Source organism: Sphingomonas profundi, from assembly GCF_009739515.1.
In the GTDB taxonomy this organism is placed as follows: Bacteria; Pseudomonadota; Alphaproteobacteria; order Sphingomonadales; family Sphingomonadaceae; genus Alterirhizorhabdus; species Alterirhizorhabdus profundi.
On record NZ_CP046535.1, the window covers coordinates 1,244,184 to 1,299,817 of the forward strand.

A 55,634-nucleotide genomic window follows, 5' to 3' on the forward strand; every position below is an offset into this window, starting at 1 on the left:
TGGCGAACACCAGCGGCGCGATGATCATCTTGATGAGGCGCAGGAAGAGATCGGTGACGATCGAGAAATAGCTCGCGGCATCCTCGATCGCGGCCGCGTCCGGCAGCGCCGTGTTCAGGATCAGCCCGGTGACGATGCCGGCGATCATCGCGGCGAGGATGTAGAGGGTGAGGCGCCTGGCCAAATCGATCTCCGCGGGTTGGATGCGGCGCGATTGGTCCGCGCAAAGCCGGGTGCGGTCAAGCGGCGCGTCCGGATGCTTGCGGAACTGGAACGATATTCGCGACTTCTGCTTCTGGTGAAGCGCATACGGGGGCGTCGGGTTCATGCTGTTCGGCAGGCGATCGTCAAGGCTGAAGCGGATCCTCGTCGTCGAGGACGAGCCGCTCGTCGCCTTCGACAACGAGCATCTGCTCTCGGATGCCGGCTATACCGTGGTGGCGACGGTGGATCGCGTCGCGGATGCGGTGGCGGTCATCCTGGCGGACGGGCTCGATCTGGTGCTGGCCGACGTGCGCCTGTCTGGCGACGGGGACGGGCTGGACGTGGCGCGTGCGGCCAAGACCAAGGGCATACCGCTGCTGTTCGTGACCGGATCGTGCCCGGAGGACGCGCAGGCGCTGGCGATCGGCCGGCTGGCCAAGCCCTATTCGGCGCGCGACCTGCTCGGCGCGATCGAGGCGGTGGACGCGACCCTCGCCGGCCGCAAGGTGAAGCGCATGCCGCCGGGCCTCACGCTGTTCGGCTAGCCTGCCCGCGCAGGCTTCCCTGCCACGCCGGCGGCGCTATGGTCGCGCGATGAACGATCCCGCGCCGGACGCACCGGCAAGCCGCCTCTCCCGCGTGCCGGCCGGCCTGCGCCCCTATCTGGAGCCGGCGCCGGTCGCGGCGCTGTTCCTCGGCATCTCCTCCGGCTTTCCGTTCGCGATGATCGGCGCGACCTTGGCGAGCCGGCTGGCGGAGGACGGCATCGAGAAGAAGAGCGTCACCGCCTTCGCCCTGGTGATTCTCGCCTACAATCTCAAATTCCTGTGGGCCTGGGCGATCGAGGGCATCCGCCTGCCGCTGATCGGGCGGCTGGGCCAGCGCGTATCCTGGATGCTGCTGGCCGGCGTGCTGGTGATGGCGGCGGTGATCAACCTCGGCCTCGTCGATCCGGCGGCCGATCTCGGCGCGACGGTGGCGGCGGCGATCATGCTGGGCGTGGCGGGCGCCACCTACGACATCGTCATCGACGCCTATCGCATCGAGCTGCTGGAGCCGCGCCAGCTGGGCGTCGGCGCCGGCATGTCCCAATATGGCTGGCGCATCGGCGCCAGCGCCGCCGGCGCGCTGGCGCTGGCGCTGGCGCAGCGCGGCGGGTGGGAGCTGGCCTACGTCGCCTGCTCCGCCTTCGCGCTGCCGGCGATGGTGACGGCGCTAGCGATGGGCGAGCCCACACGGCACCGCACGATCGCCACGCGGCGCAGCCTGGGGGAGGTGGGGCAGGCGATCGTCGGCCCGTTCGTGGAGTTCTTCCGCCGGCAGGGGGCGGTGCTGGTGCTGCTGTTCGTGCTGGTGCACAAGATCGGCGATACGCTGGCGAACCTCACCTTCCGCCTGCTGTTCAACGATCTGGGCTACAGCAAGGACGAGATCGCGCTCTACGACGTGGGCGTCGGCTTCTGGGCGCTGCTGGCGGGCGTGTTCGTGGGCGGCGTCCTCTACGCCCGGCTGGGGCTGAAGCGATCGGTGCTGGCGAGCCTGATCCTGATGGCGGTATCGAACCTGAGCTTCGCCGGCCTGGCCGCCGCCGGCCACTCAAATGCGGCGATGGCCGGCGCGATCGGATTCGAGAATTTCGCCAGCGGCATCGGCGGGGTCACGGTGGTCGCTTATTTCTCCGCACTGACGAACCTGCGCTTCACCGCCGCGCAATATGCGCTGATCTCAGCCGCGGCCAGCATCGCCGGGCGGCTGGTGACGGGCACCACCGCCGGCGCGATGATCGAGGCGTTCGGCTATGTCGACTTCTACCTGCTGACGACGGTGCTGGCCCTGCCGGGCATCCTGCTGTTCTGGCTGATGATGCGCGCCGGGCTGATCGATCGCTCGATCGGCGACGCCGGCGTCGTCGGGCAGGGGGACGCGCGGGCGGAGCCGGCCTGAGGCGGCGGCGCCGGCCAGTCAGTCCGCCCGCAGCGCCCGGCCGCAATCCTCGAACGCCTGCGCCACCGCCTGCGCGCTGCTGAGCGCGCCCAGGCATTCGCGCACGCCGAGCATCGCGCGCAGCCGATCGTGCGCGTCGCGAGGCTGGCGATCCGCATTCACGATGGCGGAGAGCAGCACCGCCTCCGCGCCGGTGAGGCGCGGGCAGCAGCATGGCGCGACGAGGATCTTCGCGGTGGAAACGCGCGACACTTCCGCCATCAGCGCGCGCAGCAGCACCAGCGGACGGCGGAAGCTGCGCCCGAACGCGACGAAGAAGGCGTGGGTGGCATGCGCGTCCGCCAGCCCGTCGGCGGCGATGCGGCGGATCGCGAACAGCAGCAGGCGCTGGTTGGGGCAGTCAGGTGCTGCGTGCGTGAGGATCTCGTCCATCTCTCCGTTTGACTGACGCATGGTTCTCTCCCTTGATGCGGGAGCAAGACAGCAGAGCCGCTATTGCAAGTCAATCGCAATTACGTTAGTCGGGCGGCGTCTCGTTCCTGTCGAGCACCGCGCCCGCCAGATAGAGCGAGCCGGCGATCAGCACGATCGGCAGTTCGCCCGGCCGCGCGCCGAGCGCGATCGCGCGGAGCGCCGCCTCGGCATCGTCCGCCACCGTCGCCGTCAGGCCGCGTGCGCGGGCGGCGGCGGCGATCGCCGCGGGATCGTGGTGGGCGTGATCGTCCACAGGTACGGCGTGGATCCTGCCGCCGCTGCCCTCGAACGGCGCCAGCACGCCATCCATGTCCTTGTTGGCGAGCAGGCCGAGGATCAGGTGGAACGGCCGGTCCATCGTCACCGCGCCGCGGAAGTGATCGGCCACCGCCCGCGCCGCCGCCGGATTGTGCCCGCCATCCAGCCACAGCTGCGATCCCGCCGGCAGCAGCGCCACCAGCGGCCCGTTCTCCAGCCGCTGCAGCCGCGCCGGCCACTGCACCCACCCCATCGCCGCGCGCAGCGCCGCCACGGGAATGGCCAGCGCCTGCTGGTGGCGCAGCATCGCCACCGCCAGCGCCGCGTTCATCGCCTGGTGGGCGCCGGGCAGGCGCGGCAGCGGCAGCTCCAGCTTGCCCTCCACGTCGCGATAGTGGAGCCGGCGCTGGTAGACGGCGGCATCCCACACGCTGCCCTTGGGCAGCCAGCGCGCCCGCGCCTTCGACGCCGCCTGCCCGACATGATCCGCCACGGCGCGCGGATAGTGGAAGGTGAGGAGCGGGGCGCCGCGCTTGGCGATGCCGGCCTTCTCGGCGGCGATCTGCTCGATCCGGTCGCCCAGGAAAGCCTGGTGATCGAGCCCCAGCTGGGCGATGCCGCAGACGAGCGGCGCCTCGATCACATTGGTCGCGTCCAGCCGCCCGCCCAGACCCACCTCGACGATGCACGCATCGGCGGGCGTGCGCGCGAAGGCGAGGAAGGCGGCGGCCGTCGTCACCTCGAAGAAGCTCGGCGCGATGCCGTCGGCGACGTCGAGCACCTCGCCCAGCAGCGCCGCCAACGCCGCATCGTCGATCAGCCGGCCGGCCAGGCGGATACGCTCGTTGAAGCGGACGAGGTGGGGGCTGGTATAGACGTGGGCGGTGAAGCCCGCCGCCTCGATGCCGGCGCGCAGGAAGGCGCAGACCGAACCCTTGCCGTTGGTGCCGGCGACGTGGAAGACCGGCGGCAGGCGCCGCTCCGGATGGTCGAGCCGTTCGAGCAGCGCGGCGATCCGCCCGAGCCCCAGCGTATCGGCGCCGGGCGACAAGGCGGCGAGCCGATCGAGCTGCGCCTGCACGGCGGGATCGGACGAGCGCGCATGATCCGCCATCGGATCAGGCCGATGCCCGCTCCGGGCACAGATAGTCGATCAGGGTCGCCAGCGTCTCGCGCAGCCGGTGGCGGTGGACGACCATGTCGAGCATGCCGTGATCCAGCAGATATTCGGCGCGCTGGAAGCCTTCGGGCAATTTCTCGCGGATCGTCTGCTCGATCACGCGCTGGCCGGCGAAGCCGATCAGCGCGCCGGGCTCGGCCAGCTGCACGTCGCCAAGCATGGCGTAGGAGGCGGTGACGCCGCCGGTCGTCGGATCGGTCATCACCACGATGTAGGGCAGGCCGGCCTCGCGCAGGCGGGCGATGGCCACCGTCGTCTTCGGCATCTGCATCAGGGAGAGGATGCCCTCCTGCATGCGCGCGCCGCCGGCGGCGGTGAAGATGATGTACGGGCAGCGCGCCGCGACCGCCGCCTCCGCGCCCGCGACGAAGGCCGCGCCGACGCCGAGCCCCATCGATCCGCCCATGAACGCGAAGTCCTGCACGCCGACGACGGCCTGCTTGCCCTCGATCGCGCCGCGCGCATTGACCAGCGCGTCCTGCTCGCCGGTGGCGGTGCGGGCGGCCTTGATGCGATCGACGTAGCGTTTCTGGTCGCGGAACTTCAGCGGATCCTCGCGCACCGGCGGCATCGGCAGCAGGGTGTAGAGCCCGCCGTCGAACAGCGCGTCGAACCGCTCGTCCGGCCCGATGCGGCCATGATGGTCGCACTTCGGGCAGACGGACTGATTCTCCTCATATTCCTTGACGAACAGCATCTGCCCGCAGCCGGCGCACTTGTGCCAGAGATTGTCCGGCGTCTCGCGCCGGGCGATGAACGGGATGGTGTTGCGGACCTTGTCTAGCCAGCTCATGCCGCCTGCTCCGCGCGGGCGCCGCGCACGGCGGCCGAGAGGGCGGAGACGATCGCGCGCACGGTCGGCGCCGGATCGCGCGCCGCCGCCGCCTCGGCCGCGATCGCCTCGACTATGGCGGAGCCGACCACGACGCCGTCCGCCACCCGCGCGATGCGGGCCGCCTGATCGGGCGTGCGCACGCCGAAGCCGACGGCGACGGGCAGCTCGGTGCCCGCCTTCAGCCGCCCGACCGCCTCGGCGATGCTGGCCTGCGCCGCCTGCTGCAGGCCGGTGATGCCGGCCACCGACACGTAATAGAGGAAGCCGGAGCAGCCGGCGAGCACCGCCGGCAGCCGCGCCGCATCAGTGGTGGGCGTGGCGAGGCGGACGAGATCGACGCCGGCGGCGCGCAGCGCCGGCCCCAGCGCGTCATCCTCCTCGGGCGGGATGTCGACGCAGATGACGCCATCGACGCCGGCCTCGGCGCATGCCTCGGCGAACCAGGCCGGGCCGCGGCGGACCATCGGATTGGCATAGCCCATCAGCACCAGCGGCACGGCGGGGTGGCGATCGCGGAAATCTCTGGCGATCTCCAGCAGCTTGGGCGTAGTCGTTCCCGCATCGAGCGAGCGGATGTCGGCGAGCTGGATGGCCGGCCCGTCCGCCATCGGATCGGTGAACGGCATGCCGAGCTCGATCACGTCCGCGCCGCCCGCTACCAGCGCATCGAGGATCGCGGGCGTGGCCGCCGGCGAGGGATCGCCGCCGGTGACGAAGGTGACGAGAGCGGCGCGCCCTTCGGCGGCGCAGCGCGCAAAGGTGTCCGCGAGGCGGGTCATGCCGGGAGCCCCTCCCTTTCAGGGGAGGTTTCAGGGCGGGTAAGCCCCGCAGGGCGCGGCAAGCCTGTGAGGAAGACCTCCACACCCCGGCCCTCTCCCGTGGGGAGAGGGAGAAGACGGCGCTTCATATCGCCACCCCCAGCGCCTCGGCGACGGTGAAGATGTCCTTGTCGCCGCGGCCGCAGAGATTGGCGACGATGATCTCGTCCTCCTTCATCTCCCGCGCCTTGCGCGCCACCGCCGCCAGCGCGTGCGAAGGTTCCAGCGCCGGGATGATGCCTTCGGTGCGACAGAGCAGCTGGAACGCGTCAAGCGCCTCGCGGTCGGTCGCGCTCTCGTAGCGGACGCGGCCGATCTCGTGCAGCCAGCTATGCTCCGGCCCGATGCCGGGATAGTCGAGCCCGGCCGAGATCGAGTGTGCCTCGGCGATCTGGCCGTCCTCGTCCTGGATCAGATAGGTGCGGTTGCCGTGCAGCACGCCGGGCTCGCCGCCCGCCAGGCTCGCCGCATGCTGGCCGGTGTGGATGCCGTGGCCGGCCGCCTCCACGCCCAGCATGGCGACATCGGCATCGTCGAGGAACGGGTGGAACAAGCCGATCGCGTTCGATCCGCCGCCGATCGCCGCCACAAGCAGATCGGGCAGGCGGCCCTCGGCCTCCAGGATCTGCTCGCGCGCCTCGCGGCCGATCACGGACTGGAAGTCGCGCACCAGCTCCGGATAGGGATGCGGGCCGGCGGCGGTGCCGATGATGTAGAAGGTGTCGTGGACGTTGGCGACCCAGTCCCGCAGCGCCTCGTTCATCGAATCCTTGAGGGTCTTCGATCCACTCTCCACGCTGCGCACTTCCGCGCCCAGCAGCTTCATGCGGAACACGTTGGGCGATTGCCGCTCAACATCGCGCGCCCCCATGTAGATCACGCACGGCAGGCCGAAGCGCGCGGCCACGGTGGCGGTGGCGACGCCGTGCTGGCCGGCGCCCGTTTCGGCGATAATCCGCGTCTTGCCCATGCGCACCGCCAGCAGGATCTGGCCGATGCAGTTGTTGATCTTGTGCGCGCCGGTGTGGTTCAGCTCGTCGCGCTTTAGGTAGATCTTCGCGCCGTGGCCTGCCGGCGCGCTCTCGCGGATCGTCGCGGTCAGCCGCTCGGCGAAGTAGAGCGGGCTCGGCCGGCCGACATAATGCTTCATCAGCCAGTCGAGCTCGGCGGCGAAGGCGGGATCGGCCTGGGCGCGGCGATACTCCTTCTCCAGCTCCAGAATCAGCGGCATCAGCGTCTCGGCGACGTAGCGGCCGCCGAACTGGCCGAAATGCCCTTGCGCGTCGGGCTGTGCCCGGAATGTGTTGGCGATGCTCATAGTCGCGCGACCGATTGGAGGAAGCCGGCGATCTTGTCCACATCCTTGACGCCGGGGGCACTCTCCACACCCGACGATACGTCCACCAGCCGCGCGCCGCTGATGGCGACCGCCTCCGCCACGTTGCGCGCGTCCAGCCCGCCGGAGAGCGCCCAGGGCAGCGGGTGGTCGAAGCCTTCGAGCAGGCGCCAGTCGAACCGCAGTCCGAGGCCGCCGGGCAGATCGGCGGCGGCGGGCGTTTTCGCATCGTAGAGGATGCGATCGGCGGCGCCGGCATAGGATCGCGCAGCGGCGAGATCGGCGCGCAGCTTCACCGGCACGGCCTTCCACACCTCCACGCCGTGGCGCGCGCGGATGGCGGCGGCGCGCTCCGCCGTCTCGCCGCCGTGCAGCTGGACGACGGCGAGCCGCGCCTCGGCGATCGCGCGGGCGAGGAACGCCTCGTCGGGATCGACGAACACGCCGACGCGCGCGACATGATCCGGCACCAGCGCGGCGAGCGCCGCCGCCTGCTCGGGCGCCAGATTGCGCGGGCTTCTGGCGAAGAACACGAAACCGACATGGCTGGCGCCGTGGCGGATCGCGGCGGCAAGCGTGTCCTCGGTCGAGAGGCCGCAGATCTTGGCACGTGGGGGCATGATGGCCTTCCGTTCAGCTTTCTGCGCGTGTGTCGAGCGGCATCGGGTGAAGCCGGGACGCGGCCGTAAATCCATATCGTCCGCGGTGTCTCGACTTCGCTCGACACAAGGTGGGGGGCGCAGGATCTACAGCGTCGCCTCGATCGCGCGGGCCGCCGCGTCGGGATCGTCGGCGGCGGTGATCGGGCGGCCGACGACCAGGATCGAGGCGCCGGCATCCAGCGCGGCGCGCGGGCTCATCACGCGCTTCTGGTCGCCGGCGTCGCCGCCGGCGGGGCGCACGCCCGGCACCACGAAGAAGCCGCGCGGCCAAGCGCGGCGCGCGGCGGCCACCTCGTTGCCGGAACAGACGATGCCGTCCACCCCGGCCTCCTGCGCCAGCCCCGCCAGCCGCTCCACCTGAGCGTGCGGATCGGCCGCGAGACCGATCGAGGCGAGATCGCCGCCGTCCAGGCTCGTCAGCACGGTGACGGCGACGATCTTCGTGCCGGGCGAGGCGGCGGCCCTGGCATCCTCCATCATCGCGCGGCCGCCGGCGGCGTGCACGGTGAGGATCGCCGGCTCCAGCGGGCTCAGCGCCTGCACCGCCTTGGCGACCGTGTTCGGGATGTCGTGGAGCTTGAGATCGAGGAAGATCGGCAGGCCGAAGCCGGCCATCGCCCGCACGCCGTGGTGGCCGTTGGCGCAGAAGAATTCCAGCCCCAGCTTGATGCCGCCGACATGGTTGCGCACCCGCGCGGCGATGCCTTTTGCCCGCTCCAGATCGGTCGTGTCGAGCGCGACGAAGATCGGCCGCGTCATGCGACGGCCGGCGGAATGGGCATGGTGACGGGCTGCGTCGCGGGCGCCGGATCGGCTGGAGGCTGGTCGGCGGGCGTCGCCGTGCCGTTCAGCGCCAGCGCCCGCTCGGCCGTCTCCAGCCGGCGCCGCAACCGCCAGCGGGTGGCCCGGTAGAGGATCAGCGGCGGCAGCAGGCCCACGGCGAAGGCCACCAGCAGCATAACCGGCAGCTTCACGTCGGCATCGATGCCGCCCCACAGGTGGATCGTCACCGGCGTCCAGTTGCGCACGGAGAAGATCACCGCGATCACCGCGACCACCACCCAGAACAAGGTCCGCAAGAACTGCATCGAGATCCTTTCCCGGCCAATCTAGGATAGAGCGTGCGCGAAGGCCAGAGCGGGACGGAACGGGTCCCGGGCGGGATCAGCCGATCTCGGCGGCGAGCGTATCGAACAGGGCCGTTATGGCGGTCAGCCGCCCGCGCTCCTCGGCCAGGATGGCGCGGAACGCCTCCGTCTTCAGCCGCGCCACGGTGCCGGCGGGCAGGGTGACGCCTTCCGGCAGCGCCGAGACGACGATCTCGATCAGCCGGTCCGCGCCGTGCAGGCGGCCCCACAGATAATCGTTCTCGCGATAGGCGCGGCTGAAGAAGGCGCCGAAGCTGCCGAACTGGATGCCCTTCAGCGTCGCGGCGGCGCCGCCTTCGCGAATGGCGGTGGCGTCGTCAGGCGAGATGCGATCCACCTTCACCGCCTCGAACTCCTGCTCGCCCTCGGCATCCAGCAGCGCCAGCGTCGCGACATCGTAGAAGGCGAAGCCGAGATAGGTGAGCAGAGCGGTGCGGCGGGCAGCCTTGGGGAGGGCGGCGAGCGCCCCCGCCATCATCGCGTCCGCCTGATCGTCCACCGCCTTCAGGTCGCGCGCGGCGGCCAGCGCATCCAGCGCGGCGGCGGGATCGGCGACGGCGCGGGCGCCGGCCGCGGCCATGTCGCTCGCGAAGAAATCGTGGCGCTGGCGATCGAGATAGAGGGCCAGGCCGGCATAGACGGCGTCCCGCACGCCTTCGATCGCCTTGGCCGGGCACTCGCCCGCCTCCTCCAGCGCGGCCAGCACGCGCACGACGCTGCGCAGCCGGCGCACGCGGAAGGCGAGATCGTGCTGGCGGAAGAACAGCACGACCGGCTCGATCGCGCCGCCGGACGAGAGCGCGCCGGGTGCGGTGAAGCCCGCGCCGCGCAAATGGCCCCAGATCGCCGCGCGCACCGCCTCCACCGACGGCCGCTCGCCGCCGGCCAGCGCGGCGAGCAGCTCGGCCGCCTCGTCCACCACGTTCGAGAGCTTGAGGTGGCCGTAGGAGGCGTAGGCGTAACCCGCTGCCTTGGCCGCCGCGTCGCCCGCCTTCGCCCGCCAGCCGGCCAGCCGGGCGGGGGTGGGGCGATCGAGGAAGAAGGTGTAGCCGAACAGCGATTCGATCGCCGCCTCCACCTCCGGCCGGATCGCCTCGATGATCTTGCGGACGCGGCGGATGCGGCCGGAGCGGGCGTCGATCGTCTCCAGATTGTCGCGGATCGGCTGCTCGCGCGGGATGTCGGAGAGGGCGCCGAACACGGTGGCGAAGAAGCCGGGCAGATGCGGCGTCTCGCCGGCGGGCGGCATCGGCGGCGTGCCCGGCTTGGGATCGATGTAGACGAAGCGCCGGTCCACCTCGCGGCGGGCGGGGCGATCGCGCAGCGCCTCGATCGCCGGGCGGAAGGGGGCGTTCACCAGCACCGATCCGTCGATCAGCACGGCCTGGCCAGCCGCGCCGATGGCGGCGTGGCGCGGCAGGGCACGGGCGAGGAAGGCGTCGCGCCCCGGCCATGGCCGCTCCCGCTTCGCCAGCACGCGATCGAGCTCGCCGACCGAGAAGGGCGGGAAGGCGCCCGGGAAGCTGGCCGTGGCGCGGGCGGCGAAGGCGAGAGCGGGCGGCTCGGCCAGCCGGCGCGGCTCCGTGCCGTGGTCGCCGAACGCCAGGGTCAGCCGATGCTCGGTCTCCGCCGCCTCGACCGGCGAGTGGAGGCGCAGGCGCTGCGGGTGGCCGTGGAAATCGGTGACGGTGACGAACAGGTCGAGCGGCTGGCCGTGCGGCAGCAGCGGCGGGCCGGGGTCGCCGGCCGCCATCAGATCGAAGGCGTCCAGGATCAGGCCGGTGAAGCCCTCGCCGCTGAACGGCGGGGTGAACCACCGCGTGCGGACGAAGGTGGTGAGCTTGGCGCGGATCTCGTCGCGCGCCTCGGGCTCCACGGTGCGCTCCACCGCGCCGCCGGGCCGGCCGGAGGCCCACCAGGCGATCGGCGTCGCCCACAGCCGCGATGCGCGCGAGAGCGGGCGGGCGTCGGTATCGATCAGCACGTCCACGTCCGCGGCATCCAGCCACAGCATCGTCAGCGGTTCGAGCGATTGGCCGCTGGCGATCGCGTGCGCCAGGAACACACCGTTGATGCCGCCCGCGCTGGCGCCGGCGACGATATCGACGAGCACGCGCAGGCGGATGCCGGTCTCGCGCTCGATCAGGCCGAGCAGGCGGTGATAGGTGCCGAGGCTGCCCGGCCCCTCCTCCGCGCCATCGTGGAAGGCCCGGCTGGCGCGCGCGAGCTTCCAGATTTCCAGAGTGATTCCATGCATGTAGACGGCGAGGCTGATACCGCCATAGCAGATCAGCGCCAGCCGCAATTCCTTCTCCCGCATCGGCCCAGCGTGGCACGGGTGGAGCGGTGAGGGAAGCCGGGATCGTGCGCGGTCGGGCTCAGCCGCCGAGCACCCGCTGCCCCGCGATCCGCAGCCGGCCGGCGCAGAGAGCGGCGAGGGCGAGCGGGTAGATGCGGTGCTCCTCCGCCAGGATGCGGGCGGCCAGCGTCTCCGCCGTGTCCTCTTCCAGCACGGGCACGGCGGCCTGCGCCACGATGGGGCCGCCATCGAGTTCGCCGGTGACGAAATGCACGGTGCAGCCGGCCACGCGGCAGCCGGCGGCGATCGCGCGGGCATGCGTGTCCAGCCCGGTGAAGCTCGGCAGCAGCGAGGGGTGGATGTTCAGCATCCGGCCCGCCCACGCCGCGACGAACGGATCGGACAGCAGCCGCATATAGCCGGCCAGCGCGACGTAGCGGATGTCATGCGCGGCGAGGATCGCGTCCACCTTCGCGTCGAAGGCGGCGCGGCCGCCATGCCCGCGATGATCGAGCGCGGCGGTGGCGACACCGGCGGCGGCCGCGACGGCGAGGCCGGGCGCATCGACGACGTTCGAGAAGACGAGCGCGACCTCGTACCCGAGTGCCGGCGCGGCATCGATCAGCGCCGCCATGTTCGAGCCCCGCCCGGAGATGAGGATCGCGACGCGCGGCCTGCCGGCGATGCTCACCGCCCGGCGTTCCGGCGACATGCGTCAGCCGCTCCGGTCGGCGTGCGTACGACCAGGCCGGTCTCAGCCATGGTGCGTGGCGGACCAAGCGGCGCGCGCGCTCCACGTATCGGCCGGGCCGGCCACGGTGCAGCCCTTCTCGCCCGCCTCGACCCGGCCGATGCGCAGCACCGTCTCGCCGGCGTCCTCCAGACGGGCGGTGACGGCGTCGGCGTCCCCCTCGGCGACGATCACCGCCATGCCGATGCCGCAATTGAAGGTGCGCGCCATCTCCTCCGGCTCGATATTGCCCTGCGCCTGGAGGAAGGCCATCAGCCGTGGCTGCTCCCACGCAGCGGCATCGATACGCGCGTGGAGACCGTCCGTCAGCACGCGCGGGATATTCTCCAGCAGGCCGCCGCCGGTAATGTGCGCCATGGCCCTGACCAGCCCGGCGCGGACCAGCGGCAGCAGCGATCGCACGTAGATGCGCGTGGGCGCGAGCAGGGCGTCGATCAGCAGCACCTCCGGATCGAACAGCGCCGGGCGGTTCAGCTTCCACCCCTTGTCCCCCGCCAGGCGGCGAACCAGCGAGTAGCCGTTCGAGTGAACGCCCGAGGAGGCGAGGCCGAGGATGACGTCGCCGGGCGCCACCCGCCCGCCGGCCAGCACCTGATCCCGCTCCACCGCGCCCACGCAGAAGCCGGCGAGGTCATAGTCGCCCGCCGCATACATGCCCGGCATCTCCGCCGTCTCACCGCCGATCAGGGCGCAGCCGGCGATGCGGCAGCCCTCCGCGATACCGGCGATCACCGCCTCGGCGACGCCGGTGTCCAGCGCGCCGGTGGCGAAATAATCGAGGAAGAACAGCGGCTCGGCGCCCTGCACGATCAGATCGTTGACGCACATCGCGACCAGATCGATGCCGACGCCGTCGTGCCGGCCGGCCTCAATCGCCAGCTTCAGCTTGGTGCCGACGCCGTCGTTCGCCGCCACCAGCAGCGGATCGACGAAGCCCGCCGCCTTCAGATCGAAGAAGCCGCCGAACCCGCCGAGATCGGCATTGGCGCCCGGCCGCGCGGTGGCGCGGGCCAGCGGCGCGATCAGCTTCACCAGCGCGTTGCCGGCAGCGATCGAGACGCCGGCCTTGGCGTAGGTATAGGGTTCCTGGTTGTGCGTGCTGTTGACCATGGCCGGAGCGACTAGCCACATCCCGCTTGGTTTTCCACGCCCAACTCGTCAAAAGACGCGCCGTGACCTCCGCCCTTCGCCTTCGGCCCGTGCCGGCCGTGCTGCTGCTCCTCTCGGTCTGCGTCGCCGGCGGCATGGTCTACGCCCAGCTGGAGGGCGGCGATCGCGGGATCGCGCCGGTCGACAGCTCGTCCAGCTACGAGATCGGCGGCGTGACGGTGGACGTCTCGGCCAAGAATGCGGATGCGGCGCGCACCGGCGGCTGGCGCGTTGCGCAGCGCAAGGGCTGGAGGATGCTCTGGTCGCGCGTCAACGGCCGCCCCGTGAGCGAGGCGCCGGGCCTGCCGGACGGGACGCTCGATTCGATCGTGGCCGGCATCATCGTGGAGAATGAGCAGATCGGCCCGCGCCGCTACATCGCGCGGCTGGGCGTGCTGTTCGATCGCGCGCGCACCGGCCAGTTCCTGGGCGGGCAGGGCCAGATCGCCCGCTCCTCGCCGATGCTGGTGATCCCAATCCTCTATTCGGCCGGCACCGCGACCAGCTTCGAGCAGCGCAACGAGTGGCAGCGCGCCTGGGCGCGCTTCCGCTCCGGCGGCAGCCCGATCGACTATGTCCGCCCGGTCGGCACCGGCAGCGATCCGCTGCTGCTGACGGCGGCGCAGAGCCGGCGGCCGGGGCGCGGCTGGTGGCGGCTGCTGCTCGATCAATATGGCGCGGCCGACATCGTCGTGCCGGAAGTGTATCTCGACCGGCAGTTCCCCGGCGGGCCGGTGATCGGTCACTTCGTCGCCCGCCACGGGCCGGATGCCGAGGTGATCGAATCGTTCAGCCTGCGCGTGGCGGATGCCGACGCGATGCCGGCGATGCTGGACGAGGGCGTGCGGCGGATCGACATGGCCTATGCGCGGGCGCTGCAGGACGGTCGGCTGCAGCCGGACGCGTCGCTGGTGGTGGAGCAGCCGGAGGAGGCGCCGGTCGAGGACGCGATCGTCGAGGACGATGCGGTCGACCTCTCGATCCCGATCGCCGGGGCCGCCTACACGATCCAGGTGGAGACGCCGGACGCCGCCGCGGTCAATCAGGTCGAGGCCGCGCTGCGGGCCGTGCCGGGCGTGCGCAGCGCCACCACGACGAGCCTGGCGCTCGGCGGCATATCGGTGCTGCGCGTGGTGTTCGAGGGCGATATCGGCATCCTGCGCACCGGCATCGCGGCGCGCGGCTGGCGGGTGGAGGATGCCGGCGGCGGCCTGCGCCTGCGCCGGCAGGAACCGGCGGCGGCGCCCGACGCAAGCGGCGGCCCGGCGCGACCGTGACGCAGGCGGGCGCGGCCCACGGCACCGGCCAGATGGCGCTGCCGCTGGTCTGGCCCGAGGCGGAGCGCGACGGCGACTTCATCCTCTCGCCCGCTAGCGCAGCGGCGGTGCGGCACCTGGCGCACTGGGCGCTGTGGCCGGTGGCCGCCACGGTGCTGACCGGGCCGCGCAAGTCTGGCCGCAGCCTGCTGGGCCGCATCTTCGCCGCGAAGAACCGGGCGATGCTGATCGACGATGCGGAACGCCACGCCGAGGAGGCGATCTTCCACGCGTGGAACCGGGCGCAGGCGGAGCGGCGGCCGCTGCTGATCATCGCCGATGCGCCGCCGCCGGCGTGGCCCATCGCGCTGCCGGATCTCGCCTCCCGTCTCGCCGCCACGCCGCGCATCGCGCTGGGCGACCCGGACGACGCGCTGGCGGCGGCGCTGATCGAGAAGCTGCTGGGCGCGCGCGGACTGGCGACAGGGCGGGAGGTGATCGCCTACCTGCTGCCGCGCACCGGGCGCAGCCACGTGGCGATCCACCGCCTCGTCGATGCGCTGGACGAGGTGGCGCTCGCCCGACGCCAGCGGATCACCGTGCCGCTGGCCCGCCGCGCGCTGGCGCTGCTGGGTGTCATCGACGATTCATCGACGAAGGATTAGGGTGGGCGCCATGGAAGACCACGCCACCGCCGCCGCCGACTCCATCGCCGAAGCCCCGCCGGAGGACGAGGCCGCCATCGCCGGCCATCCCGCCGAGCCGATCGCGCTGCGCCACCGCTACTTCAACCGCGAACTCTCCTGGCTGGCGTTCAACCAGCGCGTGCTGGAGGAGGCGTGCAACAAGGCGCATCCGCTGCTGGAACGGCTGCGCTTCCTCTCGATCTCCGGCAACAATCTCGACGAGTTCTTCATGGTGCGCGTCGCCGGCCTGAAGGGCCAGCTGATGCAGGGCGTGGACACGCGCTCCGCCGACGGCCTGACGGTGGCGCAGCAGCTGACGGCCGTGGCCGAGCAGACCGACGCGCTGATGGAGGCGCAGCAGAACGTGTGGCGCGATCTGCGCGCCGAACTGGCCGCGGCCGGCATCGCCATGCTGGACCTGGCCGACATCTCCGAGAGCGACATGGCCTGGCTCGGCGCGCATTTCCGCGAGCAGGTGTTTCCGGTGCTGACGCCGCAGGCGCTGGATCCGGCGCATCCCTTCCCGTTCATCCCGAACAAGGGCTTCAGCCTCGTCTTCGATCTCCAGCGCCTGTCCGACGGGGAGCCGATCCGCGAGCTGCTGATGATCCCCTCCACGCTCTCGCCGTTCGTCCGCCTGCCCGGCGAGGAGGCGCGCTACGTGGCGATCGAGACGGTGATCCGCCGCTTCACCAACATCCTGTTTCCCGGCTACGCGGTGCAGGGCGACGGTGCCTTCCGCCTGATCCGCGACAGCGACATCGAGCTGGAGGAGGAGGCCGAGGATCTCGTCCGCTACTTCCGCTCCGCCATCAAGCGCCGCCGCAAGGGCCGGGTGATCCGGCTGGAGCTGGAATCGGGCATGCCGGAGGGGCTGGAGAAGCTGATCAAGGGCGAGATCGGCGGCACCGACACGATCATCACCGATACCGCGAGCGTGCTCGGCATCGCCGACCTGGGCATGCTGGTGGACGAGGACCGGCCGGACCTGAAGTTCCCGCCGTTCGCGCCGCGCTTTCCGGAACGCATTCGCGAGCATGGTGGCGACTGTTTCGCCGCCATCCGCTCCAAGGACATCATCATCCATCACCCGTACGAGACGTTCGACGTGGTGCTCGCCTTCCTGAAGCAGGCGGCGGCCGATCCGGACGTGGTGGCGATCAAGCAGACGCTGTATCGCGCGGGCAAGCAGTCCGCCGTCGTGCGCGCCCTCGTCGATGCGGCGGAGGCGGGCAAATCGGTGACGGCGGTGGTGGAGCTGAAGGCCCGCTTCGACGAGGAGCAGAACCTGCTGTGGGCCAGCCAGCTGGAGCGCGCCGGCGTGCAGGTGGTGTACGGCTTCATCGACTGGAAGACCCACGCCAAGGTCTCGATGGTGGTGCGGCGGGAGAACGGGCTCTATCGCACCTACTGCCATTTCGGCACCGGCAACTATCACCCGGTCACGGCGAAGATCTACACCGACCTCAGCTTCTTCACCGCCGATCCGCGGGCGGGCCGCGATGCCGCGCAGCTGTTCAACTACATCACCGGCTATGTCGAGCCCGGCGATCTGGAGCTGCTGACCTTCTCGCCCCACGGCATGCGCGACAAGCTGGCGCAGCTGATCGACTGCGAGATCGATCATGCCCGCGCCGGCCGGCCGGCGGCGATCTGGGCGAAGATGAACTCGCTCGTCGATCCCGCCATCATCGAGAAGCTCTATCGCGCCAGCGCGGCGGGGGTGGAGATCGACCTCGTCGTGCGCGGCATCTGCTGCCTGCGGCCGGGCGTGGCGGGCCTCTCCGAGAACATCCGCGTCAAATCCGTGATCGGGCGCTTCCTGGAGCATAGCCGCATCGTCTGCTTCGGCAACGGCGCGGCGCTGCCCAACCCGGACGCCAAGGTGTACATCTCCTCGGCGGACTGGATGCCGCGCAATTTCGACCGGCGCGTGGAATATATGATGCCGATCGAGAACCCCACGGTGCACGCCCAGATCCTCGATCAGGTGATGGTCGCCAACCTGATCGACGACGAGCAGAGCTGGCGGCTGTTGCCGGACGGCCGGTCAGAGCGCATCCATCCCGGCAAGCGGCCGTTCAACCTGCACCGCTACTTCATGACCAACCCGTCGCTCTCCGGGCGGGGCGCGGCGCTGCAGCGCAGCGGATCGGTGCCCAAGCTCAGCCTGAAGCGCGGCGCCTGAGCGCTGCGTCGGTTTCCGCACTCGCGCAGGCGGCGATCAGGCTCTAAGCGGATCGCCTGATGGCAGCCAATCCGCTCTCCGCCGTGCGCGAAGCCGGCCGCGTCGCGATCATCGACATCGGATCCAATTCGATCCGGCTGGTGATCTACGACGGGCCGGCGCGCATCCCCTCCATCCTGTTCAACGAGAAGGTGCTGGCCGGCCTCGGCACCGGCGTGGCGCGCGACGGCGCGCTCGATCCCGACGCGATGGAGCGGGCGCTGGCCTCGCTCTCCCGCTTCGCCCGGCTGGCCGATCAGATGCATGTCGCGACCCTGCGCACGGTGGCGACGGCGGCCGTGCGGGAGGCGTCGAACGGCGCCGCCTTCCTCGCCCGCATCCGCGCGACGGGCCTCTCGGTGGAGCTGCTCTCCGGCGAGGAGGAGGCGGCGATGGCGGGCTATGGCGTGCTCGCAGCCTTTCCCGGCGCGGAAGGGATCGTCGGCGATCTGGGCGGCGGCAGCCTGGAACTGGTGCGCGTGGCCGGCGGCGAGGTGCACGAGCGCGTCTCCTTCCCGTTCGGCGTCATGCGGATTGCGCGGATCCGCGCGGCGGGGCCGCGCGCGCTGGATCGCACGGTCGGCAAGGCGATGGCGAAGGCGGGGTGGGAAGGGCGCGGCGCCGGCCTGCCCTTCTACCTGGTCGGCGGATCGTGGCGGGCGCTGGCGCGGCTGGACATGCATCTGCACGATGCGCCGCTGCCGATGATCCATCACCACCGCATGGATGCGGGCGCGCCGGCACATCTGGTGCGCGTGCTGGCGCAGATCGACAAGCGGCGCCTGCGCGCGATCCCCGGCCTATCCGGCGCGCGCGTGGCGATGCTGCCGGAGGCGGCGGCGCTGCTGAGCCTGGTCGCGCGGCGGCTGGGATCGAGCGAGCTGATCGTCTCCGGCTACGGCCTGCGCGAAGGTTTGCTGCACCACAGCCTGCCGCCCGCGATCCGCGCGCAGGATCCGCTGATCTGCGCCACGCGGGAGGAGGGCGCGCGGCAGGGCCGCTTCGCCGAGCATGGCGACCTGCTGCACCGCTGGATCGCGCCGCTGTTCGCCGACGAGCCGCCGGAGGAGGCGCGGCTGCGCCATGCCACGTGCCTGCTGGCCGATGTCGGCTGGCCGGCGCATCCCGAGTTCCGCGCCGATCGCGGGCTGGAGACGGCGCTGCAGGGCAATTGGGTCGGCGTCGATCCGCGCGGGCGCGGGGTGATGGCGCGGGCGCTCTACACCAGCTTCGGCGGCGATCGGCCAATGCCGCTGCTCGATCGGCTCTGCACGCCGGCGGAGCGGGCGATGGCCGATCGCTGGGGGCTGGCGATCAGGCTCGGCCAGCGGTTGAGCGGCGGCGTGGCCGGGCCGCTGACGACGAGCCGGGTGTCGCTGGATCCGCAGGCGCTGATCCTGCACCTGGCCGCCGAGGACCGCGCGCTCTACGGCGAGGCGGTGGAGCGGCGGCACAGGCTGCTGGCGGCGGCGTTCGACCGCAAGGCGCTGTTGGTGGCGTGAAGCGGCGTGGGTGTGGCGTTAGCCGCAGCGGATCGCGGTGATCGTTTCGCCGGCGTCCACCGCGATGCTCAGCCTGTCCGCGCGGAACTCCATCGTCACCATCTCGCCCGGCCGCAGCGTGCGCGCCACGGCGGCACCGCTGCTTCGCCGGGCGCGCTCGATCAGAGCGGGCGTGGCGCGCTTGCCCAGCAGCGCCTGCGCCTTCGTCGCGTCGCACGATCCGGATGCCGCCGGCGGCACGGCGGCCTCCGGCCCGTCGACCGGCTTCGCGGCGCAGCCGGCGAGGCCCGCGAGCAGGGCGAAGGCGGCAGCGGCGCGCATCATTCCGCCGCCAGTTCCGACATCAGCAGCTTGCCGTTGCGCACGCTGAAGCCGGTGCGGCCTTCCACCAGCGCGATCGCATCCTTGCCGAACACGTCGTAGCGCCAGCCGGCCAGCAGCGGCAGCCCGTCACGCACGCCGGCGGCGATGGCTTCCAGCTCCTCGGAGCGGGCGATCAGGCGCGGCGCGACGTCCGCCTCGCGCGCGCGGATCTTCAGCAGCAGCTTCAAGAGGTCGGCGATCAGCGCGCCCTCCTTGCCCAGCCCCGGCCGGCGATCCTCGCGCGGCGGCATCTCGGCATCGGGCAGGGGGCCGGCATCGTCCAGCACCGTCATCAGCCGCCGGCCGATATCGTTGCCGGCCCAGCCGGGCGAGAGGCCGCGCACGCGGGCGAGATCGGCCTGCGCCTTCGGCGGATGCGAGGCGATGTCGGCCAGCGTCTCGTCCTTCACGATGCGGCCGCGCGGCAGGTTCTTGCCCTGCGCCTCATGCTCGCGCCACGCGGCGAGCGCCTTGAGCCGGCCGAGCACGTCCGCTTTGCGGCTGGGCACGCGGATGCGCGTCCAGGCGAGATCGGGCACGTTGAGGTAGCTGGCGGCATCGCCCAGCCGGTCCATCTCCGTATCCAGCCATTCGCCGCGGCCGGTGCGGCGCAATTTCTCCAGCATCTTGGGGAAGATGGTGGCGAGGTGGGTGACGTCGCCGATCGCATAGTCGATCTGGCGCTGGTCGAGCGGGCGGCGCGCCCAATCGGTGAAGCGGGCGCCCTTGTCCAGCTTGACGCCGATCATGCTCTCCACGAGGTTCGAATAGCCGACCTGCTCGCCCATGCCGAGCGCCATCGCCGCCACCTGCGTATCGAACAGCGGGTGCGGCGTCTTGCCGGTGAGGTTGTGGACGATCTCCAGATCCTGGCCGCCGGCGTGGAAGATCTTGAGCACGTCCTCATTCTCGACGAGCAGATCGAGCAGCGGCTTCAGATCGAGGCCCTTCGCCTTGGGATCGATCGCCGCTGCCTCGTTGCCGTCGGCGATCTGGATCAGGCAGAGATCGGGATAATAGGTGTTCTCGCGCATGAACTCGGTATCCACCGTGACGAACGGGGACCGGGCGAGGCGATCGCAGAGCTGCCTGAGCGTATCGGTGTCTGTGACAAGCGGGTGAATCTTCATGCCGGGTTACATAGCGACGACCGGCCGCCTTGACAAAGCGTGGGCGGGGGGGCGAAGCGCGGCGCCTGCTTTCAACTGAATAGTGATTTTGAAGATGCACGCCTATCGTTCCCACACCTGCGCGCAGCTGAGCCCGGCCAATGTCGGCGAGGACGTGCGCCTGTCCGGCTGGGTGCATCGCAAGCGCGATCATGGCGGCGTGCTGTTCGTCGATCTGCGCGACCATTACGGCCTGACCCAGATCGTCGCCGATGCGGATTCGCCGGCGCTGCCCGTGCTGGAGGGGCTGCGCGTGGAGTCGGTGGTGACGATCGACGGTGTGGTGAAGCTGCGCGCCGCCGGCACCGCCAACGCGAACCTGGCCACGGGCGAGATCGAGGTGTTCGCGCGCGCCGTGACGGTGCAGTCCGCCGCGCAGGAGCTGCCGCTGCCGGTGGCGGGCGAGGCCGAATATCCCGAGGACATCCGCCTGCGCTACCGCTTCCTCGATCTGCGGCGGGAGCGGATCCACCGCAACATCCTGCTGCGATCGAATGTGATCGCCAGCGTGCGCCGGCGCATGATCGACCAGGGCTTCACCGAGTTCCAGACCCCGATCCTGACCGCATCCAGCCCGGAGGGCGCGCGCGACTATCTGGTGCCCAGCCGGGTGCATCCGGGCAAGTTCTACGCGCTGCCGCAGGCGCCGCAGATGTTCAAGCAGCTGCTGATGGTGGCGGGCTTCGACCGCTACTTCCAGATCGCCCCCTGCTTTCGCGACGAGGATGCGCGGGCCGACCGCTCGCCCGGCGAATTCTACCAGCTCGATTTCGAGATGAGCTTCGTGACGCAGGAGGACGTGTTCGCCGCGATCGAGCCGGTGCTGCACGGCCTGTTCGAGGAGTTCGCCGACTTCGAGGGCAAGGGCCGCACCGTTTCCGCGCTGCCGTTCCGCCGCATCCCGTATCGCGAGGCGATGCTGCGCTACGGTAACGACAAGCCGGACCTGCGCAACCCGATCCTGATCTCGGACGTGTCGGAGCATTTCAGGGGCTCCGGCTTCGGCCGCTTTGCCTCGATCGTCGAGAGCGGCGACGTCGTCCGCGCGATCCCCGCGCCGGGCACGGCCCACAGGAGCCGCAAGTTCTTCGACGACATGAACGGCTGGGCGCAAGGCGAGGGCTTTGCCGGCCTCGGCTACGCCACGCGCAAGGGCGGCGAGTTCGGCGGCCCGATCGCCAAGAACCACGGCGAGGCGGGCATGGCCGCGATCGCCGAGGCGCTGGGGCTGGGCCCGGACGACGGCGTGTTCTTCGCCGCCGGCAAGCCGGCGCAGGCCGCGCGTCTGGCCGGCCTCGCCCGCACGCGGGTGGCCGAGCAGCTGGGGCTGATCGATGCCGGCCGGTTCGAGTTCTGCTGGATCGTCGACTTCCCGATGTTCGAATATGACGAGGAGGCGAAGAAGGTCGACTTCAGCCACAACCCCTTCTCGATGCCGCAGGGCGAGCTGGAGGCGCTGGAGACGAAGGATCCGCTCGATATCCTCGCCTACCAGTATGACATCGTCTGCAACGGGGTGGAGCTGTCCTCCGGTGCGATCCGGAACCACAAGCTGGACGTGATGATGAAGGCGTTCGCCATCGCCGGCTACACGGCGGACGAGGTGGAGGCGAACTTCCCCGGCATGGTCGGCGCTTTCAAGTTCGGCGCGCCGCCGCACGGCGGATCGGCGCCGGGGATCGACCGCATCGTCATGCTGCTGGCCGACGAGCCGAACATCCGCGAGGTCGTCGCCTTCCCGATGACGCAGAAGGCCGAGGACCTGATGATGAACGCGCCGGCGCCGGTGAGCCTGAAGCAGCTGCGCGAACTCAACATCCGTGTGGTGGATCAGGCGAAGGGGTGAGCACATGCCGATCGATCTGTCGGACTATGAGGCCGGCGCCAAGTTCGACGGCGACTATGACGCGGCGCTGGTCGCCGTGCAGCAGCGGCTGGCGCACGCGCAGGTGGCCCACATCGTCCATGGCCGGCGCGCGATCATCCTGTTCGAGGGGTGGGACGCGGCCGGCAAAGGCGGCATCATCCAGCGGCTGACCGCGGAGTGGGACCCCCGCAACTTCCAGGTGTGGCCGATCGCCGCGCCCGAGGCGGACGAGCGGAAGCGCCACTTCCTCTGGCGCTTCTGGCGGCGGCTGCCCGGCGACGGCGAGATCGCCGTGTTCGATCGCAGCTGGTACGGCCGCGTGCTGGTGGAGCGGGTGGAAGGCTATGCCGCCGAGAAGCAGTGGCGCCGCGCCTATGACGAGATCAACGAGTTCGAGGCGCAGCAGAAGGAGGATGGCACGACCATCCTGAAGCTGTTCGTCCACACCACGCAGGAAACGCAGGACGAGCGCCTGATCAAGCGCATCGAGCATCCGTGGAAGCGCTGGAAGACGGGCGCGGACGATTTCCGCAACCGCGCCCGCCGCGCCGACTATCTGGCCGCGCTGACCGACATGTTCGCGCTGACCGACACGCGCTGGGCGCCGTGGAAGGCGATCGACGGCAACAACAAGAAGGCCGCGCGCATCGCCGCGCTCACCTGGATCGCCGGCAAGCTGGAAAAGGCCGTGCCGATGGCGCCGCCGCCGGCCTCGGCGGAGCTTGTCGAACTGGCGAAGGCGACCTTCGGCGACGACGTGAAGATCGACTGACCGGTGCGGGTGCTGCTGACCGGATCGTCCGGCTGGCTGGGCCGGTTCCTGGCGCCGGCGCTGCGCGCGGCCGGGCATGCCGTCACCGGACTGGACGTGGCGGCGGGAGCGGAGACGGACGTGATCGGATCGGTGGCCGATCGCCCGCTGATCGACCGGCTGTTCGCCGCGCACGGGATCGAGGCGGTGGTGCATGGCGGCGCGCTGCACAAGCCGGACATCGCGCGCCACCCGGCGACCGCGTTCGTCGCGACGAACGTGACGGGCACGCTGAACCTGCTGGAGGCGGCGGTGGCGGCGGGCAACGATCGCTTCGTCCTCACCTCCACCACCTCGCTGATGATATCCCAGGCGATCCGCGACGAGGCCGGCGAGGCGGCGGTGTGGCTCGACGAGGCGAGCGGGCCACTGCGCCCGCGCAACATCTACGGTGTCACGAAGCTGGCGGCGGAGGATCTGTGCCGCCTGTACCACGACCTGCATGGCCTGGCCTGCGTGATCCTGCGCACCAGCCGTTTCTTCCCCGAGGATGACGACACCCACGCCACCCCTTCCGGCCCGAACCTGAAGGCGAACGAACTGCTGCACCGCCGGCTGACGGTGGAGGATGCGGCGGCCGCGCACGTTGCGGCGCTGGAGCGGGCGCCGGCGATCGGCCTCGGCACCTTCGTGGTCTCCGCACCGACTCCGTTCGCGCGAGCGGACGCGGCGGCGCTGAAGGCGGATGCGGCGGCGGTGATCGCGCGCTACTTCCCGGATGCGGCGGCGCTTTATGCCGAGCGGGGCTGGACGCTGCCGGCGAGCATCGGCCGGGTTTATGATGCGCGGGCGGCGGAACGCGCGCTGGGCTTCCGCTGCGCGACGGACTTCGCGGCCGTGCTGGCGGCGCTGCGCGAGGATGGGCCGCTGCCGTTCGTGCATGATCCGGCTTATTCGTCGCCTCAGATAAAATAGGTTCGGGTTGAACGTGCCTGCCGCTTACTGCTTCCCTTGCCGGAAGACGAACATTCCGGTCTTGCGTCGGCATCCCCAACAGCGGACGCTACGGAATGCCGGCAGGGATGAGGACGAATGAAAAGCTTGTACAGGGCGATTACGTGGACGACGTTCATCCCTTTCATGTTCGCACACCCGGCTTTTGCAAATGCGGCGCCGTTGAGTTTCGACTGCGATGTGCCTCCAGACCATTACTCTTCCGTTTCTGAAGACGTGACCGGACTGATGACAATCAGTGGTACAGTAAAACTCGTGCAGATGCGCTCTGGCAACAATGTTCCGGTCGCAGGAGCCCGACTTGTCAGTGCGGACGGCAAAAATAGCACCGGCTTTCAGCTCATAGCCGGGTCGGCTCATGGCAAGCAGTTTAGCATTGTACTGAACACTAAGCGCGGTGACGACTTAAGGTCGAGCACAGTTGGACAGATAGGAGCAGGAGGAGCGGTAACTTTCAGTCTAAGCCTGTCTGAATCTGGGCAAGTCACGCTGCTCATTGACGGCGCCAGCTTTAACGCGGACTTCATCCCTATGCCGTCTGGTAAGGAAATGGCGTTCTGCTCTACCGGTCAGTTTAAGTTCTCTGACCTAACCTTTGTGACGGCTAGCGCTCCCGCGAGTCCATCCATTCCATAAGCAACGCCAACGTCTAGTATTCTGTCGCCGGCGGCAGCTACCGCTGGATGCCCGCGAACAGCGGAACTTCAGCTATTCACCCTGATACATCCCCATCTCATGACAGCAGATCATCACGCAGCCGGGTAGCGGATCGTCTCCACCTCCCATTCCTTCTCGCCCGCCGGCAAGGTCACGCGCCGCACGTCGCCCACCGCCGCGCCTTTCAGCGCGAAAGCGAGGGGGGAGCGCCAGCTGATGCGGCCCGCGCCCGCATCCGCCTCATCCTCGCCGACCAGGGTGACGGTGCGGCTGTTGTCGTCCTCGTCGACGATCGTCACGGTCGCGCCGAAGCGGACGCGAGCGTGATCCGTCTGCGCGGCGGGATCGACCGGCACGGCCAGCTTCATCCGTTTCGACAGGTGTCGCAGCTCGCGGTCGATCTCGCGCAGCTTCTTGCGGCCGTAGATATAGTCGCCATTCTCGGATCGGTCGCCATTGCCGGCCGCCCAGCTGATGACCTCGACCAGCTTCGGCCGCTCGTCGCCGAGCAGATGGTCGTAGCGCGCGCGCAGGGCGGCGAGCCCGGCGGGGGTTATGTAGTTGGGCTGCTCCGCCACGATCAGCCCGGGTTCGACTTGCCGAGATAGGCGGAGAGGCGGTTGCGTTCCGGCATGCGCGCGCGGGCCGGGTTCAGCGCGTCGTAGACCACCGCATTCTCCAGCACGCGCTGCACGTAGCCTCGCGTCTCGCTGAACGGGATCGCCTCGATCCAGTCGACCACGTCGACGCCGGGCATGCGCGGGTCGCCGTTCTGCGCCAGCCATTTGCGCACGTTGCCCGGCCCGGCATTGTAGGCGGCGACGGCGAGCACATGGTTGCCGCCGAACGAATCGAGCAGGTTGCCGAAGAAGAAGCTGCCCAGCGTGACATTGTACTGCGGATCGCCGGTGAGCCGGCCGAGATCGTAGGGCAGGCCCAGCTTGCCGGCGGTATCGCGGGCGGTGCCCGGCATCAGCTGCATCAGCCCGCGCGCACCGACCCGGCTCATCGCCTGCCGGTCGAACTGGCTCTCCTGCCGGCTGATCGCGTGCACCATCACCCAGCGCCCCTGCGCGATCGTGGGCACGGCGATCTCGGGAAAGCCGGTCGCCACGAAATCGCTGACGCCGCTGTTGCGCGCGGCGCGGGCGACCATGACGCCGAGATCGGGCCGGCCGATATCGCGCGACAGTTCGGCCAGCAGCACGTGATCGGCATCCGTCTTCACCGATGAGGCGAGGGTGCGCAGGAACAAAGTCTGATCGGCATGATCGCCCAGATCGCCGAGCAGGCGCGTCGCGCGGACGATGCTGCTGGCGGCGAAGGCGGCGCGCGCGGCCGGATCGACCGGCGCCGGCACGGCCTGCGGCGTGGCGACGGACTGGCCCAGCCGTTCGGAGGCGAGCTGGCCGTAGAACTGGTCCGGGCTGGCGGCGGCGCTGGCGAAATACTGGTTGGCGCGCGCCGCGTCGCCGGCGGCCAGCGCCGCGCGTCCGGCCCAGTAGAGGCCGCGCGTGCGCGTCTGCGGCGACTGGGCGGCGCGGGCGTAGCGATCGAACAGCAGGATGGCATCGCGCGGGCGGTTCAGCTTCCGCAGCGCCGCCATGCCGCCCATGAAGGTGAGGCTGGTATAATCGTCCCGCTCGCCCAGCGATCGGGTGCGCACGTCGGTGCCGGCGGGGAAGGCGCCGTCGGCGTTCAGCGCGATGCCCAGGACGAAGCTGGGCTGATTGTCCGCCTCCGCCCCGCGCGCATTCTGCAGCAGCACCTCGAGATATTTCTCGCCGTCCAGCGGCGGTGCCGCCAGGGTGCGCGGCGACGCGAGCCAGCTGCGCGCGACCACGCTCTGCGCGCTATCGCGGAAGTAGCGGGCGCGATCGGCGACGAAGCCCGCGTCCGTCGCGCCGATCGAGACGTAGCCGTCCGCCACCGCCGGCGCGTCGCCGCGCCGTGAGCGGAGCGCCAGGCGCGCATCGAACAGCGGCCGCCGCCCCGGCGAGACGAAGGCGATCTGGCGCTGGGCGGCGGCGAGGGCACCGTCCCACAGCAGCCGATCCATCCGCATGTCCTGGTCGGCGGGCGTGAAGACGGTGCCGAAGCGCGCGCGTAGGCGATTCTCGTCATCCTCGCTCGTCGCGCCGCCGGTATAGGCGGCGCGGGCGGCGGCGAAGGCGGCATCGCTGCGGCCGAGCGCGGCCAGCGCCTCGGCATAGCGGACCCGACCGGACGGGGTGAGCGGCGGGAAGCGATCGAAGAAGCGCGCGACCTCCGATGGGATCGCCGCGGCGGGATCGATCGCCTTCTCGGCGGTGCGGCGCATCGCCTGCTCGCCCGGCCAGCCCGGAAAAGCGAGGAGGAAGCCGGCATAGTCGGCGAAGGGGTAGCCGTCGCTCTGGCGCAGCCGGTTCCAGCGGACGAGCGCCTCGCCGACCGGATCCGTGACGACGGGCGCGGCCGGCGCCATCGCCGCGCCCGGCACGTTCAGCCGCGCCGCATACCAGGCGCGCTGATCCGCCGTGAGCGCCGCCGCCGCCGCGACGGAGAGGCACAGCAGCGCCAGCCCCAGCAGCGGCCGGGCGCGCGTGCGCCCCCACAGGCGGCCGGCCGCGCCGGCCGGCCCGTCGAGTTTCGACAACCCGACCATGCTGGACAGGAGGCGGGGGGCATCCCTATCAGGCCTCGAAATCGATCGGCGGCGTCTCATATCCCCACTATGGCGGAGGGAGCGGCCGAGGTGAAGGGATAGCAGGATGTTCAGCGGTTCGATTCCCGCTCTGGTGACTCCGTTTCGCGATGGCGCGTTCGATGAGGCGGCGTTCCGCGCCTTCGTCGACTGGCAGATCGCCGAGGGATCGACCGGCCTCGTGCCGTGCGGCACCACCGGCGAGAGCGCGACGATGTCGATCGAGGAGCACAACCACGTCGTCTCGGTCTGCGTCGAGCAGGCGGCGGGGCGCGTGCCGGTGATCGCCGGCTGCGGATCGAACGACACGAAGGTGGCGCTGGAGCATATGCGTCACGCCGAGGCCGCCGGCGCCGCCGCCGCGCTGGTGGTGCTGCCCTATTACAACCGGCCGAACAGCGAGGGCGTGATCGCCCATTATCGCTACCTGACCGACAATAGCAGCCTGCCGATCATCCTCTACAACGTGCCGGGCCGCACCGTGACCGACATCAGCCCCGAGACGATGGGTGTGCTGGCGCGCATCCCCACGATCGTCGGCTGCAAGGATGCCAGCGGCAAGGTGGAGCGCGCCACCGCCCAGCGGCTCGCCTGCGGAGAGGATTTCTGCCAGCTCTCGGGCAATGACGACATGGCGCTGGGCTTCATGGCGATGGGCGGCGCGGGCTGCATCTCGGTGACGGCCAACGTCGCGCCTGGCCTGTGCGGGGAGTTCCAGCGGGCCTGCCTGGGCGGCGAGTGGGCGGCGGCGCTGCGCCTGCAGGACCGGCTGTTCCCGCTGCACGCCGCTCTGTTCAGCGATGCCTCCCCGGGGCCGGCAAAATATGCCCTATCGCGCGTGCGGCCCGACTTCCCGACCGATCTGCGCCTGCCGATGACCTGGCCGTCCGAGGCCAGCCGCGCGGCGGTGGACGCCGCGCTGGCGATCGCCGGTCTCGCCTGACGCCGCGGCAGGGTAAACGGCCGTTCCGAAATGGAACGTCGGTAACCGTAAGCTGCCGTTGATCGGATATGCGGCTGTACTAATCCCCGATCGTCATCAGGGAGACGATCGATGAAGTTGCGTAATCTTGTTGTGGCCGGTGTCGCCAGTGCCCTATTCACGTCCACCGCGCCGGCCGCCGTGGTAAATTTCGACTATGCGGCCTACACCACGGACTTCATCTTCGGCATCGGATCCACCGGGCAGGGCAGTTTCGAGACGGCGGGCAGCGACGGTACGTATACGCTGGCCGACGGACTGAGCAATTTCTCCCTGAACGGCTCCCACTTCGCCTTCTTTTCTTACGGGTCGGTCGGGATGGGGAAGGGCGATCTCGCGTCCTTCTCCGCGACGCTGAGCGGCGGCAAGCTGACTGATCTCAACTTCGTGACGAAGACGGTGGCGGCGCCCGTCAAATCGTTCTTCGATATCTTCTTGCCGTTCCAGGAACAGCGGACTGCCGACGTGAAGTACAGCGTGTCGGGCCTGAAGCCGGACAATCTGACCTTCCAGCTGGACGAGGGCACGATCACCGGCACGCTGAACGCCAACGTCGTCGTCGCCGCCGTGCCGGAACCGGCGACCTGGGCGATGATGCTGGGCGGCTTCGGCCTGGTGGGCGCCGCCATGCGCCGGCGTCGCGCGCACGTGACCACCGCCGTCCGCTTCGCCTGAGCGGCCGCTCCCGACGCAAGGGGCCGCCGCCCGCCAGTCGGCGGCGGCCCGCGGCGGGCCTCGCACGCCCCGCTTCCCACGGGGGGCGTGCATGCCTATAGGCGGGCGCCCATGGCCCGCCCGAAACCCGCCCAGTTCGAAAAGCAGAAGATCGTCGCCGAGAACCGGCGCGCCCGCTACGAATATTTCCTCGAGGATTTCTACGAGGCGGGCATCGCCCTGACCGGCACCGAGGTGAAATCGCTGCGCTTCGGCGAGGGATCGATCGCGGAGAGCTATGCCGAGGTGACGGACGACGAGGTGTTCCTGGTGAACGCCAACATCCCCGAGTTCAGCCACGGCAACCGCTACAATCACGAGCCCAAGCGCCCGCGCAAACTGCTGCTGCACGAACGCGAGATCAACAAGATGCGGGTGGCGGTGGGGCGCGAGGGGATGACCCTGATCCCGCTGTCCATCTACTTCAATGCACGCGGCCGGGCGAAGGTGGAACTGGCGCTCGCCAAGGGCAAGAAGCTGCACGACAAGCGCGAGACCGAGAAGGATCGCGACTGGAAGCGCGAGCAGGGCCGCATCATGCGCGAGCGCGGCTGAGGCCATGTTCGAGAAGGTCCGCGCCTGGTCCGAGCGCAACATGCCGACGCGCGAGACGTTCGAGCGGATCCGCTGGCTCCGGCCGATCGCGCACCGCATCCTGCTGCCGGAACTATGGCACTTCAATCGCCGATCGGTGCCGCGCGGCGTGGCGCTGGGCATGCTGGTGGGCGTGCTGACTCCGATCGCGCAGACCATCTTCGCGGCGCTGCTGGCGCTGCCGGCGCGCGCCAACGTGCCCGTGGCGGCGCTGACCACCTTCGTCACCAACCCGTTCACCACGCCGCCGATCTGGCTGCTGGCCTACTGGATCGGCATGCGGCTGCTGCACACCGACGCGGTCGAGGCGGGCGGGCGGCTGGTGCATCCGGAAGCGATGGGCTGGTTGCAGTGGCTGATCTCGGAAGTGGGGCCGGCGACGGCGCTGGGCCTCGTCATCATCGCGGTCGTGTCGGCCGCGGTCGGCTATCTGATCGCGGCGTTCGCGTGGCGGGCGTGGGTGGTCCACAAGTGGCGCCAACGGGCGCTCCACCGCAACATCCGCGGCGTTTGACAGCGTATCGGGCGCTGCTAATCCGGTGTCATGCTACAATCATACACCGAGGTTTCCATGCGCCCCATCCTGATCCTGCTGGCGGCATCGACGATGCTGGCCGGCGGCGCGATCGCCGCCACGAGCGCGTCGCAGAAGACCGTCACGAAGGCCGCCGTCGGCCCCGTCGCCCCGGCCAGCGTCGGCAAGCCGCAGATCGGCGCCTTCGGCTTCGACGCCGCCGGCATGGACCGATCGGTCGCGCCCGGCGACAATTTCTACGATTATGCGAACGGTGCCTGGGCGCGATCGACGCCGATCCCGGCCGATCGATCGAACTACGGCATGTTCAACGTGCTGGAGGATCTCTCTAACGAGCGGATGCGCGGGATCATCGAGGCGGCGGCCAAGCAGCCCGGATCGAAGATCGGCGATCTCTACGCCAGCTTCATGGATGTCGACGCGGTGGAGGGGAAGGGCTTCGCCCCGGTGAAGCCGCAGCTTGCCGCGATCATGGCGGTGAACAGCCGTGCCGCCTTCGCCAGGGCGCTGGGCGAGGCGCAGCGCGACGGGGTGAGCGGACCGATCGGCGCCTATGTGTCGATCGACGACAAGGCGCCCGACACGACGATCGTGCAGGTCGCCCAGTCCGGCCTGGGCCTGCCGGACCGCGATTATTATCTGAAGACCGACGACGCGAAGCTGGCCGAGGCGCGTGCCGCCTACGCCACCTACCTCGCCCGCCTGTTCACCCTGGCCGGCGAGCCGAACGGCGCCGCCCGCGCGCAGGCGATCATCGCCTTCGAGGGACGGGTGGCGCAGGTGCAGTGGACCCGCACCGAGAGCCGCGACTCGGACAAGACCTATAACCCGTGGCCGCGCGCCAATTTCGAGAAGGCGGCGCCGGGCTTCGACTGGGCGGCGTTCCTCGGCACGGCCGGGCTGGACGGGCAGGCGAAATATCTCGTCTCGCAGCCGAGCGCCATCACCGCCTCGGCCAGGATTCTCGGCGAGACGCCGCTGCCGGTGCTGAAGGACTATCTGTGGACGCGCACGCTGGACGATGCGGCGCCGTTCCTCTCCAAGGCGTTCGTCGATGCGCACTTCGCCTTCCACGGCACCGCGCTGGACGGCACGCCGCAGATCCGCGAGCGGTGGAAGCGCGGCGTGGCGCTGGTGAAGAACGGCATGGGCGAGGCCGTGGGCAAGGAATATGTCGCCCGCTACTTCCCGCCCGAGGCCAAGGCGGAGGCGGACCGGCTGGTGCGCAACATCATCCGATCGATGGACGATCGCCTCGCCAACCTCACCTGGATGGCGCCGGAGACCAAGGTGAAGGCGCGCGCCAAGCTGGCCGCCTTTCGCCCGCAGATCGGCTATCCGGCGAAGTGGCGGGACTATTCGGCGCTCCAGATCGACCGCGCCGACCTCTACGGCAACTATCACCGCGTCGGCCGCTTCGAGTGGAGCCGCAACCTCGCCAAGCTCGGCAAGCCGGCGGACCGGGACGAGTGGTTCATGACGCCGATGGAGATCAACGCCTACGCCAACCCGGTGTGGAACGAGATCGTGTTCCCCGCCGCCATCCTGCAGCCGCCCTTCTTCGATCCCAAGGCGGATCCGGCGGTGAACTATGGCGGCATCGGCGCCGTCATCGGCCACGAGATCAGCCATCATTTCGACGATCAGGGCCGCAAGTACGACGCGAGCGGCCGGCTGGCCGAGTGGTGGACGCCGCAGGACGTGAGCCGCTTCACCGCCCTCACCGACAAGCTGGTGAAGCAGTATGACGCCTATGAGCCGCTGCCCGGCCTGCACGTGCAGGGCGGCCTGACCCTGGGCGAGAACATCGCCGACCTTGCCGGGCTGACCGTGGCGCACGAGGCGTACAAGCTCTCGCTGAACGGCAAGCCCGCGCCGGTGATCGACGGCACCACGGGGGACCAGCGCTTCTATCTCGGCTGGGCGCAGGTGTGGCGGCGCAGCTACCGCGAGGCGAACCTGCGCCAGCGGCTGCTGACCGATCCGCACAGCCCATCCGAACAGCGCACCGCCGTCGTCCGCAACCTCGATCCGTGGTACGACGCGTACAAGCCGGCACCCACCGCCAGGCTGTACCTGACGCCCGACGCCCGCGTGCGGATCTGGTAGCGGAGGCGCGGGGCGCGCAGGGTGACGTGCTGACATCGTCTGGCGAATGTCGGCTTCGATCGCCTGCTCCGTCATCCTCAACCGGGTTCGGGATTACGGGGTGGATGTTCGAACGATATGTTCGCCAGACGAGTTCGGCATCCGCCACGCGTGACCTGTAACCCGGCCTCAACATAGCGTGGCCGAATAGCGGCCGAGCCCGAAACGAAGGTCGTGGCTTCCCCTTCGATCGGTCGCGCGGCTTGACGGCATCGGCGCGCGCGGGGGATGAGGCGGGATGGCTTCCTCAGCGCCCCCGCTCGCCCCGTCCGCCGGCTTGGACCGGGCCGCCCTGTTCGGCGTGCTCGCCGCCGGGCTCGGCTCGGCGCTGCTGCTGCTGTGGGCGATCGATGCCTTCGTCGTGTCGGCGGTGTTCCTCGCCGTGATCTGGTCGGCGGCGGCGCTGGTGCTGCTGTTCGCCCGCGCGCGCCGCGCCGCCCCGGCCGAGGCGGAGGGCGCCGACTGGTCGCTGACCAATGCCGCGATTGAGGATGCCGCCCAGCCGGTCGCCGTCACCGATCGCGCCGGCCGGCTGGTCTGCGCCAACCGGCTGTATGGCGAGTGGTTCAGCCACTGGCCGGCGCCGCCCGCGCTCCCCCTGTCGGACGACGGCGCCGATCGCCTTGCCGCCGCCGGCCGCACGGCCTGGCGGGATGGCGAGGGCGTGGCGACCGATCTCTCCGGCGGGCGCGGCCGGTTCAGCGCGCGGGTGGCGCGCGCTGGCCACGCCGACGACCACCTCGTCTGGCGGTTCGCGCCCGCGCTGGCGGTGGACCTGCTGGCCGAGGCGCGGGCGATGATCGCCGGGGAGGGCGGCAACCGGCTGGCGGCGGCGGGCGTGATGGCGGCGCTGGTGGATGGCGGCGGCCGGTTGCTGGCCGCCAACCGCGCTTTGCTGGCGCGCGCGCTCGGCACGGCGGAGGCGGCGCCGGCGGGCCGGCCGTTCGTCGACCTGCTGGCGACCGGCACCGACGAGTATATTCGCCTGGCCGCCGAGAGCGAGACGGCCGATCCGCTGCGGCTGGTGCAGATCCCGCTCGATCAGGGCGATCCGGGCCACGCCACGATCATCCTGCTGCTGGACGAGGACGGCGCCGTCGCCACCCGGCCCGGCGCCCGCAGCACGGCAACCGCCAACGTGCACGCGCTGCTGGCGATGCTGCCGCTGGGCTTGGCGCTGGCCGAGCGCGACGGGCGCATCCTGTTCATGAACGAGGCGTTCGAGCGGGCGGCCGCGATCCCGGCCGGCCAGTCCGTGCTCTATCCCGGCGATCTGGTGGTGAAGGAGGACAAGGCGGCCGTCTCCGATGCGGTGCGCCGCTTCTCCGCCGGGCACCGCGTCTCCGGCGATCTCTCGGTGCGGCTGCGCTGGCGGCCGGAGGAGCCGGTGGCGCTCACCATCGCCGGCGCGCGCGGGCTGGGCGAGGCGGCGGTGCTGCTGAGCCTGAAGGACAATAGTGAGGAATCGAAGCTGAAGAAGCAGGTGCTGCAGGCCACCAAGATGCAGGCCGTGGGCCAGCTGGCCGGCGGCGTGGCGCATGACTTCAACAACATCCTCACCGCGATCATCGGCCACTGCGACCTGATGATGATGCGCCATGCGCCGGGCGACAGCGACTATGACGATATCCAGCAGATCCGCCAGAACTCCAATCGCGCCGCCAGCCTGACGCGGCAGCTGCTCGCCTTCTCCCGCCAGCAGACGCTGCGGCCGCAGATGCTGCAGTTGCCGGACGTCGTTTCCGAAGTGTCCAACCTGCTCCGCCGGCTGCTGGGTGAGACGGTGACGCTGACGGTGAAGCACGGCCGCGACCTGGGGGCGGTGCGCGCCGATCCCGGCCAGCTGGAGCAGGTGATCGTCAACCTGGCGGTGAATGCGCGCGATGCGATGCCCGGCGGCGGCACCCTGACGATCCAGACCTACGCGGTGCCGGCGGCGCAGGTGCGCGACCTGGACAGCGAGATACTGCCGGTGGCCGACTATACCGCGCTCAGCGTGTCGGACACCGGCAGCGGCATTGCGCCCGAGATCCTCGCCAAGATATTCGAGCCGTTCTTCACCACCAAGGAGGTGGGCAAGGGCACGGGTCTTGGCCTCTCCACCGTGTACGGCATCGTCAAACAGTCCGAAGGGTTCATCTTCGCCGAGTCGACGGTTGGCGAGGGGACCAGCTTCGTCATCTACCTGCCCGTCCACCGCGCGCCGGCGCTGGCGGAGCCGGCCGCGCCGCCGCCGCGCGAGAAGCCGGCGGAGCTGTGGGGCACCGGCACGATCCTGATCGTGGAGGATGAGGATATGGTGCGCGCCGTGGCGGAACGCGCGCTGACGCGGCAGGGCTACACCGTGCACACCGCATCGAACGGCGAGGAGGCGCTGGAGATGCTGGCGGACATGGCCGCCGCCGGCGGTCCGCCCGTGGACCTGCTGATATCCGACGTGGTGATGCCGACGATGGACGGGCCGACGATGGTGCGCCAGGCGCGGGCGCGATACCCGCACCTGCCGATCCTCTTCATGTCCGGTTACGCCGAGGAGCAGCTGCGCCGGTCGATCGATCTGGACCATGTCGCCTTCATCGCGAAACCCTTTTCCGTGCAGCAGCTTGCCGCCGCCGCCCGCGATGCGCTGCGCGCCAAAGCCTCTAGCCCGGAGCCGTAATGACGGCTAGAAGACGGACATGACCGCGTCTCTCTCGATCCTCATCGTCGAGGACGAACCCCTTATCGCGATGATGCTCGAGGATTTCGTCGACACGCTCGGCCACACAGTGGCGGGCACCGCCGATTGCGTGTCGGACGCGCTGGCTCGGCTGGAGCAGGGCGGCGTCGACGTGGCCATCCTGGACGTGCACCTGCGCGGCGGCGAGCCCTCGTGGCCGGTGGCGGACGTGCTGGCCGATCGCGGCATCGCCTATCTCGTTTCCACCGGCGGCCATGTCGATCCGCCGCCGGCGCGCCATGCCGCGGCGCCGCAACTCTCCAAGCCGTTCACGATGGATGGCATCCAGGCGGCGATCGACTCCGCGATGGACCGCGTCTGATCTTTCTCCGTTCACTACTTGTTCCACTGCTCGTTCCGCGCTATGTCGTGCCGGCGTTGACGGCGCCGTTGCGCGATCTACGAGGGAGCGAGAACCCATGGCCGCACAGTTGAAACTTATCGGCACCGAGAAGGAAAAGGCCGACATGGACAGGCAGAAGGCCCTCGAGGCCGCCCTCGCCCAGATCGATCGCGCGTTCGGCAAGGGCTCGGCGATGAAGCTGGGCAGCCGCGAGAAGGTGGAGATCGAGGCGATCTCGACCGGATCGCTGGGGCTGGACATCGCGCTCGGCATCGGCGGCCTGCCCAAGGGCCGCATCGTCGAGATCTACGGGCCGGAATCGTCGGGCAAGACGACCCTGGCGCTGCACGCCATCGCCGAGGCGCAGAAGAATGGCGGCACGGCGGCGTTCGTCGATGCCGAGCATGCGCTGGACCCGAGCTACGCCAAGAAGCTGGGCGTCGACATCGACGAGCTGATCGTTTCCCAGCCCGATACGGGCGAGCAGGCGCTGGAGATCACCGATACGCTGATCCGGTCGAACGCGGTGGACGTGCTGGTGGTCGATTCGGTCGCCGCGCTGGTGCCGCGCGCCGAGATCGAGGGCGAGATGGGCGACAGCCATGTCGGCCTGCAGGCGCGGCTGATGAGCCAGGCGCTGCGCAAGATCACCGGATCGATCAGCCGGTCCAAGACGCTGGTCATCTTCATCAACCAGATCCGCATGAAGATCGGCGTGATGTACGGCTCGCCCGAGACGACGACCGGCGGCAACGCGCTGAAATTCTACGCGAGCGTGCGGCTGGACATCCGCCGCACCGGCGCGATAAAGGATCGCGACGAGGTGGTCGGCAACGCCACCCGCGTGAAGGTGGTGAAGAACAAGGTGGCGCCACCGTTCAAGCAGGTCGAGTTCGACATCATGTATGGCGAGGGCGTGTCCAAGATGGGCGAGATCCTCGATCTCGGCGTCAAGGCCGGCATCGTCGAGAAGTCGGGCGCGTGGTTCAGCTACGATTCGGTCCGGATCGGCCAGGGCCGCGAGAATTCTAAAACCTACCTGAAGGAACATCCGGAGACCGCCGCGAAGCTGGAGAAGGCGATCCGCGCGAACGCCGCCGGCATCAGCGATGCGATGATGGCCGGGCCGGCCGAGGACGACGACGTCTGAGGCCGGCCCACGCCGGCGGCCGCCCGGCGCATCCTCGCGTGCATGGGTGCGGCACTCGTGGCGATCCGGCGGTGATGCGATGACGTCGCCGGGGCGCGCCGGCAGGATGTCCGGCGGCTCCTGACGCGCTTCCACGCCGGGCGATCAGGCTCTAGGGTTTGGCGATGACCATCATCGTCCATCATCTCGAAAATTCGCGCTCGCAGCGCATCCTCTGGCTGCTCGAGGAGCTGGAACTGCCTTACTCGGTGACGCGGTACGAGCGCGATCCGAAGACGATGCTCGCGCCGCCCGCGCTGAAGCGCGTCCATCCGCTGGGCAAGGCGCCCGTGATCGAGGATGAGGGCCGCGTGATCGCGGAGACCGGCGCGATCGTGGAGTATCTGGTGGAGAAGGGCGGCGGCCGGCTCGGCGCGCCCGGCAACCGCGACGCGGCGCTGCGCTACCGCCACTTCCTCCATTATGCCGAGGGATCGATGATGCCGCCGCTGCTGGCGCTGCTCGTCATCGGTCGGCTGGGGCTGCTCGGCCTGCCGGCGAGGAAGCCGGTGCAGCGCATGCTCGACGGTCATCTCGATTGGCTGGACGGCGAGCTTGCCACGCGCGACTGGTTCGCCGGATCGGACTTCACCGCCGCCGACGTGATGATGAGCTTCCCGATCGAGGCGTCGCGCCAGCGCGCCGGGCTGGACGGGAGCCGGCCGCACCTGATCGACTGGCTCGAACGCATCCACGCCCGCCGCGCTTACGCCCGCGCGCTCGCGGCCGGCGGCCCTTACGCCTATGCGTGACGACGTGATCGGCCGGGAAGCTTCGGTATCCGGTTCCGGCGTCTCGCCCGGATCGAGATCGCGGCGGGCACCGCCGACGGGTCTGAGTGCAGCCGTGCGGAGCGCCGGGCAGATCTTTCGGCGGCGGCGCTGGCTGAGGACACGACCCCCGGTTTGCAGTGGATTGGTAGAGGCGAGCGCCTGCCTTGCGCCCGGCAGACAGGCTCGGATGACCGGGCGGGGGTGGCGCGTGACGCACGGTCCGGTCGCCGTCATCGCGCTGATCGGGCTGGTCCTCGTCGTCGCGCCGCTCGGGGCCGCGCCGTCCGCGCCGCCGGCGGCGGAGCAGGCCGGCGATGCGGTGCCGGATCCGGCCACGCAGCGGCGGGTGCTGGCGGCGAGCTACGCCTATTTCGCGGCGAAGGACGGCGGCCGCTACGACGCCGCCTACGCCGTCTTCGCGCCGAGCGTGCGCGCCTATCTCACGCCGGAGCTGTACCGCGGCGAGGCGGCGCGGTTCAACGCGATGGCCGGCCGGGGCGAGCGCCGCATCGTCCGGCTCACCTGGGAGCGCGATCCGCCCGGGGCGACCGTGCCGGGCCTCTACGTGGCGGCGGACTTCGTCGCCCGGTTCGCCAATCTGCGGCTCCACTGCGGTTATCTGATGTGGCACCGCGAGGCGGACGGCGCCTTCCGCATCGTGCGCGAGGAGCAGAGCTTCCTCGACGAGGCCACGGCCCGCGCGATGGTGCCGGAACGGCTGCGGCCGCTGCCGCGCCAGTTCGGCTGCCCCGATGCGGATGCCGGCCAGTAGCGTGGCCCCAGTCGCGCGGCCATGGGCAGGCGGCGAGTGTCGCCGGCCGCCCGTGTTGGCCCGGCAGCGCGCGCTTGAGTCGCGCATCGCCCTCGCCTAAATCCCGTTCATGACATCGACCAACGACATCCGCCGATCCTTCCTCGATTACTTCGCCGGCGAGGGGCATGTGGCGGTGCCGTCCGCCCCGCTGATCCCGCACAACGACCCGACCCTGATGTTCGTCAATGCGGGCATGGTGCCGTTCAAGAACGTGTTCACCGGCCAGGAGTCGCGGCCCTATGTGCGCGCCGCCTCGTCGCAGAAGTGCGTGCGGGCCGGTGGCAAGCACAATGATCTCGACAATGTCGGCTACACCGCGCGGCACCACACCTTCTTCGAGATGCTCGGCAATTTCTCGTTCGGCGATTATTTCAAGGAACAGGCGATCACCCACGCCTGGACCCTGCTGACGAAGGTGTGGGGCCTCGACCCCGACCGGCTGACCGCCACCGTCTACCATACGGACGACGAGGCGTTCGCATTGTGGCGCAAGATCGCCGGCCTGCCGGAGGAGCGGATCATCCGCATCCCCACCAAGGACAATTTCTGGGCGATGGGCGACAGCGGCCCGTGCGGCCCGTGCTCCGAGATCTTCTTCGATCACGGCGCCCACATTCCCGGCGGCCCGCCCGGCAGCCCGGACGAGGATGGCGACCGCTTCGTCGAGATCTGGAACCTCGTGTTCATGCAGTTCGAGCAGGCGGACAACGCGATCGTCGGCGAGCTGCCGAAGAAATCGATCGATACCGGCATGGGGCTGGAGCGGATCGCCGCCGTGCTGCAGGGCGTCCACGACAATTACGACACCGACACCTTCAAGGCGCTGATCGCCGCCTCGGGCGAGCTTACCCGCACCGCCATCGATGGCGCGAACACCGCCTCGCACCGGGTGATCGCCGATCACCTGCGCGCATCCGGCTTCCTGGTGGCGGACGGCGTGCTGCCGGCCAACGAGGGCCGCGGCTATGTGCTGCGGCGGATCATGCGGCGGGCGATGCGCCACGCCCACCTGCTGGGCGCGGCCGATCCGCTGATGCACCGGCTGGTGCCGGCGCTGGTGGCGGAGATGGGCGCCGCCTATCCCGAGCTCGTCCGCGCGCAGCCGCTGATCGAGGAGACGCTGAAGCTGGAGGAGACCCGCTTCCGCCAGACGCTCGCCAACGGCCTGCGGCTGCTGGACGAGGCGACCGGCGGCATGGCGGCGGGCGACACCCTGCCGGGCGCGACGGCGTTCAAGCTCTACGACACGTTCGGCTTCCCCTACGACCTTACCGAGGATGCGCTGCGGGCGCAGGGCCTCAGCGTCGATCGCGCCGGCTTCGACGCGGCGATGGCCGAGCAGAAGGCGGCGGCGCGGGCGGCTTGGAAGGGATCGGGCGAGCGCGCCTCCGACGATATCTGGTTCGACATCGCCGAGGCGGAGGGCGGCACCGAGTTCATCGGCTATGGCGCGCACGAGGGCGAGGGCCGCGTGATCGCGATCGTGCGCGAGGGCGCGCGCGTGGAGCAGGCGCAGACCGGCGAGGAGGTGGCGATCCTCGTCAACCAGACGCCCTTCTACGGCGAGAGCGGCGGCCAGAACGGCGACATCGGCACGATTACCGGCGAGAACGGCTTCGCCGCCGAGGTGCGCGATACCGCCAAGCCGCTCGGTCGGCTGCACGCGCACCGCGCGGTGGTGGAAGGCGGCGAGGTGCGCGTCGGCGATGCGGTGCACCTGTCGGTGGACGTCGTCCACCGGGCGCAGCTGCGCGCCAATCACAGCGCGACGCACCTGCTGCACGCGGCGCTGCGCCACCAGCTGGGCGGCCATGTGACGCAGAAGGGCAGCCTCGTCGCGGCGGACCGGCTGCGTTTCGACTTCTCCCACCCCAAGGCGCTGACCCCGGCGGAGATCGCCGCCGTGGAGGCCGAGGTGAACCGCCACATCCGCGAGAACGACGCCGTCACCACCCGCCTGATGACGCCGGACGAGGCGATCGCGGCGGGCGCGATGGCGCTGTTCGGCGAGAAATATGGCGACGAGGTGCGCGTGCTCTCGATGGGGCGCGGCGGCAGCGAGGTGGCCGATGCGGGCAGCTGGTCGGTGGAGCTGTGCGGCGGCACGCACGTGAACGCGCTGGGCGATATCGCGCTGTTCAAGATCGTGGCGGAGAGCGCGGTCTCCTCCGGCGTCCGCCGCATCGAGGCGCTGACCGGCGAGGCGGCGCGATCCTGGCTGACGGCGCGCGAGGACCGGCTGAAGGAGGCCGCGGCCACGCTGCGCGCGGCACCGGACGAGGTGCCGGCGCGCGTCGTCCAGCTCGTTGAGGAACGGCGGCGGCTGGAGCGCGAACTGGCCGAGGCGAGGAAGGCGCTGGCGCTCGCCGGGCCGGCCAAGGCCGAGGCGGCGGGGCCGGAGCAGGTGGGCGGCCACGGCTTCGTCGGGCAGGTGATCGACGGGCTCGATCCCAAGGGGCTCCGCGGCCTGGTGGACGAGGCCAAGCAGCGCCTGGGCTCCGGCATCGCCGCGATCGTGGCGGTGAACGAGGGGCGGGCCTCCGTCGCGGTGGGCGTGACGGCGGATCTGGCGGCGGCGTTCAGCGCGGTCGATCTGGTGAAGCAGGCGGTCGCCGCACTCGGCGGGCAGGGCGGCGGCGGACGGGCGGACATGGCGCAGGGCGGCGGGCCCGACGGGGCCCAGGCGCAGGCGGCGATCGACGCGGTGCGCGGCGCGATCGCGGGCGTGGCGCAGGCGGCCTGAGCGGCTTGCGGTTCACGATCCGCTTGCCCCGGATCGACGCGCGCAAATCCCTTGTTTGTCGCGCCTTGCGGGCGGCCGGGTGATTTCGCCAGCCTGGCCACCGCCCGGGATTCGGTCCGGCGCGCGGCAGCCTCGCTCCGGCGAACCGTGCAGGCGGCGCGATTGACCGTTTTCGACCGCGCCTTATGGCCTTGGCTCAGATGATCGTGCCGGTCTGGCACATCTCCTCCTGATGTACCGAGCGACCGTGACCGAACAGAAGAACAAGCCGCCGGCGTCGCGGGTGTGGACCGCTCCGTTCAAGATCAGCGTGGCGGTGGCGACTGGGATCGCCGGGCTGAGCCTGCTGACGATCGGCAAGTCCGGCTGGGTGCGCACCGGCAACGACGCCGCGATGGCGGCCCCGCCTTCCGTGCGGATGGTGATACCGGACGGCGCCCGCCCCGGATCGGGTGCGGCACGGGCGGATTACGGCCGGCTGGATGCGCGGCTGACGCGGCTGATGCAATCGAAGGAGATGGTGGGCCTGGGCATCGCCGTGGTGGAGCATGGCGAGCTGCGCTTCGTGAAGGGCTATGGCGTCACCACCGCCGGATCGGACGACAAGGTGACGGCGAACACCGTGTTCCGCTGGGCCTCGCTCTCCAAGGGCATGGCCAGCACGATGGTGGGCGAGCTGGCGGCGGAGGGCAAGCTCTCGCTCGACGATCCGGTCTCGCGCTACTCGCCGTCGCTGAAGCTGCCGGGCGGGAGCGAGCGGCAGGTGACGATCGAGGATCTGCTCTCCCACCGGCTCGGCATCGTCAAGAACGCCTATGACGACAAGTTGGAGGAGGGGATCGATCCGCGCGTGATCCGCATCGCGCTGGGCAAGCTCGATCGCTACTGCGCGCCGGGCACCTGCTTCGCCTACCAGAACGTCGCTTATGACGCGGCCAGCGAGGTCGTGCGGAGCGTGACCAAGCAGAGCTATCAGGATGCGGTGAAGCAGCGCCTGCTCGTGCCGCTCGGCATGACGTCCGCCAGCGTGACGCGGGAGGGGCTGATGGCGGCGCGGAGCTGGGCGCGGCCGCATGTCGGCCGCAGGACGGTGCCGGTGGAGGAGCCCTACTACCGCGTGCCGGCGGCGGGCGGCATGAACTCCTCGATCCTCGATCTCGGCACCTGGATGCGCGCGCAGATGGGCGAGATGCGCAACGTGCTGCCGATGCGCGTGCTGGAGACGATCCACCGCCCCCGCGTCTCCACCGCGTCCGCCACCAAGCGCGGCGCCGCCTTTCGCCGCGAGCTGACCGACGGCTATTACGCGCTGGGCTGGCGCGACTATCAATATGCCGGCCACGCGATCGTCGGCCATCGCGGGGCGGTGCGCGGCTACCGATCGATGATCGCCTTCGATCCGAAGACGAAGGACGGCGTGGCGGTGCTGTGGAATTCCGAGAGCAACAAGCCGGTTGGGCTGCAGCTGGAGGTGTTCGACATGCTGTACCGCCGCCCGTTCAAGGACTGGATGGAGCTGGAGGGCAAGAAGGCGGAGTGAGAGAGTCTTACGACCGAGACGCGCCTCGGTCCGGTCCGAACCTGCTTTCGCCTCTTTCTCGATCGCGCCGATGCTCCCGATCGACCGGCTTGCGCGGCGTCTAGCTCGCCGGGTCGTACATGAACTCGCGGAGTTCCTGCGCGCACCGGCAGGAGACGGCGATCTTCCTCGCCCACTCCACGGCCTCCTCGCGGGTCGGTAGTTCCAGCACCGTCATCCCGCCCGTCAGCCGGATGCCGGGATATGTTCCGTCCGAGATGGACCCGTCGGCTGAGACGAGGACGGGATCGACCCGCTCCGCGATACCGCCGGCGAAGACATAGACGCCGGCGTCCTTGGCTTCCTGGATCACCGCCCGCGAGGCGACAGCGGCGAGCGCGAGGTCTTCGTCCGTCAGCACCATGGCTTCGCTGGGAAAGGAGATAAGATACTTGGCCATCGCCGAATGATGCATCGCGGTCTCGTCAGCGGCAAGCGCGGTTTCCGCGCGACACGTTCACATCCTGCGTGGCGACCCCGTGCCTGCCTCCGCGACCGTGCGCTCCACTAGGCAAAAACCCGCTCATCGCCTAAGTGCCACGCATGAGCACCGCACCCCGCACCCTCTATGAAAAGATCTGGGACGCGCATGTCGTGGACCGGCGAGACGACGGCACCTGCCTGATCTACATCGATCGCCACCTCGTCCACGAGGTGACGAGCCCGCAGGCGTTCGAGGCGCTCAGGCTCGCCGGGCGCAAGGTGCGGCGGCCGGACCTGACGCTCGCCGTGCCGGATCACAACCTGCCGACCACCGCGCGGCTGGATGCGGCGGGCAACCGCCTGCCGATCGCCGACGCGGAATCGGCGCAGCAGCTGGCCGCGCTGGAGCGCAACGCGCCCGAGTTCGGCGTGCCCTATATCGGCGCGACCGCGCCCGAGCAGGGCATCGTCCATGTCGTCGGGCCGGAGCAGGGCTTCTCGCTGCCGGGCACCACGATCGTGTGCGGCGACAGCCACACCGCGGCGCATGGCGGCGTGGGCGCGCTGGCCTTCGGCATCGGCACCTCCGAGGTGGAGCATGTGCTGGCGACCCAGACCCTGCTGCTGCAGCAATCGAAGACGATGGAGGTGCGGGTCGACGGCGTTCTCGGCTTCGGCGTGAGCCCGAAGGACGTGATCCTGCACGTGATCGGCCGCATCGGCGCGGCCGGCGGCACCGGCCATGTGATCGAATATACCGGCAACGTGTTCCGCGAGATGTCGGTCGAGGGGCGGCTGACCGTATCGAACATGTCGATCGAGGGCGGCGCCCGCGCCGGGCTGATCGCGGCGGACGACATGACCTTCGCCTATCTGAAGGGCCGGCCGATGGCGCCGCAGGGGGCCGAGTGGGACCGGGCGGTCGCGTGGTGGCGCAGCCTGGCAACCGATCCCGGCGCCGTCTACGACAAGGTGGTGGTGATCGACGCGGGCGAGATCGCGCCGAGCCTCACCTGGGGCACGAGCCCCGAGGACGTGGTGGCGATCACCGGCGAGGTGCCCGATCCGATGAGCTTCGCCGACCCCTCCAAGCAGGAGGCGGCGCGCAAGTCGCTGGCCTATATGGGACTGGCGCCGGGCGTGCGGATGCAGGACGTGGCGGTCGAGAACATCTTCATCGGCAGCTGCACCAACAGCCGTATCGAGGATTTGCGCGCGGCGGCGGAAGTGGCGCGTGGCCGGCACGTGGCGGGCAATGTGCGGCAGGCGCTGGTGGTGCCGGGCTCCGGCCTGGTCAAGCGGCAGGCGGAGGCCGAGGGGCTCGACCGCATCTTCATCGCGGCGGGGTTCGAGTGGCGCGAGCCCGGCTGCTCGATGTGCCTGGCGATGAACCCGGACAAGGTGCCGGCGGGCGAGCGCTGCGCCTCCACCAGCAACCGCAACTTCGTCGGCCGGCAGGGACCGGGGGCGCGCACCCACCTCGTCTCCCCCGCGATGGCGGCGGCGGCGGCGGTGACGGGGCGGCTGGCGGACGTGCGCGAGCTGGTGGGATGAACGGGCGCTGCCACTGCGGGGCGGTGACGATCGAGGTGCCCGGCCGGCCGGAGAAGCTGAACCTGTGCAACTGCTCGGTCTGCTTCACGCTGGGCACGCTGTGGGCCTATTATCCGCGATCGCAGGTGGCGATCGGCGGCACGCCGCGCGGTTATGCCCGCGCGGACATGGCCGCGCCGCGCCTGAGCTTCAACTTCTGCGAGACGTGCGGCGCGACGACCCACTGGTCCTACCTCGATCCGCACGGGCCGGATCGGGCCGGCGTGAACATGCGGCTGTTCGATCCCGCCGATCTCGCCGGCATCGAGGTGGAATACGAGAACAGCCGGGAGGAGCATCCGGGCGCGCCGGAACGCTACCGCGAAGCGAGCATCTTCACCGCATCAGGAGCCACGGCGTGAAACCTGTCAGCACCGTTCAGGGCCGCGCCTATCCGCTCGGCCGCAAGAATATCGATACCGACGTCATCATCCCGGCGCACTATCTGAAGACGATCTCGCGCGCCGGGCTGGGCAAGGGCGCGTTCGAGACGATCCGGGCGGAGCCGGGCAACCTGTTCGACGATCCCGCTTATGCCGGCGCGCCGATCATCATCGCCGGCGACAATTTCGGCTGCGGATCGAGCCGCGAGCATGCCGCCTGGGCGCTGCTGGACATGGGCGTGACGGCGGTGATCGCGCCGAGCTTCTCCGACATATTCTCCGGCAATGCGGTGAAGAACGGCATCGTGCCGGTGGTGCTGCCGCAGGACGCGATCGACCGGCTGCTGGAGGTGGCGAAGGGCCAGCCGATCACGGTGGATCTGGAGACGTGCACCGTGACGACGCCCTATCAGGACCGCTTCGCCTTCGAGCTGGACCCGTTCCGCCGCGATTGCCTGCTGGGCGGGCTGGACGAGGTGGGCCTCACTCTGGCGCAGGACGCGAAGATCGCCGGCTACGAGGCGCGGATCGCGGCCGAGCGGCCGTGGCTGGCCGCATGAAGGCCTTGCTCTCGACCGCGCCGGGCGGGCCGGAGACGCTCGCCATCGGCGATCTGCCCGATCCGGCGGCGGCGCCGGGCGAGGTGGTGGTGGCGGTGCGGGCGTGCGCCGTAAACTTCCCCGACGCCCTGATCATCGAGGACCGCTACCAGTTCAAGCCGCCGCGCCCGTTCGCGCCGGGCGGCGAGGTGGCCGGCATCATAGAGGCGGCGGGCGAGGGCGTAACCGGCTTCGCGCCCGGCGACCGGGTGATCGCGATGTGCCTGAGCGGCGGCATGGCGGAGAAGGTGGCGGTGCCGGCGGGCGCCGTGTTCGCGCTGCCGGACGGGTTCGGCTTCGCGGAAGGATCGGCGCTGCTGATGACATACGGCACGGTCGTCCACGCGCTCGTGGATCGCGGCCGGCTGGTCGCCGGCGAGACGGTGCTGGTGCTGGGCGCGGCGGGCGGCGTCGGGCTGGCGGCGGTGGAAGTGGCGTCGGCGCTGGGCGCGCGCGTGGTGGCGGCCGTCTCCAGCGAGGAGAAGGCGGCCGTGGCGCGGGCGGCGGGCGCGGCGGTGACTTTGGTCTACGGCGCGGCGCCGTTCGACAAGGATGGATCGCGCGCGCTCGCCAACCAGTTCAAGGCGGCGCTGGGCAGCGGGGGCGCGGACGTGATCGTCGACCCGGTCGGCGGCGACTATGCCGAGCCGGCGCTGCGCGCGATCGCCTGGGCCGGGCGCTATCTGGTGATCGGCTTCCCCGCCGGCATCCCGAAGCTGCCGCTGAACCTCACCCTGCTGAAGAGCTGCGACGTGTGCGGCGTGTTCTGGGGCGAGTTCGCCCGCCGCTTCCCGCAGGAGAATGCGGCGAACGTCGCGCGGCTGTTCGACCTGTGGGGCGCGGGGAAGATCGGCCCGCAGGTGACGCAGACCTACGCGCTTGCGGATGGCGGCGCGGCGATCGCCCGGCTCGCGTCGCGCGCGGCCACGGGCAAGCTCGTGGTGACGCTCGACTGATCGTTTCGGCCGCCGTTGCGCGCCGCCGCCGGCCGCCCTATCTGGTCGGTGAGCACAGCGGAGGCAGACGCATGACCACATTCGACGATCGCGAGCGCGGGTTCGAGACGAAGTTCGCGCGCGATCAGGATATGGCCTTCCGCATCACCGCCCGCCGCAACCGCCTGATCGGCACCTGGGCGGCCGAGCTGATGGGCCTGACCCCGGCCGAGACCGACGCCTATGCCAAGGCCGTGGTGCAGGCCGATTTCGAGGAAGCGGGCGACGAGGACGTGATCCGCAAGCTGCTCGGCGATCTCGTCTCGGCCAATGTCGATATCGACGAGGCGCGCATCCGCGTGGCGCTGGACCAGCGCACCGTCGAGGCGCGGCGGCAGCTGATGGAGTCGCAGTGATGCCGATGGCGGCAGAAGATATCGAGACGATGATCCGCGCGGCCATTCCGGACGCGCAGGTGGAGATCACCGACCTTGCCGGAGACGGCGACCATTATGCCGCCCGCGTGGTGAGCGAGAGCTTCCGCGGCCTGCCGCGCGTGCGCCAGCACCAGCGCGTCTACGATGCGCTCGGCGGCCGCATGGGCGGCGTGCTCCACGCGCTCCAGTTGACCACCGCTGCCCCCAGTACAGGAATTGCGCCATGAGCGACGAAGTCCAGGATCGTATCGCCACCGCCGTCAACGCGGCCGACGTGCTGCTGTTCATGAAAGGAACGCCGCTGTTCCCGCAGTGCGGCTTCTCCAGCCGCGCCATCGCCATCCTCGACCGGCTGGGCGTGGAATATGCGACGGTGGACGTGCTGCAGGATCAGGCCATCCGCCAGGGGATCAAGCAATTCTCCGACTGGCCGACCGTGCCGCAGCTGTACGTGAAGGGCGAGTTCGTCGGCGGATCGGACATCATGATGGAGATGTACGAGGCGGGCGAGCTGACCGATCTGCTCGCCGAGAAGGGCATTCCGCAGGCGGGGTGAGGCCGGCGGGCGATCAGCGCAGCATCTCGTCGAGCGCGCGATAGGCGGCCTCGTCGGAGAAGTTGGCGCGATAGATCGCCTCGGCCCTGCGGCAGCGTGCCGCGTGCAGGGCGTCGTCCCCCAGCAGGGCGATGACGGCGGCGGCGAAGGCGTCCGCCGTGTCCGCCACATCGGCGGCGCCGGCAAACTGCGCCGGGTCATCGGCATCTACGCCCAGCGATGTCGTGACCAGTGGCCGGCCGTGCGAGAATGCCTCGCCGATCTTGGTCTTCACGCCGTTGGTGCCGATCAGCAGCGGGGCGATCACGATGCGGGCGGCGCCATATTCGGCATCGAGATCGGCGACGAAGCCGGCGATCTCTATGCCGGGCGTGTCCGCTTCGGCGACGTCCCGACCCACCGAGCCGACGATGCGCAACCGCGCCGCCGGGCAGGCGGCGCGGATCGGGCCCCAGCAGTGCGCGACGAACCAGTTGATCCCCTGCCGGTTCGGCTCGGTCCGCGCGCCGACGAACAGGATGACGGGCTCGTCCGCATGCCCGGACGCGATGCGGCACGGGAAGCCCATGCCGATGAAGGCGCCGTTCGGCGCACCGCTGACTTCCTTATAGTGCAGCAGATCCGACATGCTGTTGAAGGCGGCCCGCCTGGCGCGGGGCAGCGCCTGCCACGATCGTGGCCGCACGGGCGCGGTATGCGCGCGGTCGCCGCCCAGGCTCGTCAGCCGTTCGCTGAAGAAACCCCTGATCGCCACGGTCGTGTCGGCCCATGCGCCGATCCACGGCAGCAGCTCGCAGGCATCGTAGATCAGCACGACCAGATCGGGGCGGAGATGCTGCAGCTGCCGCCGCAGCCATCGTCCCTCCGCCGCCGTCGGCTCGTCCTTGAGGAAGGAGCGGCGGGTGGCGAGGCGCATGGCGGTGTTCAGGTACGTGACGGGGGAGAGCGAGGCATAGCGGTAGCGGCCGATCGCGACTGCCCGCCGCACCCTGAAACGCTCCTCTCCGGAGAGGCCGGGGCGGAGATCGACCAGCGGATTCGTGCGACCGCGAGATATATCCGTGATGAAGCTCTGAACGTCATGTCCGCCGTCGTGCAGGTGTCGTCGAATCGCATCGAGATAGACGACGTCGCCGGCGCGAACCGTCTCATAGGGGTAGCTCTCGACGAAGGCGATGCGTGCCATGTCTTTCCGATGCTGCAATTGCGAACATCGCGTGATCGCACAGGCGGGCGCGGATCGGCAGGGCGCGGCGCGGCAGACTGCGCCGTTTCGGATCACGCCATCGCGGGGAAGGGTGGGCGCGGGCCGATGCGAGACCAGTCAGCATCGGCCCGCCACTCTGGAACGAGTTTTGGAACGCCGGCATCGTCGCAAGCGGCGTGCCAGTTGTCGACGGCAACGCGCTTCCGCGGCACGCGCTGGTTAATCGCGGGTTGAGCATGGCGGCATGTGTAAGCCCGGCCGACACATCGGAGGAGATACGGGCTCCCTTCAAATCGCCGGGCGGAAGTGCCACATGGCCGGCATGACCGATCAAGTCCCGAGCATCGCGCAAGACCTGCATCCGCTGGTGCGGCGCGTGCTGGCGCCCAACCCGTCCGCCTTCACCTATACCGGCACGCAGACATATCTGGTGGGGCATGGCGAGGTGGCGGTGATCGATCCTGGCCCCGACCTGGAGGAGCATGTCGCGGCGATCCTTGCGGCCACCGCAGGCGAGCGGATCACCGCCATCCTGTGCACCCACACCCACCGCGATCACAGCCCCGCCGCGCGCCCGCTGCGGGCGGCGACGGGCGCCGCGATCGTCGGCTGCGCGCCGCTGGCGCTGGCGGACGACGGGCCGCGCGCCGATGCCGCCTTCGATACGGACCACGCGCCCGATCGCGTGCTGGCCGATGGCGAGAGCGTGCACGGCGCCGGGTGGGCGCTGTCGGCGGTGGCGACGCCGGGCCATACGTCCAACCACCTCTGCTTCGCGCTGCCGCAGGCGCGGGCGCTGTTCACCGGCGATCATGTGATGGGCTGGTCCACATCCGTGATCTCGCCGCCGGATGGGGACATGAGCGCCTATATGGCCAGCTTGGATCGGCTGATGCAGCGCGACGACCTGGTCTACTATCCGGCGCATGGCGAGCCGGTGGAGAAGCCGCAGCGCTTCGTGCGCGGGCTGATCGGCCACCGGCGCCAGCGCGAGGGGCAGATCGTGCGGCTGCTGGAGCAGGGCGATCAGGCGATTCCGGCGATGGTGGCGAAGATGTACGCCGGCATCGATCCGCGGCTGCACGGCGCTGCCGGGCGATCGGTGCTGGCCCACCTGATCGATATGGAGCAGCGCGGCGCCGTGGCGCGCAGCGGCGAGACGTGGCGGCTGGCGGCGTGAGGGGCGCGTTACGCTGGCTGCTGCCGCTGGCGCTGGCCGGCCTGCTGATGGTCGCCGGCCTGCTCTACATGCAGCGGCGGGCGGCGGACCTGTTCGATCCGGCGCCGGAGACGATCGTCTCCGCCAGCCTGCAGGGCTTGCGCGAGCAGAACCGGCTCTCCGCTTTCGTCGCCAATTATGTCGCGGTCGTCACGGCCAGCCAGTCCCGCTTCGGGCTGAGCGCGCGGCGGACGCTCATCATGCCCGGCCTCGTGCGCTACGAGGTAGATCTGGCGCGGCTGCGGGCCGAGGACGTGGTGTATGACAAGGCCGCCGGCGAGCTGCGCATCACCGCGCCGCCGGTGGAGGTGGTCGGCCCCCAGATCGACCTCACCCAGCTGCGCGAATATGACGGCGGCGGGCTGCTGCTGCGGATCAGCGACACCGGCCAGCAGCTGGACGCGGCCAATCGCCGCGCCGGCCAGGCAGAGCTGCTGCGGCAGGCGCGGCAGCCGGTGCCGATGAGCCTCGCGCGCGACGCGACCCGCCGGGCGATCGAGCGCAGCTTCGCGCTGCCGCTGCGTGCCGCCGCCCTGCCGGCCGAGGTGCGCGTGCGGTTTCCGGACGAGCCGGGCTTTCCGGCGCGTACGATCGAGCAGATGGACCGTTCCACATCGCTGCGGGACGTCTATGACACGGCGAACGCCGCGACGGAGAGATGAGCATGGACGCACGGCTGGGCACAGGCGGATCGCTGGCGGGGCTGGACCTGCGCGCCGAGATCGATCGGCTGCGCAAGACACGCAACGCCGTGATCCTGGCCCATTACTACCAGGAGCCGGAAATACAGGATCTCGCCGACTTCGTCGGCGACAGCCTGGATCTCAGCCGCAAGGCGGCGGACACGGACGCGGAGGTGATCGCCTTCTGCGGCGTACGCTTCATGGCCGAGGTGGCCAAGATCCTGAGCCCGCAAAAGACGGTGATCCTGCCGGACATGGAGGCCGGCTGCTCGCTGGAGGACAGCTGCCCGCCCGAGCAGTTCGCCCGCTTCCGCGCGGCGCATCCGGATCACATCGCGCTGACGTACATCAACTGCTCGGCGGCGGTGAAGGCGCACAGCGACATCATCGTCACCAGCTCCTCGGCAGAGAAGATCCTGAGCCAGCTGCCGGCCGACCAGAAGATCATCTTCGCGCCGGACAAGAATCTGGGCGCTTATTTCAACCGCAAGACCGGGCGCGACATGCTGCTGTGGCCCGGCGCCTGCATCGTCCACGAGGCGTTCAGCGAGACGGAGCTGCTGAAGCTGAAGGCGCTGCACCCCGGCGCGCCGGTGGCGGCGCACCCGGAATGCCCGGCCTACATCCTCGATCACGCCGACCAGGTGGGCTCCACCCGGGCGATCCTGGAATATGCGCTGGCGAGCCCGGCCGAGACGATCATCGTGGCGACCGAGCCGCACATCATCCACCAGATGCAGAAGGCGGCGCCGGGCAAGACCTTCATCGGCGCGCCGGGCGCGGACGGCAACTGCAACTGCAACATGTGCCCGTACATGGCGCTGAACACGATCAAGAAGCTGTACCTCGCGCTGCGCGACCTGACGCCCCGCATCGAGCTGGACGAGGCGACCCGGCTGGCCGCCAAGGCCCCGCTGGACAGGATGCTGGCGATGGCGAGCGGCACGGTGGGCCTGGGCGATCTGGGCCTGGCGCGCGTGACCGGGGATTGACGGGGGCGGTGACGATGACGATCGACATAGCCGGCTTCGACACCGACGCCTTCGTGGCGGCCACGCTGGCCGAGGATCTGGGCGAGGCGGGTGACATCACGTCCGCCGCCGTCATTCCCGCGGACGCGATGTTCGACGGGGTGATGGACAGCCGCGACGCGATCGTCGTGGCCGGGTTGCCGCTGGCGGAGGCGTTCTTCCGCGCGCTGGATCCGGATGTCGCGATCGAGCGCCTGGTGGCGGACGGCGACCGGGTGGCGGCGGGCACGGACATTCTGCACCTGCGTGGCCGCGCGCGGGCGCTGCTGACGGCGGAGCGATCCGCGCTGAACACCGTGCAGCATCTCTCCGGCATCGCCACGCTGACGCGCGCCTATGTGGATGCGATCGCCGGCACCGGCGCGATCCTGCTCGACACGCGCAAGACCATCCCCGGCCTGCGCCTGATCGAGAAATACGCGACCCGCATGGGCGGTGCGACGAACCATCGCATGGGCCTGTGGGATGCGGCGATGATCAAGGACAATCACGTCGCGGTGGCGGGCGGCGTGGCCGAGGCGGCGCGGCGGGCGGCGGCTGCGGGGATCGCGAGCATCATCGTGGAGGTGGACCGGATCGACCAGATCGAGCCCGCGCTGGCGGCCGGCGCGACCCACCTGCTGCTGGACAACATGGCCCCGCCGACCCTGCGTGCCGCCGTCACCCTGGTCGGCGGCCGGGTGCCGACCGAGGCGTCCGGCGGGGTGCGGCTGGACACGATCCGGGCGATCGCGGAGAGCGGCGTCACCTACATCTCGGTCGGGCGGCTGACGCAGTCGGCCCCGGCCGCCGACATCGGCCTGGATCTGGCGCCGCGATGAGGCGGATGGCGCTGATCCTGCCAGCCGTGCTCGCGGCGTTGCTGCCGGCGGCGGCGCATGCCCAGGCATCGGCCTGCACCATCCCGGCCAGCCTGCCACGGCCCCGGCCGGAGCCGCCGACGGCCGCGAACCCGCGCCGCATCATGCCGATCGGCCGCTACACGCTGGCGATCAGCTGGTCGCCCGGCTACTGCCCGGGCAAGGCGGGATCGGCCGAGGATGCGTTCCAGTGCGGCGGCGCGAACGGCCGCTTCGGCTTCACCCTGCACGGGCTGTGGCCGGATGCGGCGGGCGAATCCTGGCCGCAATATTGCCGCGCGACGCCGCTGGTGCCGGAGCGGGTGGTGCGCGAGATGCTCTGCACCACGCCATCGGTGCAGCTGATCCAGCATGAATGGGCCAAGCACGGGACCTGCATGTCGCCCACCCCGCGTGCCTATTTCGCGCAGTCGAGCCGGCTCTATCGCGCACTGCGCTTTCCCGACATGCACGCGCTGGCGGCGCGGGACGACGTGACCGCCGGCGACATCGCCGCCGCCTTCGCCGCCAGCAACCGCGGCATCCGCGAGGATATGGTGCGCGTGACGACCGGCCGTGACGGGCGGCTGGCCGAGCTGTGGCTCTGCCTGGATACGCGGCTGCGCTATACAGGCTGCCCGGCGGTGGCCGGCGGTGTCGCGCGGACCACGCGGGTGCGGATCACCGATCCCGGCTGAGCGGCGCGCGCACGGCCTCGCCCTCGATCGTTGCGGTTGCCGGGTGGTGGCGATCGAGGTGGCGGCGGATGATGCGCAGGTTGCGCGTGTTCGAGCGGAAGAAGAAGTCCGGAATCGCGCCGACGAACGGGATCGCGCCGAGCAGCGAATCGACGCCGACATTGCCGGCCATGCGCGCGATCTGCCATCGCGACATGCCGAGGTTGCGCGCCTCCCACACGATCCACGCGCCCATGGCGGTGGTGACGACGGTGCCGAGGACGGGCACGAGATCGGCGATCACGTCCAGCCCGATCGGCCGCCTGAGCACCGGCACGACGAACAGGCGTTCGAGCACCCGCTCCATCGCCTCGACACGGGCGCGCACCGACGCCGGATCGCGGCCCAGCGACAGGCCGGCAGCGATGCTGTCGAACTGGTCGGCCGAAACGCGCATGGCATCCTCCTGATTGCGGGAGGGATATAGGAAGCCGATCGCGCGCCCGCATCACTCCGCGCGCAATTGATCGAGCGGGTGGGCGGCGCGGCGATTATCCTGGAAGGCCGGCAGACGGCGGGACACGAGCGACCAGCGCAGCGGCGCGGCGAGCGGGATGAAGGCGCTGATCTCGGCCAGGCGGGCGTCCGCGTCGGCCAGATGGGCGGCGCGCTCGACGAGGGTGGGCGCGGTGCGGGCGGCATCGAGCGCGGTATCGGCCTCCAGGCTGCACGCGATCGAGCGGACGCATTCGAAGCGGCGGAGATACCAGCTGGCGCTGTCTCCGGGCGCGACCGCGTCGAGCAGCGTCAGGTCCGCCTCCTCGCCATCGCCGGCGCGGGTGGCGCCGACGCCGATCGCGGCCCAATCGGCGGCGACGAGGCGGAAGAGCATGCGGCCACCCGGCCCCGGCGGCACGGCGACGCGCACGACGGGCGCCTCGCCGGACGCGGCCGTCCAGCCGGCCACCGTTTCGCGCGCGAGCGCGCGGCGCTGATCGAGCGCGGTGTCGATCCAGTCCGGCGTTGCGGGTGCTGGACGATCGGTGAGGGCGAGCGGGACGAGCGTGGCGATCGGGCGCCAGCCCGCGCCGAACACCGCAGCGAGGCGATTCCGGTCGATCGCCATGGAGAGCGCGCGGCGATTGTCCGCCACGCCGACGAAGCCGCCGCGCCGGGTGACGGCGAAGCCGAACAGGCCGTTGGTGGGATCGATGTGCAGCGCATCGGCCGGCGGACCGGCGGCGCGCGCGATCGCCAGATCGGCGAAGCGGCCGCCGAGCACGATGGCGGACCTTCCGGCGGCGAAGCGGGCGACGGCGCTGGCCGCCCGCTCGATGCGCAGGCGCACCTGCGCGCGGGCGAGCGCGGCCGGCTCCGCCTCCGCCAGACGCGGGTCGGTGGGGCTGAGCAGCATGGCGCCGCCCGCGCGATCGGCGATGCGGAACGGGCCGGTGCCCGCGCCGCGCGCCAGGATGGCGAGCTCCGGCTGGGCGAGCAGCGGCAGCAGATCGGGCCGCGGGCTGGCGAGGCGGATCTCGATCACCTCCGGCGTCACCGCGACGATCTCGGCGACGGCGCCGAGCACTGGCTTCAGCGGATTGCGGCTGGTGGGGCCGATCGCCGCGCGCAGCCAGCGGGCGGCCTGCTCCGCGTCGATCGCATCGGTATCGGTGATGCGGAAGGTGTAATAGAGGCCGTCGTCCGAGACATCCCAGCGGATCGCCAGACCCAGCTCGATCTGACCGGCGGCATCGAAGCGGACGAGGCCCTGCGCCGTCGTCGCCAGCAGCAGCGCCGAGGCCGGCGCGAGCGGCTTCTGGCTGGGATCGACGATGCGCGGGCTCTCGCCGATCACGCTGGCGACGAGCGGCCCGTCGTCCGGCGGCGGCGCGCAGGCGGCGAGCGCCAGCAGCGCGGCGAGGGGAAGGCATCGCATCATCATCGGTCCAGGCCCAGGGTCCGGCTCGGATGTACGTTCGCCGGATTGTCCCGCCAACCCGTCACGTGGCGGGAGACGAGCGCGCGGCTGACGTAGAAGTAGAGCGGCAGGATGGGCGCATCGTCGATCAGGATCGCCTCTGCCCGGCGCATCGCGGCGGCGCGCGGCGCGGCGCGGGGCTCGGCCATAGCGGCGTCCAGCGCGGCGTCGAAGCGGGCGCTGGCATAGCCCGAATAGTTGATCGGGCCGGCATCCGAGCGGTGGACGACGAGGAAATTCTCCGGCGCGGCGAGGTCCGCGATCCAGCCGGAGCGGGCGAGCGCGAAGTCGCCGCTGCGCAGGCTGGCGAAGTGCAGGGTCGCCTCGCTGTTCAGCAGCCGCGCCTCCACGCCCAGCGGGCGCCACATGGCGGCGAGTGCGATGGCGACGCGGCGGTGATCGGCATCGCTGTTGAACCGCAGATCGAAGACGAGCGGGCGCGCCGGGCCGTAGCCGGCGGCGGCCAGCAACGCGCGGGCGGCATCGAGGCGGCGGGCGGCCGGCCAGTCCGCCCACAGCGGGCGGAAGGCGTGCAGCCCGCCGGTCCCCGCCGGCACGACGCCCCACGCCGGCGGGTTGCCCACGCCGAGCAGCGGCCCGGCGATCCAGCGCCGATCGACCGCCAGGCTGAGCGCAGGGCGGACGCGGACATCGTCGAACGGCGGGCGGCGCAGGTTGAAGGCGTAGTAGAAGCTGCCGCGATAGGGG

At 70.5% G+C, this 55,634-nt stretch carries 55 protein-coding genes (2 of these 55 cut by a window edge); 34 read left to right on the forward strand and 21 right to left on the reverse strand.

Annotated features, from left to right (window positions below; all coding sequences use genetic code 11):
• Positions 1-184, reverse strand: the beginning of a protein-coding gene (locus GNT64_RS05870) for a dicarboxylate/amino acid:cation symporter (protein WP_156678657.1). 1,136 nt of this gene lie to the left of the window's left edge; the window shows 184 of its 1,320 coding nt (coding positions 1-184); its start codon is at positions 182-184; its stop codon lies off the left edge, out of view.
• Positions 185-326: 142 nt separating this feature from the next.
• Between GNT64_RS05870 and GNT64_RS05875 the strand changes: the two genes are divergently transcribed.
• The gene (locus GNT64_RS05875; protein ID WP_156678658.1) at positions 327-749 is read left to right on the forward strand and encodes a response regulator; all 423 of its coding nucleotides are present in this window, start codon (positions 327-329) and stop codon (positions 747-749) included.
• Between the two features lie 49 nt (positions 750-798).
• Positions 799-2,148 carry an AmpG family muropeptide MFS transporter gene (locus GNT64_RS05880; protein ID WP_156678659.1) on the forward strand — a complete coding sequence of 450 codons (1,350 nt, stop codon included), beginning with the start codon at positions 799-801 and terminating at the stop codon, positions 2,146-2,148.
• 18 nt (positions 2,149-2,166) lie between these two features.
• Here the strand turns inward: GNT64_RS05880 and GNT64_RS05885 are convergent, their stop codons facing one another.
• The 11 genes from GNT64_RS05885 to purM form a co-directional block, all read right to left on the reverse strand.
• Entirely contained in the window at positions 2,167-2,601 is a 435-nt protein-coding gene (locus tag GNT64_RS05885; protein ID WP_231639311.1) for a DUF6628 family protein, read from the reverse strand.
• A gap of 64 nt (positions 2,602-2,665) precedes the next feature.
• Entirely contained in the window at positions 2,666-3,994 is a 1,329-nt protein-coding gene (locus GNT64_RS05890; protein WP_156678660.1) for a bifunctional folylpolyglutamate synthase/dihydrofolate synthase, read from the reverse strand.
• A 4-nt stretch (positions 3,995-3,998) separates the two neighbouring features.
• On the reverse strand, positions 3,999-4,853 hold the full coding sequence (gene accD, locus GNT64_RS05895) for an acetyl-CoA carboxylase, carboxyltransferase subunit beta (RefSeq protein WP_156678661.1): 855 nt from the start codon (positions 4,851-4,853) through the stop codon (positions 3,999-4,001).
• Complete coding sequence (gene trpA / locus GNT64_RS05900; protein ID WP_156678662.1) at positions 4,850-5,674, reverse strand: tryptophan synthase subunit alpha; 825 nt, start codon at positions 5,672-5,674, stop codon at positions 4,850-4,852. The genes accD and trpA overlap by 4 nt, the downstream gene beginning before the upstream one ends.
• A 124-nt stretch (positions 5,675-5,798) precedes the next feature.
• Positions 5,799-7,031, reverse strand: a complete 1,233-nt coding sequence (gene trpB, locus GNT64_RS05905; protein ID WP_156678663.1) for a tryptophan synthase subunit beta — start codon at positions 7,029-7,031, stop codon at positions 5,799-5,801.
• Positions 7,028-7,669 (reverse strand): phosphoribosylanthranilate isomerase, encoded by a 642-nt coding sequence (locus GNT64_RS05910; RefSeq protein WP_156678664.1) that lies wholly within the window; start codon positions 7,667-7,669, stop codon positions 7,028-7,030. Before GNT64_RS05910 ends, trpB begins: the two co-directional genes overlap by 4 nt.
• Positions 7,670-7,795: 126 nt before the next feature.
• Positions 7,796-8,470, reverse strand: coding sequence for an orotidine-5'-phosphate decarboxylase (gene pyrF / locus GNT64_RS05915; RefSeq protein WP_156678665.1), 675 nt, complete (start codon positions 8,468-8,470; stop codon positions 7,796-7,798).
• Complete coding sequence (locus GNT64_RS05920; protein ID WP_156678666.1) at positions 8,467-8,799, reverse strand: lipopolysaccharide assembly protein LapA domain-containing protein; 333 nt, start codon at positions 8,797-8,799, stop codon at positions 8,467-8,469. Before GNT64_RS05920 ends, pyrF begins: the two co-directional genes overlap by 4 nt.
• A 76-nt stretch (positions 8,800-8,875) precedes the next feature.
• A complete protein-coding gene (locus tag GNT64_RS05925) occupies positions 8,876-11,179 on the reverse strand; it encodes a patatin-like protein (protein ID WP_156678667.1) in 2,304 nt (767 codons plus the stop codon).
• Positions 11,180-11,237: 58 nt separating this feature from the next.
• Positions 11,238-11,870 (reverse strand): phosphoribosylglycinamide formyltransferase, encoded by a 633-nt coding sequence (purN, locus tag GNT64_RS05930; protein WP_156678668.1) that lies wholly within the window; start codon positions 11,868-11,870, stop codon positions 11,238-11,240.
• A gap of 42 nt (positions 11,871-11,912) precedes the next feature.
• Positions 11,913-13,019 carry a phosphoribosylformylglycinamidine cyclo-ligase gene (gene purM / locus GNT64_RS05935; RefSeq protein WP_156678669.1) on the reverse strand — a complete coding sequence of 369 codons (1,107 nt, stop codon included), beginning with the start codon at positions 13,017-13,019 and terminating at the stop codon, positions 11,913-11,915.
• Positions 13,020-13,081: 62 nt separating this feature from the next.
• On the opposite strand from purM, the gene GNT64_RS05940 reads away from it, so the two are divergent.
• The 4 genes from GNT64_RS05940 to GNT64_RS05955 are packed head-to-tail and all read left to right on the forward strand — an operon-like array spanning position 13,082 to position 18,729.
• A complete protein-coding gene (locus GNT64_RS05940; protein WP_156678670.1) occupies positions 13,082-14,335 on the forward strand; it encodes a heavy-metal-associated domain-containing protein in 1,254 nt (417 codons plus the stop codon).
• Between the two features lie 32 nt (positions 14,336-14,367).
• A complete protein-coding gene (locus GNT64_RS05945; protein ID WP_156681460.1) occupies positions 14,368-14,979 on the forward strand; it encodes an HdaA/DnaA family protein in 612 nt (203 codons plus the stop codon).
• 43 nt (positions 14,980-15,022) lie between these two features.
• On the forward strand, positions 15,023-17,188 hold the full coding sequence (locus tag GNT64_RS05950) for an RNA degradosome polyphosphate kinase (RefSeq protein ID WP_422396631.1): 2,166 nt from the start codon (positions 15,023-15,025) through the stop codon (positions 17,186-17,188).
• A gap of 59 nt (positions 17,189-17,247) precedes the next feature.
• Positions 17,248-18,729: a Ppx/GppA family phosphatase gene (locus GNT64_RS05955; protein ID WP_156678672.1), complete on the forward strand. Its 1,482-nt coding sequence runs from the start codon at positions 17,248-17,250 to the stop codon at positions 18,727-18,729.
• Positions 18,730-18,747: 18 nt separating this feature from the next.
• Here the strand turns inward: GNT64_RS05955 and GNT64_RS05960 are convergent, their stop codons facing one another.
• Complete coding sequence (locus tag GNT64_RS05960; RefSeq protein ID WP_156678673.1) at positions 18,748-19,053, reverse strand: I78 family peptidase inhibitor; 306 nt, start codon at positions 19,051-19,053, stop codon at positions 18,748-18,750.
• Positions 19,050-20,222: a ribonuclease D gene (gene rnd, locus GNT64_RS05965; protein WP_156678674.1), complete on the reverse strand. Its 1,173-nt coding sequence runs from the start codon at positions 20,220-20,222 to the stop codon at positions 19,050-19,052. Before rnd ends, GNT64_RS05960 begins: the two co-directional genes overlap by 4 nt.
• A gap of 94 nt (positions 20,223-20,316) precedes the next feature.
• Here rnd and aspS point away from each other — a divergent pair, with 94 nt between their 5' ends.
• The 4 genes from aspS (at position 20,317) to GNT64_RS05985 (ending at position 24,529) form a co-directional block, all read left to right on the forward strand.
• On the forward strand, positions 20,317-22,107 hold the full coding sequence (gene aspS, locus GNT64_RS05970; RefSeq protein WP_156681461.1) for an aspartate--tRNA ligase: 1,791 nt from the start codon (positions 20,317-20,319) through the stop codon (positions 22,105-22,107).
• A gap of 4 nt (positions 22,108-22,111) precedes the next feature.
• The gene (locus GNT64_RS05975; RefSeq protein ID WP_156678675.1) at positions 22,112-22,900 is read left to right on the forward strand and encodes a polyphosphate kinase 2 family protein; all 789 of its coding nucleotides are present in this window, start codon (positions 22,112-22,114) and stop codon (positions 22,898-22,900) included.
• A gap of 3 nt (positions 22,901-22,903) precedes the next feature.
• The gene (locus tag GNT64_RS05980) at positions 22,904-23,854 is read left to right on the forward strand and encodes an NAD-dependent epimerase/dehydratase family protein (protein ID WP_156678676.1); all 951 of its coding nucleotides are present in this window, start codon (positions 22,904-22,906) and stop codon (positions 23,852-23,854) included.
• A 117-nt stretch (positions 23,855-23,971) separates the two neighbouring features.
• Positions 23,972-24,529 (forward strand): hypothetical protein, encoded by a 558-nt coding sequence (locus GNT64_RS05985; RefSeq protein ID WP_156678677.1) that lies wholly within the window; start codon positions 23,972-23,974, stop codon positions 24,527-24,529.
• Between the two features lie 113 nt (positions 24,530-24,642).
• On the opposite strand, the gene GNT64_RS05990 is transcribed toward GNT64_RS05985, so the two are convergent.
• On the reverse strand, positions 24,643-25,128 hold the full coding sequence (locus tag GNT64_RS05990) for a GreA/GreB family elongation factor (protein ID WP_422396621.1): 486 nt from the start codon (positions 25,126-25,128) through the stop codon (positions 24,643-24,645).
• Positions 25,129-25,130: 2 nt separating this feature from the next.
• Positions 25,131-27,185 (reverse strand): lytic transglycosylase domain-containing protein, encoded by a 2,055-nt coding sequence (locus GNT64_RS05995; RefSeq protein ID WP_338420414.1) that lies wholly within the window; start codon positions 27,183-27,185, stop codon positions 25,131-25,133.
• A gap of 115 nt (positions 27,186-27,300) precedes the next feature.
• Between GNT64_RS05995 and dapA the strand changes: the two genes are divergently transcribed.
• From dapA to GNT64_RS06055, 12 genes are all read left to right on the forward strand, one after another.
• Positions 27,301-28,176: a 4-hydroxy-tetrahydrodipicolinate synthase gene (gene dapA, locus GNT64_RS06000; RefSeq protein WP_156678679.1), complete on the forward strand. Its 876-nt coding sequence runs from the start codon at positions 27,301-27,303 to the stop codon at positions 28,174-28,176.
• Positions 28,177-28,287: 111 nt separating this feature from the next.
• Positions 28,288-28,890, forward strand: coding sequence for a PEPxxWA-CTERM sorting domain-containing protein (locus GNT64_RS21805; RefSeq protein WP_231639313.1), 603 nt, complete (start codon positions 28,288-28,290; stop codon positions 28,888-28,890).
• Positions 28,891-29,001: 111 nt separating this feature from the next.
• The gene (smpB, locus tag GNT64_RS06010) at positions 29,002-29,484 is read left to right on the forward strand and encodes an SsrA-binding protein SmpB (protein ID WP_156678680.1); all 483 of its coding nucleotides are present in this window, start codon (positions 29,002-29,004) and stop codon (positions 29,482-29,484) included.
• Positions 29,485-29,488: 4 nt separating this feature from the next.
• Positions 29,489-30,037 carry a DUF2062 domain-containing protein gene (locus GNT64_RS06015; protein WP_156678681.1) on the forward strand — a complete coding sequence of 183 codons (549 nt, stop codon included), beginning with the start codon at positions 29,489-29,491 and terminating at the stop codon, positions 30,035-30,037.
• 57 nt (positions 30,038-30,094) lie between these two features.
• Entirely contained in the window at positions 30,095-32,167 is a 2,073-nt protein-coding gene (locus GNT64_RS06020; RefSeq protein WP_156678682.1) for a M13 family metallopeptidase, read from the forward strand.
• Positions 32,168-32,444: 277 nt separating this feature from the next.
• Positions 32,445-34,865, forward strand: a complete 2,421-nt coding sequence (locus GNT64_RS06025) for a hybrid sensor histidine kinase/response regulator (RefSeq protein WP_156678683.1) — start codon at positions 32,445-32,447, stop codon at positions 34,863-34,865.
• Positions 34,866-34,884: 19 nt separating this feature from the next.
• The gene (locus GNT64_RS06030) at positions 34,885-35,247 is read left to right on the forward strand and encodes a response regulator (protein WP_156678684.1); all 363 of its coding nucleotides are present in this window, start codon (positions 34,885-34,887) and stop codon (positions 35,245-35,247) included.
• 97 nt (positions 35,248-35,344) lie between these two features.
• Positions 35,345-36,418, forward strand: coding sequence for a recombinase RecA (gene recA / locus GNT64_RS06035; protein WP_156678685.1), 1,074 nt, complete (start codon positions 35,345-35,347; stop codon positions 36,416-36,418).
• A gap of 164 nt (positions 36,419-36,582) precedes the next feature.
• Entirely contained in the window at positions 36,583-37,209 is a 627-nt protein-coding gene (locus GNT64_RS06040) for a glutathione S-transferase (RefSeq protein ID WP_156678686.1), read from the forward strand.
• A 229-nt stretch (positions 37,210-37,438) separates the two neighbouring features.
• Positions 37,439-38,002, forward strand: coding sequence for a DUF4019 domain-containing protein (locus tag GNT64_RS06045; protein WP_231639315.1), 564 nt, complete (start codon positions 37,439-37,441; stop codon positions 38,000-38,002).
• Positions 38,003-38,111: 109 nt separating this feature from the next.
• Entirely contained in the window at positions 38,112-40,787 is a 2,676-nt protein-coding gene (alaS, locus tag GNT64_RS06050) for an alanine--tRNA ligase (RefSeq protein WP_156678688.1), read from the forward strand.
• Between the two features lie 232 nt (positions 40,788-41,019).
• Entirely contained in the window at positions 41,020-42,327 is a 1,308-nt protein-coding gene (locus tag GNT64_RS06055; RefSeq protein ID WP_156678689.1) for a serine hydrolase domain-containing protein, read from the forward strand.
• A 100-nt stretch (positions 42,328-42,427) separates the two neighbouring features.
• Here the strand turns inward: GNT64_RS06055 and GNT64_RS06060 are convergent, their stop codons facing one another.
• Positions 42,428-42,730 (reverse strand): YciI family protein, encoded by a 303-nt coding sequence (locus tag GNT64_RS06060; RefSeq protein WP_231639317.1) that lies wholly within the window; start codon positions 42,728-42,730, stop codon positions 42,428-42,430.
• Between the two features lie 179 nt (positions 42,731-42,909).
• On the opposite strand from GNT64_RS06060, the gene leuC reads away from it, so the two are divergent.
• The 7 genes from leuC to grxD all read left to right on the forward strand — a co-directional run bounded on the left by leuC (position 42,910) and on the right by grxD (position 47,292).
• Positions 42,910-44,343, forward strand: a complete 1,434-nt coding sequence (gene leuC / locus GNT64_RS06065; protein ID WP_156678691.1) for a 3-isopropylmalate dehydratase large subunit — start codon at positions 42,910-42,912, stop codon at positions 44,341-44,343.
• The gene (locus GNT64_RS06070) at positions 44,340-44,744 is read left to right on the forward strand and encodes a GFA family protein (RefSeq protein ID WP_197277296.1); all 405 of its coding nucleotides are present in this window, start codon (positions 44,340-44,342) and stop codon (positions 44,742-44,744) included. Before leuC ends, GNT64_RS06070 begins: the two co-directional genes overlap by 4 nt.
• A complete protein-coding gene (gene leuD / locus GNT64_RS06075; RefSeq protein ID WP_156678692.1) occupies positions 44,741-45,325 on the forward strand; it encodes a 3-isopropylmalate dehydratase small subunit in 585 nt (194 codons plus the stop codon). Before GNT64_RS06070 ends, leuD begins: the two co-directional genes overlap by 4 nt.
• Positions 45,322-46,320 carry an NADPH:quinone oxidoreductase family protein gene (locus GNT64_RS06080; RefSeq protein ID WP_197277297.1) on the forward strand — a complete coding sequence of 333 codons (999 nt, stop codon included), beginning with the start codon at positions 45,322-45,324 and terminating at the stop codon, positions 46,318-46,320. Before leuD ends, GNT64_RS06080 begins: the two co-directional genes overlap by 4 nt.
• 71 nt (positions 46,321-46,391) lie before the next feature.
• Positions 46,392-46,715: a DUF1476 domain-containing protein gene (locus GNT64_RS06085; RefSeq protein ID WP_156678693.1), complete on the forward strand. Its 324-nt coding sequence runs from the start codon at positions 46,392-46,394 to the stop codon at positions 46,713-46,715.
• Positions 46,715-46,963, forward strand: a complete 249-nt coding sequence (locus GNT64_RS06090) for a BolA family protein (protein ID WP_156678694.1) — start codon at positions 46,715-46,717, stop codon at positions 46,961-46,963. Before GNT64_RS06085 ends, GNT64_RS06090 begins: the two co-directional genes overlap by 1 nt.
• Positions 46,960-47,292, forward strand: coding sequence for a Grx4 family monothiol glutaredoxin (gene grxD / locus GNT64_RS06095; RefSeq protein WP_156678695.1), 333 nt, complete (start codon positions 46,960-46,962; stop codon positions 47,290-47,292). The genes GNT64_RS06090 and grxD overlap by 4 nt, the downstream gene beginning before the upstream one ends.
• A 13-nt stretch (positions 47,293-47,305) precedes the next feature.
• On the opposite strand, the gene GNT64_RS06100 is transcribed toward grxD, so the two are convergent.
• Complete coding sequence (locus GNT64_RS06100; RefSeq protein WP_156678696.1) at positions 47,306-48,478, reverse strand: glycosyltransferase; 1,173 nt, start codon at positions 48,476-48,478, stop codon at positions 47,306-47,308.
• A 334-nt stretch (positions 48,479-48,812) separates the two neighbouring features.
• Between GNT64_RS06100 and GNT64_RS06105 the strand changes: the two genes are divergently transcribed.
• Genes GNT64_RS06105 through GNT64_RS06125 form a run of 5 tightly spaced genes read left to right on the forward strand, consistent with a single transcriptional unit; the run spans position 48,813 to position 52,969 of the window.
• On the forward strand, positions 48,813-49,679 hold the full coding sequence (locus tag GNT64_RS06105; protein WP_156678697.1) for an MBL fold metallo-hydrolase: 867 nt from the start codon (positions 48,813-48,815) through the stop codon (positions 49,677-49,679).
• On the forward strand, positions 49,676-50,380 hold the full coding sequence (locus GNT64_RS06110; protein ID WP_422396622.1) for a DUF4230 domain-containing protein: 705 nt from the start codon (positions 49,676-49,678) through the stop codon (positions 50,378-50,380). Before GNT64_RS06105 ends, GNT64_RS06110 begins: the two co-directional genes overlap by 4 nt.
• A 2-nt stretch (positions 50,381-50,382) precedes the next feature.
• Entirely contained in the window at positions 50,383-51,393 is a 1,011-nt protein-coding gene (nadA, locus tag GNT64_RS06115) for a quinolinate synthase NadA (protein ID WP_156678698.1), read from the forward strand.
• 14 nt (positions 51,394-51,407) lie between these two features.
• Positions 51,408-52,253 (forward strand): carboxylating nicotinate-nucleotide diphosphorylase, encoded by an 846-nt coding sequence (gene nadC, locus GNT64_RS06120; protein ID WP_156678699.1) that lies wholly within the window; start codon positions 51,408-51,410, stop codon positions 52,251-52,253.
• A complete protein-coding gene (locus GNT64_RS06125) occupies positions 52,250-52,969 on the forward strand; it encodes a ribonuclease T2 family protein (RefSeq protein ID WP_156678700.1) in 720 nt (239 codons plus the stop codon). Before nadC ends, GNT64_RS06125 begins: the two co-directional genes overlap by 4 nt.
• Here GNT64_RS06125 and GNT64_RS06130 read toward each other — a convergent pair.
• The 3 genes in view from GNT64_RS06130 to GNT64_RS06140 are tightly spaced (at most 51 nt apart) and all read right to left on the reverse strand, a layout consistent with a single transcriptional unit that may run on beyond the window.
• Positions 52,953-53,405, reverse strand: coding sequence for a DUF4112 domain-containing protein (locus tag GNT64_RS06130; RefSeq protein ID WP_156678701.1), 453 nt, complete (start codon positions 53,403-53,405; stop codon positions 52,953-52,955). The genes GNT64_RS06125 and GNT64_RS06130 overlap by 17 nt on opposite strands.
• 51 nt (positions 53,406-53,456) lie before the next feature.
• Positions 53,457-54,884 carry an ABC transporter substrate-binding protein gene (locus tag GNT64_RS06135; RefSeq protein ID WP_231639319.1) on the reverse strand — a complete coding sequence of 476 codons (1,428 nt, stop codon included), beginning with the start codon at positions 54,882-54,884 and terminating at the stop codon, positions 53,457-53,459.
• Positions 54,885-54,886: 2 nt separating this feature from the next.
• A protein-coding gene (locus GNT64_RS06140; RefSeq protein WP_231639321.1) for a peptide ABC transporter substrate-binding protein crosses the window boundary here: on the reverse strand, positions 54,887-55,634 show its 3' end. The gene runs 920 nt beyond the window's last position; 748 of the gene's 1,668 nt are visible here — the last part of the coding sequence; its start codon lies off the right edge, out of view; it ends in the stop codon at positions 54,887-54,889.

What these genes read in the sequence shown, in the direction of transcription:
- GNT64_RS05875 (WP_156678658.1), top strand. Translation starts at nt 327, where the DNA reads ATGCTGTTCGGCAGGCGATCGTCAAGGCTGAAGCGGATCCTCGTCGTC.
- GNT64_RS05880 (WP_156678659.1), top strand. Translation starts at nt 799, where the DNA reads ATGAACGATCCCGCGCCGGACGCACCGGCAAGCCGCCTCTCCCGCGTG.
- GNT64_RS05885 (WP_231639311.1), bottom strand. Translation starts at nt 2,601, where the DNA reads ATGCGTCAGTCAAACGGAGAGATGGACGAGATCCTCACGCACGCAGCA.
- GNT64_RS05890 (WP_156678660.1), bottom strand. Translation starts at nt 3,994, where the DNA reads ATGGCGGATCATGCGCGCTCGTCCGATCCCGCCGTGCAGGCGCAGCTC.
- accD (WP_156678661.1), bottom strand. Translation starts at nt 4,853, where the DNA reads ATGAGCTGGCTAGACAAGGTCCGCAACACCATCCCGTTCATCGCCCGG.
- trpA (WP_156678662.1), bottom strand. Translation starts at nt 5,674, where the DNA reads ATGACCCGCCTCGCGGACACCTTTGCGCGCTGCGCCGCCGAAGGGCGC.
- trpB (WP_156678663.1), bottom strand. Translation starts at nt 7,031, where the DNA reads ATGAGCATCGCCAACACATTCCGGGCACAGCCCGACGCGCAAGGGCAT.
- GNT64_RS05910 (WP_156678664.1), bottom strand. Translation starts at nt 7,669, where the DNA reads ATGCCCCCACGTGCCAAGATCTGCGGCCTCTCGACCGAGGACACGCTT.
- pyrF (WP_156678665.1), bottom strand. Translation starts at nt 8,470, where the DNA reads ATGACGCGGCCGATCTTCGTCGCGCTCGACACGACCGATCTGGAGCGG.
- GNT64_RS05920 (WP_156678666.1), bottom strand. Translation starts at nt 8,799, where the DNA reads ATGCAGTTCTTGCGGACCTTGTTCTGGGTGGTGGTCGCGGTGATCGCG.
- GNT64_RS05925 (WP_156678667.1), bottom strand. Translation starts at nt 11,179, where the DNA reads ATGCGGGAGAAGGAATTGCGGCTGGCGCTGATCTGCTATGGCGGTATC.
- purN (WP_156678668.1), bottom strand. Translation starts at nt 11,870, where the DNA reads ATGTCGCCGGAACGCCGGGCGGTGAGCATCGCCGGCAGGCCGCGCGTC.
- purM (WP_156678669.1), bottom strand. Translation starts at nt 13,019, where the DNA reads ATGGTCAACAGCACGCACAACCAGGAACCCTATACCTACGCCAAGGCC.
- GNT64_RS05945 (WP_156681460.1), top strand. Translation starts at nt 14,368, where the DNA reads ATGGCGCTGCCGCTGGTCTGGCCCGAGGCGGAGCGCGACGGCGACTTC.
- GNT64_RS05955 (WP_156678672.1), top strand. Translation starts at nt 17,248, where the DNA reads ATGGCAGCCAATCCGCTCTCCGCCGTGCGCGAAGCCGGCCGCGTCGCG.
- GNT64_RS05960 (WP_156678673.1), bottom strand. Translation starts at nt 19,053, where the DNA reads ATGATGCGCGCCGCTGCCGCCTTCGCCCTGCTCGCGGGCCTCGCCGGC.
- rnd (WP_156678674.1), bottom strand. Translation starts at nt 20,222, where the DNA reads ATGAAGATTCACCCGCTTGTCACAGACACCGATACGCTCAGGCAGCTC.
- aspS (WP_156681461.1), top strand. Translation starts at nt 20,317, where the DNA reads ATGCACGCCTATCGTTCCCACACCTGCGCGCAGCTGAGCCCGGCCAAT.
- GNT64_RS05975 (WP_156678675.1), top strand. Translation starts at nt 22,112, where the DNA reads ATGCCGATCGATCTGTCGGACTATGAGGCCGGCGCCAAGTTCGACGGC.
- GNT64_RS05985 (WP_156678677.1), top strand. Translation starts at nt 23,972, where the DNA reads ATGAAAAGCTTGTACAGGGCGATTACGTGGACGACGTTCATCCCTTTC.
- dapA (WP_156678679.1), top strand. Translation starts at nt 27,301, where the DNA reads ATGTTCAGCGGTTCGATTCCCGCTCTGGTGACTCCGTTTCGCGATGGC.
- GNT64_RS21805 (WP_231639313.1), top strand. Translation starts at nt 28,288, where the DNA reads ATGAAGTTGCGTAATCTTGTTGTGGCCGGTGTCGCCAGTGCCCTATTC.
- smpB (WP_156678680.1), top strand. Translation starts at nt 29,002, where the DNA reads ATGGCCCGCCCGAAACCCGCCCAGTTCGAAAAGCAGAAGATCGTCGCC.
- GNT64_RS06015 (WP_156678681.1), top strand. Translation starts at nt 29,489, where the DNA reads ATGTTCGAGAAGGTCCGCGCCTGGTCCGAGCGCAACATGCCGACGCGC.
- GNT64_RS06020 (WP_156678682.1), top strand. Translation starts at nt 30,095, where the DNA reads ATGCGCCCCATCCTGATCCTGCTGGCGGCATCGACGATGCTGGCCGGC.
- GNT64_RS06025 (WP_156678683.1), top strand. Translation starts at nt 32,445, where the DNA reads ATGGCTTCCTCAGCGCCCCCGCTCGCCCCGTCCGCCGGCTTGGACCGG.
- GNT64_RS06030 (WP_156678684.1), top strand. Translation starts at nt 34,885, where the DNA reads ATGACCGCGTCTCTCTCGATCCTCATCGTCGAGGACGAACCCCTTATC.
- recA (WP_156678685.1), top strand. Translation starts at nt 35,345, where the DNA reads ATGGCCGCACAGTTGAAACTTATCGGCACCGAGAAGGAAAAGGCCGAC.
- GNT64_RS06040 (WP_156678686.1), top strand. Translation starts at nt 36,583, where the DNA reads ATGACCATCATCGTCCATCATCTCGAAAATTCGCGCTCGCAGCGCATC.
- alaS (WP_156678688.1), top strand. Translation starts at nt 38,112, where the DNA reads ATGACATCGACCAACGACATCCGCCGATCCTTCCTCGATTACTTCGCC.
- GNT64_RS06055 (WP_156678689.1), top strand. Translation starts at nt 41,020, where the DNA reads ATGTACCGAGCGACCGTGACCGAACAGAAGAACAAGCCGCCGGCGTCG.
- GNT64_RS06060 (WP_231639317.1), bottom strand. Translation starts at nt 42,730, where the DNA reads ATGGTGCTGACGGACGAAGACCTCGCGCTCGCCGCTGTCGCCTCGCGG.
- leuC (WP_156678691.1), top strand. Translation starts at nt 42,910, where the DNA reads ATGAGCACCGCACCCCGCACCCTCTATGAAAAGATCTGGGACGCGCAT.
- GNT64_RS06070 (WP_197277296.1), top strand. Translation starts at nt 44,340, where the DNA reads ATGAACGGGCGCTGCCACTGCGGGGCGGTGACGATCGAGGTGCCCGGC.
- GNT64_RS06080 (WP_197277297.1), top strand. Translation starts at nt 45,322, where the DNA reads ATGAAGGCCTTGCTCTCGACCGCGCCGGGCGGGCCGGAGACGCTCGCC.
- GNT64_RS06085 (WP_156678693.1), top strand. Translation starts at nt 46,392, where the DNA reads ATGACCACATTCGACGATCGCGAGCGCGGGTTCGAGACGAAGTTCGCG.
- GNT64_RS06090 (WP_156678694.1), top strand. Translation starts at nt 46,715, where the DNA reads ATGCCGATGGCGGCAGAAGATATCGAGACGATGATCCGCGCGGCCATT.
- grxD (WP_156678695.1), top strand. Translation starts at nt 46,960, where the DNA reads ATGAGCGACGAAGTCCAGGATCGTATCGCCACCGCCGTCAACGCGGCC.
- GNT64_RS06100 (WP_156678696.1), bottom strand. Translation starts at nt 48,478, where the DNA reads ATGGCACGCATCGCCTTCGTCGAGAGCTACCCCTATGAGACGGTTCGC.
- GNT64_RS06105 (WP_156678697.1), top strand. Translation starts at nt 48,813, where the DNA reads ATGGCCGGCATGACCGATCAAGTCCCGAGCATCGCGCAAGACCTGCAT.
- nadA (WP_156678698.1), top strand. Translation starts at nt 50,383, where the DNA reads ATGGACGCACGGCTGGGCACAGGCGGATCGCTGGCGGGGCTGGACCTG.
- nadC (WP_156678699.1), top strand. Translation starts at nt 51,408, where the DNA reads ATGACGATCGACATAGCCGGCTTCGACACCGACGCCTTCGTGGCGGCC.
- GNT64_RS06125 (WP_156678700.1), top strand. Translation starts at nt 52,250, where the DNA reads ATGAGGCGGATGGCGCTGATCCTGCCAGCCGTGCTCGCGGCGTTGCTG.
- GNT64_RS06130 (WP_156678701.1), bottom strand. Translation starts at nt 53,405, where the DNA reads ATGCGCGTTTCGGCCGACCAGTTCGACAGCATCGCTGCCGGCCTGTCG.
- GNT64_RS06135 (WP_231639319.1), bottom strand. Translation starts at nt 54,884, where the DNA reads ATGCGATGCCTTCCCCTCGCCGCGCTGCTGGCGCTCGCCGCCTGCGCG.